This window comes from Streptomyces scabichelini (assembly GCF_011045015.1).
Classification (GTDB): Bacteria; Actinomycetota; Actinomycetes; order Streptomycetales; family Streptomycetaceae; genus Streptomyces; species Streptomyces scabichelini.
The window spans coordinates 1-45,647 of sequence record NZ_JAAKZY010000073.1; the positions used below are offsets into that span (position 1 = coordinate 1).

Genomic DNA, 45,647 nt, shown 5'->3' on the forward strand with positions numbered 1-45,647 from the left:
CTACGCTCCGAGGCATGGCAGACGACGGCACGACCGACATCACCCTCGACACGGCTGCGCTGCGGGTACTCGCGCATCCCACGCGGCTCGGGCACCGGTGTCGCGACGGCCTTGAGCGCCGCACGTGCCGGGCTCGACCGGCTGCGCGGCGCCGGGCGCACACCGACCGGGCGCACAGGCACCCCATCAGCGCCCGCACCGGCACCGGCACGGACACCGGGCGCTCGTACCTCGCCTGCCGCACCCCCCTCTGCCTCACTTGCTGGGGTTTCTCCCGCCACCTCCTCGGCAGGCGCCCCCGACGGCTTTCTCGGCCTCGTCAACCCCGCGCGTGCTGCCGTCGGTTCGCCGCCCGTGGCCCTCGACGCGCGGCTCACCGCCGCGGCCCACGGCCACGCCACCGGCATGGCCGCGCAAGGTCGCCTCGGCTCCGAGGGCGCGAACGGGCTCTCCTTGTATCAGCGCGTCATCGCGGGTGGATACGCGTATCTCACCATCGGTGAGCACCTCGTCTCCGGCCCGCGCACGCCGGCCGAGTTCGTGGAGTACTGCCTTTCGAACGAGCAGTCCCGAAGCACGCTCCACGACCCGGCGTTCACCGAGACCGGCCTGGCGTACGTCGCCGACAGCCGTTCCGGCACGCTCTACTGGACGGCGCTGTGGGCCCGCCCCCTCACCCCCGGCGGGCTCGCGCAGACGGCCGCCGAGGTCATCGCGCTCACCAACGCCGAACGCGCCTCGGCGGGCCTGCCGCCCCTGGCCCCCGACCCCCTGCTCACCACAGCGGCGCAGGCGCACAGCGCGGACATGGTGGCCCGCGCCTTCTACTCCCACACCTCCCCCGACGGCAGCGAGCCCTGGCATCGCGCCGCGGCGGCGGGCAGCACCCGTCGCACCATCGGCGAGAACATCGCCTGCGGCCAGCGCTCCGCCGCCGAGGTCGTACGCGGCTGGATGAACAGCCCCGGTCACCGCGCCAACATCCTCAAGCCGGCCTTCACCCACATAGGAGTCGGCTTCGCGGGCGGCGGTGCGGCGGGCACGTACTGGACCCAGCTCTTCGGCGCCTGACCGCCGACCCTCGACGCCAGCAGCTTGCCAGAGCATCTGCGCAGGTCACAGGCCTATTATCGATGACGACAACGGTCACCGGTGCAGCCTTTGCCGATCCCCGCGAGGTGCGCTTCACTGCGTGGGTCAGCACAGGATCAAGGGGAACACCATGACGAGTGCGCACCACGACCACGGGCCGGGCGAGCACGCCGGGCACGCGCGCGGTGTCGCTGCGGACGCGGACCGCCGCTGGCTCGCGATCGCCCTGACGCTGATCGCCTCGTTCATGGCGGCCGAGGTCGTCATCGGCGTCATCGCCCGGTCACTGGCCCTGATCTCGGACGCGGCACACATGCTCACCGACGCCGTGTCCATCGTGCTGGCGCTCATCGCGATGCGGCTGTCCGCGCGCCCGGCCCGGGGTGGTTTCACGTACGGCCTCAAGCGCGCCGAGATCCTCTCCGCGCAGGCGAACGGGCTCACGTTGCTGCTGCTCGGCGCCTGGCTGGCGTACGAGGCCGTGCGGCGGCTGATCGACCCGCCCGAGGTGGAGGGCGGGCTCGTGGTCGGCACGGCACTTGCCGGGATCGCGGTGAACGTCGCGGCGGCGTGGTGCATCTCGAAGGCCAATCGCACCTCGCTCAACGTCGAGGGTGCCTACCAGCACATCCTCAATGACCTGTTCGCGTTCATCGGCACCGCGGTCGCCGGTCTCGTCGTACTGCTCACCGGGTTCGCGCGGGCCGACGCCATCGCGACGCTGGTCGTGGTGGTCCTCATGGTCAGGGCGGGCTACGGCCTCGTACGCGAGTCCGGGCGGATCTTCCTGGAGGCGGCGCCCGCGCACCTCGATCCGGACACCATCGGGGACCGGCTGGTCGCGCACAGCGCGGTGACCGAGGTGCATGACCTGCACGTGTGGACGATAACGTCGGGACAACCGGCCCTGTCCGCGCACGTCCTGGTCACTCCGGTCACGGACTGCCACACGGTACGCCGCGACTTGGAGAGGACCCTCCAGAGCGACTACGGGATCAGCCACACCACCCTGCAGGTCGATCACGCCCCCAAGGATCTGCTCGATGTCCGCGCCGGTGCCGTCGACGACGCGCACTGCGAGACCCCGCACGGCCCGGTCCACCGCGACGAGCCGCACACCCATTGACCGGTGATTCGCCGAGGGCAGAACGCGATCCCCTTCCTGACGCGCGCCACGCTTCTAGGCTGGAGCGGTGAGCAGCCACGCGCCCAACCAAGCCCGCGTCATTCCCCTGCGACCCGTACCGGCGGAGCCGGACGAGCCTGCGCCCAAGGAGCCGTTGTGGCGGGACGTCGTGGGTGACGTTCTGCGGCGCGAGCGGCTCGCTCAGGAACGTACGCTCAAGGATGTCGCCGACGCCGCCCGGATCTCGATGCCGTACCTCTCCGAGCTGGAACGCGGCCGCAAGGAGGCCTCGTCCGAGGTCCTCGCGGCGGCCGCGCACGCCCTCGGGCTCGGCCTCGCCGATCTGCTGGTCCAGGTCCACAGCCGACTCGTCCAGCCGGCCCGCCCGCTCAGGACCGGCACGGCACCCCGGCCCACACAGGCGCAGTCGCACCGGAGCGAGGGGCGCCTGCGCCTCGTCGCCTGACCGGACGCCGTCACCCGCCCGGCAGCGCCTACGGGACGGGCACGAGCCGTCGGCTCAGCACCTCGTCGGCGAGCCCGTACGCCACGGCCTCCTGCGCGGTGAACACCTTGTCGCGGTCCATGTCGGCGCGCAGGGTCTCCACGGAGTGATGGGTGTGCAGGGACAGCACCTCCTCGACCTGGGAGCGGATGCGGAGCATCTCCTTCGCCTGGATGCTGAGGTCGGCGGCCGTGCCCCGCGCGCCGCCGCTCGCGGGCTGGCCGAGCAGCACCCGGGCGTGCTCCAGCACGAACCGCCGTCCGGAGTCTCCCCCGGCCAGGAGCACCGCCGCCGTCGAGGCGGCCTGTCCGACGCAGCACGTCGAGATGGGCGCGTTGACGTAGCTCATCGTGTCGTAGATCGCCATCAGTGAAGTGAACGATCCGCCGGGCGAGTTGATGTAGATCGCGATCTCCCGCTCAGGAGCGGACGACTCCAGGTGGAGCAGTTGGGCGATGACGACGTTGGCCACGCCGTCGTCGATCTCGGTGCCGAGGAAGATGATCCGCTCGGACAGCAGCCGGCTGTAGATGTCGTACGAGCGCTCCCCCTGCGGGGTGCGTTCGACGACGTTCGGGATCGTGTACTGGCCCATGTCAGAGTCCCATCCGTCGCTTCGTGGTGGCCGGGCGGATGTCGTCGAGCGCCTCGACGACGCGGTCGACCATGCCGTACTCCCGTGCCTGGTCGGCCGTGAACCAGCGGTCGCGGTCGCCGTCGCGGGCGATCGTCTCCTCGGTCTGGCCGGTGTGTTCGGCGGTGATCCTCTCGACGGTCTTCTTGATGAACTCCAGGTTCTCCGCCTGGATCGCGATGTCGGCCGTGCTGCCGCCGATGCCGCCCGACGGCTGGTGCATCATGATCCGCGCGTTCGGCAGCGCGAAGCGCTTGCCGGGCGTCCCGACGGTGAGCAGGAACTGGCCCATGCTCGCGGCGAAACCCATGACGAGGGTGGCGACGTCGTTCGGGATCAGCCGCATCGTGTCGTAGATCGCCAGGCCCGCCGTCACGGATCCGCCCGGGCTGTTGATGTAGAGGCCGATGTCGGTGCGCGGGTCCTCCGCGGACAGTACGAGCAGTTGTGCGCAGACGCGATTGGCCGAGACCTCGTCGACCTGGGTGCCGAGGAACACGATGCGCTGGGCGAGGAGTTGGGCGGCCAGGTGGTCGTCGAACCGTGACGGAGGTGTGTCGCCCTCCTCGGCCCGCGGTGTCAGGGCCGGGGACCAACTGGTGACCGGAGACCGGCCGTTGGCCAGGGACCGGCCGGTGTCGAGTGGTGCCATCGATCCTCCTTGGGTGGCACGGCACGGATCGCCGCGGTGTCTCCACCCTCGGTCCGGCGTCGGCGGCGCGGAAGGAATCTTGGCCCGCAGCAGATTCGCCGACGGCAGAGCGGTCGGCTATTTGGTCACCACGAGCGAGAACTCGTACAGATCGCCACGGCACAGCGATTCGCCGTACTCCACGACGTGCCCTGTCTCGTCGAACGCCGTGCGCCGCACCAGCAGGGCGGCAGACCCCTCCCGGACGCCGAGCAGCCCCGCTTGGCGGCCGGTCACGTTCACCGCACGGATCTGCTGGGTCGCCCGCACCACGCGTACGCCATGGGTGCTCTGGAGGGCTTCCGACAGTGAACCTTTGAGCAGTGACTCGTCCAGGTCCGGAAAACGCTCGGCGGAGAGGTAGACCGTCTCCAGGCAGATGGGGAAGTCGTCGCCGAGACGCAGCCGTTCGATGCGGTGGAGGCTGGTGCCGGGATCGACGCCCAGGGCCGTGGCGTGGTGCAGGCCGGCCTCCACCAGCTCCGCGGCGAGGAGTTCGGCGCTGGGACGGTAGCCACGCGACCGGAGATCCTCCGAGAACGAGGTGAGCGTCGACGTCTTGGTGATCTGGGGGTGCGAGACGAAGGTCCCCACACCGCGCACGCTGCGGATGAGGCCGTCCTCGCGCAGCGCCTGGAGCGCACGCCGGGTGGTGGCCCTGCTGACGTTGTACCTCTCCGCGAGCTGGCGTTCGGTGGGCAGTGCCTCGTCGGGCCGCATCCGGGCGATGTCGGCCTGGAGCCGCCGCCGGAGTGCCTCGTGCTTGTAGGACTCCGTCGCCGGGCCGTTGTCTGCGCGCCTGTCCTCGACCGTCACATTCACTCCGCGGTTCGCACGTGTCCGCTATCCCCGGGGGGCGCGGTAACGGGGCATCAGCGTACGCACCACGTCCAGGGTCGCTCCGGCGGTGTCCGGCCCGGGCGTCGTCGTCTCGCTCCGGGTCTCAGTCCGGTCGGCGGTCCACCGCTCCTCCCAGTCGATCAGGGACGCCTCGAACTCCTCGTCTTTGTAAGGAGATCCGGTCCGGAGAGCCCGGACGATGTGGTCGTACCAGCGCCGCCAGCGGGGGAGGTGGAAGGAACCGACGAGGCCGGCCCAGTGCCGGCCCGAGTAGTCGTGCAGCTCGCTGCGGGCGTGCCCCCAGACGGTGAGGATGCGCCGCGCGTTGCTCTCGTAGAGGTCGGCCTCGGCGGGGGTGGTCGCCCAGCTCCTGGCGTCGGCGAGCCAGGACTCCAGCCGGTACTCGGGCCGCGTGGCCAGCAGCCTGTCCAGGTCCTCGATGGTGGAGAGCAGTGCGGTGGCGGCGGCTTCGAACCGGTCGGCGTCCCGGGCCAGGGCCGCGTCCGCCGCCCTCTGCTGCTGATCGCACGCCACGTGGGTGAGCACCTGCGCGGTGACGTCGCACAGGTCCCGGCCGAGCGGACCCGCGCTGTCCTCGTCCGTCGCCTCTTCGGCCAGGAGCGTCCACGCTTCGGCCAGGTCCGGTGGCACGGCGGGTGAGGGCGGTGCCGCCAGATGCACCGGGAGTTCGGGGCGCAGATCGCCCTTCAGCGTGGGCCGGCAGACGATCAGCGAGCCGGGCGGGCCGGGGCCGTCAGCAGCGTAGACGGCGGCGTGCAGCAGTTCCCAGGCGCGCAGCAGACCGGGGGTGCGGCGGCCGTAGCGGGCCTCGGTCCAGCTCTCCAGCCACGCGTGTACGTCCTCGACGCGGCCCTGCCACGCGACGTCCGCCAGCAGTTCGTACAGGACCGGGTCGCCGCCGAACGCCTCCATGCTCGCGCCGACTCCGGCGAGCGAGTTGCCGCGTTCGTCGGTGCGCGCTGCCGCGGCTCCGGTGGCGATCTCGTCGAGTCTGCCGTAGAGACCGGGCCGCCCGCCCAGGCTGTGCAGCATGCACCACCCCCACGGTTTGCCCCGGTAGCCCGCGGTGTCCTGCCAGACCGGCCGGTGCTCGGCCCACAGGTCCAGGATCAGCATCCGGTCGTCCGGGATCGCGTCGAGGAAGGCCTGCGTCCGCTCCGGCGTCCAGTAGTCGGAGCGGTAGGCGAAGGGCCATGCCTGGAGTACCCAGGTGGCCCGGTCGTCCACCGCGGTCATGACGCCGTGCACGGCTCGCGCGACCCGGGCGAGGTCGGCGGGAGCGCTCACCGGAGGTGTCGTCTCGATGAACGGGTCGGCGGCGTAGTGGTGGTCGGTGCCGAAGAGCCGGGTCTGCTCGGTCAGCAGGGCGCTGCCGAACTCCTCGAACAGCGGGTCGCGCGGGTCCAGGACGCCGACCTCGAAGTCCCACCAGGGAAGGGTCGTGGACCGGGCGTTCCGGTCCGCCGTCAGCTCCCGGGGCACATGTCCGGAGAAGCCCTGGAGGACCGGCCGCATGCCCAGGGAACGCTCCCGGTCGAGGATGCGGCGGCCCAGGTCCGCGTGGTCGTCGATCCAGCTCTGCGGCAGTGGTCCGCACCAGCTGTCGAGCGAGGCGAGCCAGTTCCACGGCAGGTAGGCCGGGCCGCCGAGGAAGCGCCGGGCGGTCTCGTCGTCGAGCCCTGCGCGCAGAAGCGCCTGTTGCCAGGCCGCCTCCAGGCCGGTCATCGCCAGCGGTGTGGTCACACCGTGCAGGGCCATCCAGTCGATGTGGCGCTCCCAGCGCGCCCAGTCCCAGAAGGCCGTGGTGTAGCCGAAGGTGCAGACGTTGAAGTGGTAGCGGTGGCGGTAGGGCGACGTCGTCCGGGCGGTCGTGCCGATGCGGGGCAGGCGATCCGGCAGCCGGGGCACGGGGGCGTCCCAGGTGATCTGCGTCCGGCAGGCGGTCCTCAGATACCAGCGCAGCGCCGAGGCGACCGCGACGCCACTGGAGCCGCGCAGCGCCACGCCTCCCGGCCCGGCGTCCACCTCGAACCAGTCGTGCCCGCCCGCCCCGGGCACCACATCGGCGGTGAACTCCGCGGCCCGGTCTCCGACGACTCGCTGAATCAGCTGCTGGGCTGCCTGATTCTCCGGCGTCTGTGGTACGTACCACATGAGGCACAGGCTAGGTCTGTTGTTCGTGGTGGTCAACGAAGTGAACTGTGGTGACGGCAATCCCGTCCGAAGGTCTATGCAGCAGACCTGTGCAGCCGCAAGCCGCTCTGGTACGGTCCACAGCCACGTCAGCGACTTCCCCAGCCCCCGCCTCCGAAGAGAGGACGGCCAGGACAGCGTGATGCAGCCGACCCAGCACAGCGCGGACTCACCCTTGACCGCCGATCTCGCCTACTTCGCCGCGCTCCAGGAGAACCTCACCGCGTTGGCCGCCGCCGAGCAGCCCGCCATCGAGCGCGCCGCCCGCGCCGTCGCGGACAGCGTCGCTGCCGGGGGCGTCGTCCACTACTTCGGCAGCGGCCATTCGCAGCTCGTGGCCCTCGAACCCCTGATGCGCGCGGGCGGCCTCGCACCGGTCGACGTCATCGCCGACCCGGCGCTCTCCCCCGTCGCCCCTCGGCACGCCGGCGCGGCCGAACGCGTCAGCGGCTACGCGGCGGCGATCCTTCGTACGGCGGATATCAGGGCGGGCGAGGTGGTGGTCGTCATCTCCAACTCCGGCATCAACGCCGTGCCGGTCGAATTCGCCCTCGGCGCCCGCGAGTCGGGCGCCACCGTCGTCGCCGTCACCAGCCGGGCCCACTCCCTGGCCGCCGAGTCCCGGCACGAGGGCGGGCAGCGGCTGCTTGACGTCGCCGACATCGTCATCGACACGCACGGCCACTCCGGTGACGCGGTCATACCTTTGGGCGACCTCGCCGTGGGCGCCATGTCGACCGTGGTGGGGGCGGCGATCGTCAACGCCCTGACCTGCCGGGCCGCCGAGCTGCTCGCCGAAGAGCACGGGCAGGCCCCGCCGTTGATCGTCAGTCAGAACACCGCTGAGGACGCCGAGCGCCACAACAGCGCGCTGCTGGAGCAGTTCAAGGACCGCTGTCCGCGAGGCTGACGCACCGGTCCGCCGTCCGCGTCCGCCGTCCGCCGTCCGCCGTCCGCCGTCCGCCCGACGAGACCACGCAAGGAGGCCGATGATGAAGAGCACGCGCCGGGTGCGCCGCCGCATCGCCGCCGCGGCCTGCGCCGTCGCCCTCGTGCTGCCGCTGACCGCCTGCGAGGCGCTCACCCCCGGCAGCAAGGCCGCGGTTCCGGGGCCGCGAAGCGTGCCGTCCTCGACCGCCGTGCCGGACGACGACGTCACCCTGCGCCTCCAGTTCGCCGACGCCCCGCCGATGGTCGACGCGCTGATCGCCGCGTTCGAGAAGGGCCATCCCGGGATCAGCGTCGAACCGCAGTACAAGACGTTCTCCGACTACGTCCAGAACCTCAAGCTCACCATGACCTCCGACTCCGCCCCCGACATCGCGCAGTACGCGGTCGGGATGACGGACCTCGCGGAGGACGGCCACATCCTCGATCTGGCGCCGTACCGGGAGGCGTACGGCTGGGACGAGTCGATCCCTCCGGTCAGCCTCGACCAGCTCACCGCGGGGCGGACCAGCGAGGCCACCGGCGGGCGGGCCCTGTTCGGGGTGCCGGCCGGCCTGTCGATGACCGGCATCTACTACAACAAGGAGCTCGCCGAGCAGGCCGGGATCGATGGTCCGCCCAGGACACTTGCGGAGTTCGAGGACCAGCTCGCCGCCGCGAAGGACGCGGGTCTGACGCCGCTCGGCGTCGGCGCCCTCGACTCCGGCGGTCTGCATCTGTGGGCCGGGCTCCTCAACCAGCTGATGCCCACGGACGACTACTGGGACTGGGTCAACGGCACCGAGGGCGCCACCATCGAGACCCGGGCCGCGAGCATCGCCGGCGAGCGCGTCATCGAATGGGGCCGCAAGGGGTACTACAACGAGTCCGCGAACGGCACCGGACAGATCGACTCCACCGCCCAGTTCGCCGAGGGCGACAGCGTCTTCCTGGTCAACGGCAACTGGGCCGCCGGGCAGCTGGCGACCGTCATGGGGGACAACGTCGGCTTCTTCCCGATACCGGGCGAGCGCGCCGGCGCCCGCACGGTGGCCTCCGGGTTCAGCGTCGCGTACGCCGTCTCCTCCAGGACCGAACACCCCGAAGCGGCAGGCGCGTTCCTGGACTTCCTGACCTCGCCCGAAGCCGGCCAGATCATCAGCGACAACGGCTTCCTGCCACCCAACCCCGAGGCCGTGGCGAAACCGGAGGGCGTGCTCGCCGACATCGCGGAGGGCCACCGGCGGGCCATCGCCGACGACGGGATCACGACGTTCCCCGACTTCGCCGCGCCCGCGATGCTCGACCGGCTGCGCTCCGGCGTGCAGAAACTCATCGCGCATCGCGTCGAGCCCGCGGACTACCTCGACTCACTTCAGGACGAGTGGGAGGAACACCATGCGGAGTAGGCCGCCGGTTCGGTCTCCGGGCGTCCGCAGGCGCGGCCGGTGGCGCGGCTATGTGTACGTGCTGCCCGCGTTCCTCGTCTACCTGGCCTTCGCGGTGCTGCCCGCCCTGCACACGGCGTACCTGTCGCTGTTCGAGTGGGACGGCGTCACGCTGGGCGACTGGGTCGGCCTCGGCAACTACCAGGAGATCCTCCAGGACGCCGTCCTGCGCCGGTCCGTGGTCAACGCCCTGGTGCTGGTGGTGTTCTTCTCCTTCGTCCCCATCGTGCTCGGCCTGGCGATGACCGGCCTCCTGGCCCGCTACCGAAGGCCCGGCATGGGGGCGTACCGCTTCCTGTTCATGCTGCCGCAGGTCGTCCCCCTCGTCGCGGTGGGTGTGACGTGGCGCTGGCTGTACGGGGACGACGGGCTGGTGAACCAGGCGTTCCGCGCGGTCGGCCTGGACGGCGTGACCCGGGCGTGGCTGGGCGACTTCGGCGCCGCGCTGATCGCGGTGGGCGTCGTGGGCACCTGGGTGCTGAGCGGCCTGTGCATGATGCTCTTCCTCAGCGGTGTGCAGAAGGTGGACCCCAACCTGTACGAGGCGGCCCGGCTCGACGGGGCGGGCCCGGTCCGGGAGTTCGTCTCCGTCACCCTGCCGCATCTGCGCGGCGAGCTCGCCATCGCCATGACCGTGACAATGGTGGCCGCACTGGCCAGCTTCGACATCGTGTACGTGACGACGAACGGCGGCCCGGGCGAGCAGACGACCGTCCCCGGCCTCCTCGTGTACCGGCTGGCGTTCTCCGAGGGCAAGGTCGGGCTCGCCGCGGCTCTGGCCGTCGTCCTCGGCTGCCTGATACTCGCGATCGTCTACCTCATCAACCGTCTGTCGAGGCCGGAGAAATGAACACCGCCACGCGATCGGAACGCTGGTCCGGCTACGTCCTCCTGACCGTCATGGCGCTCGCCGTCGTGATTCCGTTCCTCAGTGTCTTCCTGGCCTCCGTGCAGCCCGCGGGCACGCCGGTGGTGGGTCTGACCTGGCCGGAGCGGTGGAGTTGGGACAACTACGAGCAGGCATGGTCGGTGGCCGGGTTCTCCGACCTGATCAGGCACAGCCTCATCATCGCGGTCGGTGTCGTGCCCGCCTGCCTGGTTCTCGCCTCGCTGGCGGGCTACGCGCTCGGCACCATGAGGCTGCCGGGCGGCAACGCGGTCGCGGCCTTCTTCATCGCCGGCCTCACCATCCCGGTCGAGGCGATCGTGGTCCCGCTCTACTTCGACCTGCGGAGCCTCGGCCTGACCAACTCGTTTCTGGGCGTGATCCTGGTGGAGATCGCGCTGTTCCTGCCGTTCAGCGTGTTCTGGATGCGCACCCACTTCCAGTCCACGCCCGCGTCACTGGTGGAGGCGGCCCGCATCGACGGCGCCTCGTCGGGCACGATCCTGCTCCGGGTGCTGCTCCCGCTGGCCCGCCCGTCCCTGATGACGCTCGGTCTTCTCGTCTTCATGTGGTCGTGGAAGCAGTTCCTGCTGGTGCTGGTCCTCATCCAGGACACGACCAAGCACACCGCGCCCGCCGGTCTTGGTTTCTTCGTGGGTCAGAACACCACGGACATCCCGACGCTGGCCGCGGGCACGATCATCGTGATGGTGCCGATCCTGATCCTCTTCGTGATCTTCCAGCGCAGCTTCATCGCGGGGCTGCTCCAGGGCGCGACGAAGGGATGAGGGGATGGACGAGGGGATGAAGGATCAACGACGCGGGCAGGGGACGGGCGGCTGCCCGGTCACGCCGCCTTCGACGGGTTCGCGGGAGAGTGGGAGTGCGGGGATGCCGCCGCCCACTCCATCACGAGCCGCTGGTACTCCAGTCGCTGCTCGCCGCTGAGTGTGCCACCGGTCCGCAGCCACAGGGCCCGGATCTCCTCGTTGACCTCGGCGGCCGATCGCCCGGTGGCGAGCGGTGCACGATGTGGAGTGGTGGACATGCCGTGAATCATACGGGGCTCGATGTGAAGGCCATGTGAGTAGCCGCCGTCATCGCGGCTACTCGAAAGTAGCAGCTCAGGGGCGGCGACCTCACGCTTCCGCGGCCCCCAGGACCAGCACCTGGATCGCCAGTACGGCCGCTCCGCGCGCCCAGTCGTGGAAGTCGGACACCTTGGTCTCCAGGTTGACCGGTTCCGCCCGCGGGTGGCGTCCCGCGAGGATGGCCTCCTGGACCACCGGTTCCGCCACGTCGACCAGGCCCACGCCCTCGCCGGCGAGGAGGATCTTCTGGGGTATGGCGAAATTCGCGATCTGCGCGACCAGCGTGCCCAGGGCGCGGGCCGCCTCGTCGATGACGCGGGCGGCCATCGGTTCGCCTTCGGCGGCGAGGGCGAGGATCTCGTCGTACGACACATCACGGCCGGTCGCGGCCCGGATCTGGTAGCGGATGCTGGGGATGGTCAGCAGGGAGACGGCGCTGCCGCGCTCGCCGTCGGGGGTGAGCGGGCCGTTGGGGTTCACGATCCAGAAGCGGCCGTAGCCCACTCCGTCCTCCGCGGTCGCGACCCGTTTGCCGCAGTTCACCAGCGCGTAACCGATGCCCGCGCCGATGGTGAGGACCGCGAACCGGTCGAGGCCGCGGCCCGCGCCGAACCAGCTCTCGGCCTCGACGAGCGCCGCCACGTCGTTCTCGACGACGACGGGCAGCCCGGTGCGCTCCTCGACGAGTCGGCCCAGGGGTACGTCGTGCCAGTCGAGGAAGGCCGACTCGTCGACGACGGACCGGTCCTCGGCACGGCCGCCGATGCCGATGCCGATCCCGGCCAGACCGGGGAAATCGCGCGCGAACCCGTCCGTCAACTCCCGTAGTACATCCACGACTTCGTCCGGGTCATGGCCGGCGAGCGGACGGTCGCGGCGGGCCACGATGTCGCTTCTGAGTGTGGTGACGACGCCGTACACCATGTCCTGTGTGATCTTGAAGCCCGCGAACATGCGGGATTCGGCGACGATGTCCAGGGGTTGGGAAGGGCGGCCCTGACGCACCTCGGCGAGCGTGGCGCCCTCGGCGACCTCGACCAGCAGGCCCGACTCGATGAGCGGCTTCGTCAGCCGGGTGACGCTGCCCGCGGAGAGGTCGAGTCGCCGGGCGAGTTCACTGCGCGACAGCGGGCCGTGGGTGAGCACCTCGATCGCCACGGCACGCTCGCCGGGACTGAGCGGCAGCCAACTGGCGGCAAGTGTGGTCATGACCGCATCCTCGCATGTTTCGCCGTATGTTTTCTTTTGCAGTGGAAGCAATGTAGAAACGATACGGCCACACCGAGGCCGGAAGCACTGCTTCAAGAAGATGCGTGCACGACTCTTGACGTACAGATTATTCCGCATCAAAAGTAAGTGAGGCCCAAGGACGAGCCGCAGAGCAGGGAGTCCCCCGATGACCGTCGCCTCCAGCAGCCCACCATCCCGCGTACCACTCAGTGGTGCCGAAGCCGTGGCCCCCGTGAAGAAGGCCAAGGCCCGGCCTCGCGGTGACGGCGCCCTCGCGGCCGTCTTCATCGCACCGGCCATGCTGGGCTTCCTGGTCTTCCTGCTCTGGCCCACGCTGCGCGGCATCTGGCTCAGCTTCACCCGGTACAACCTGCTGACGCCGGCGGAGTGGGTGGGCCTGGACAACTACGTCCGTATGGTCAACGACCCGATCTTCTGGGACTCGTTGTGGGTCACCGTCGAGTATGTGGTGATCAACATCGGCGTCCAGACGGTCGCGGCGCTCGCCATCGCGGTCCTGCTCCAGCGGCTCACGCAGTCGGCCGTACTGCGGGGCATCGTGCTCACGCCGTATCTGATGTCGAACGTCGTCGCCGGTCTCGTCTGGCTCTGGATGCTCGACACCCAGCTCGGCATCGGCAACGAGATCATCAGCGGTCTCGGCTTCGACCGCATCCCCTTCCTCGCCGACGAGACCTGGGCCATCCCCACCATCGCCCTGATCAACGTCTGGCGGCACGTCGGCTACACCGCCCTTCTCCTGTTCGCCGGGCTTCAGGCGATCCCGAACACCATGTACGAGGCGGCCAGGGTCGACGGCGCGAGTGAGTGGCGGATGTTCTGGCGGATCACGATGCCGCTGCTGCGGCCGGTGCTGGCGGTGGTGCTGATCATGACGGTGATCGGTTCGTTCCAGGTCTTCGACACCGTCGCGGTGACCACCGCGGGCGGCCCGGCGAACGCGACCAACGTCCTGCAGTTCTACATCTACGGCTCCGCCTTCGGCCGCTTCCAGTTCGGCTACGCCTCGGCGATGTCCGTCGCCCTGCTGATCGTGCTGAGCGCGATCACCGTCCTGCAGTACCGGCTCACCCGGGCCGGCCAGAGCGACCTCGCCTGACGGAAGGGAGACACCGACATGGCTGCTGTGACCACCACACCGACCGGGGCGCCCGAGGCGCCCGGGATACGACCGGAGCGGCGCAGGTTCTCCTTCGGGCGGGCCGCGGCCTGGACCGGGATGGGCCTGATCGTCCTCATCACCCTGCTGCCCTTCTACTGGATCCTGCGCACCGCGCTCTCCACCAACGCGGGCCTGGGCGCCGACCCCACCAACCCCCTGCCGGTCGACCTCACCACCAGCGGCTTCGAGCGGGCCCTCGGTCTGCAGTCCGCCGAGGAGGCGGTCGCGCAGGGCGGCGCGGGCGGCGGGCTCGACTTCTGGCGCTATCTGCTCAACTCGGTGCTCGTCTCGACCCTGGTCACCGGTTGTCAGATCTTCTTCTCCGCGATGGCCGCGTACGCCTTCGCACGGCTGCACTGGCGTGGCCGGGACAAGGTGTTCGGCCTGTTCCTGGCCGGGCTGATGGTGCCGACCATCTTCACGCTGCTGCCGAACTTCGTGCTCATCAAGGAACTCCAGCTGGTGGACACGCTGCTCGGCATCGCGCTGCCGACGATGTTCATGACGCCGTTCGCGGTGTTCTTCCTGCGGCAGTTCTTCATGAACATCCCCCTGGAGGTCGAGGAGGCGGCGCTGCTCGACGGCGCCGGCAAGGTCAAGATCTTCTTCCGGGTGATTCTCCCGATGGCGGCCACGCCGATCATCACGCTGTCCGTGCTGACGTACATCACCTCCTGGAACGACTACTTCTGGCCGCTGATGGTCTCCTACAGCGACAGCTCGCGCGTCCTTACCGTGGCGCTGGCGGTCTTCCGGGCGCAGACCCCGGCGACCGGCGTCGACTGGTCCGGGCTCATGGCGGCGACGCTGATCGCCGCGCTGCCGATGCTGGTGCTGTTCGCCTGCTTCGCCCGCCGCATCGTCAGCTCCATCGGCTTCACCGGGATCAAGTGAGGGAATGACCATGCGACTTCGTACGCTGACCGCGCTGGCCGGAGCGCTGGCGCTGTCCGTGGTGACCGGCTGCGCCAAGGGCGACTCCACCGGGGCCTCCGCGAACACGGTGACGTACTGGCTGTGGGACGCCAACCAGCTGCCCGCCTACCAGGCCTGTGCCAAGGGGTTCGAGAAGGAGCATCCCGGCCTCAAGGTCAAGATCACGCAGTTGGGCTGGAGCGACTACTGGACCAAGCTCACCGCCGGCTTCATCGCCGGTACTCAGCCGGACGTGTTCACCGACCACATCCAGAAGTTCGGCCAGTTCGCCGATCTTCAGGTGCTGGAGCCGCTCGACGACCTGGGCATCAAGAACGACGACTACCAGCCGGGGCTCGCCGCCAGCTGGATCGGCCAGGACGGCCACCGCTACGGCGCCCCCAAGGACTGGGACACCGTCGCGCTCTTCTACAACCAGAAGATGGCGAAGGACGCCGGCGTCACCGCCGAGCAGCTCAACGACCTCTCCTGGAACCCCAAGGACGGCGGCACCTTCGAGAAGGCGATCGCCCACCTGACCGTCGACAAGAACGGCAAGCGGGGCGACGAGCCGGGCTTCGACAAGAACAACGTCAAGGTGTACGGGCTCGGCACCCAGGGCGGCGGCTTCGGCGACGGCCAGACCCAGTGGAGCCCCTTCACCGGCTCCGCCGGGTGGAGCTACACCGAAAAGGCCCGGTGGGGCACGGAGTACCAGTACGACAGCAAGACCTTCCAGTCCACCGTCGACTGGTACTTCGGCCTGGCGAAGAAGGGCTACATGGCCCCCTTCTCCGACTACAACATCCAGTCCAACCAGGGCATCACGCAGTTCGCCGCGGGCAAGGCCGCCGCCGTCTTCGACGGTGCCTGGATGATCTCCACGTACTACGGCACCAAGGGCATCGACGCCGGCACCGCCCTCACTCCGGCCGGTCCGACGGGCAAGCGCGCCACGATGATGAACGGCCTCGCCGACTCCATCAGCAAGGCCTCCGACAACAAGGCGAACGCCCGCAAGTGGGTGGCGTATCTGGCCTCCGACGCGTGCCAGACCGTGGTCGGCAAGGCAGGGGTCGTCTTCCCCGCCACACCGGCCGGCACCGAGGCCGCCACTGCCGCCTACAAGAAGAAGGGCATCGACGTCACGGCCTTCACCGAGCCGGTGGCCGACAAGAAGAACTTCCGGACGTTCTCCTACCCGATCACCAACTACGCGGCCGACGTCACCGCGCTCATGCAGCCCGCCATGGAGGACATCTACGGCAACGGCAAGCCGGTGAGCAGCCTCGACGAGACCAACGACCAGATCAACCTCATCCTCGACCAGTGACTCGACCAGTGAAGGGCACCCCCTACATGACGTTCTCCCTCGGCATCGTCGGTGCCGGACAGTTCTCGGGACAGTTCGCCAAGTTGTTCCTGGCCCACCCCGGCGTCAGCGACGTCTACGTCACCGACCTGCTCCCCGAACGGGCCGAGCAGCTCGCCGCAGCCGAAGGCCTGACCGGCACCTTCCCCTCGTACCAGGCGATGCTGGAGTCACCGGCGGTGGACGCCGTCGCGATCTTCACCCAGCGGTGGACGCACGGCCCGCTCGTGGTGCAGGGGCTGAACGCCGGCAAGCACGTGTACTCGGCGGTGCCCATGGCGATCACTGCGGAGGAGATCGCGGCGATCATCGACACCGTACGCGCCACCGGTCTGACGTACATGATGGGCGAGACCAGCCAGTACAACCCGGCGACCGTGCACGCCCGCAACCAGATCGCCGAGGGCGCGTTCGGGCGGCTCTTCTACGCCGAGGGCGACTATGTGCACGACATGGACCTCGGGTTCTACGAGGCCTATCAGTACAGCGGCGGCGAGGACTGGAAGTCCACCGCCAGCTATCCGCCGCTGCTCTACCCGACGCACTCGGTGGGCGGGGTGCTCGGCGCCTGGCAGACGCACGCGGTGAGCGTGTCCGCGATCGGCGTCAAGGACGACCGCGGCGACGGGGTCTTCGACCAGGAGGTCAGCCAGTTCGGCAACGACTTCTCCAACGCGACCGCGCTGTTCGAGGTCGCGGGCGGCGGCTCTTTCCGTACGAACGAGTTCCGGCGGGTCGGCTACCCCTCGCACATCAGGGAGTCGCGTTTCCGGTTCTTCGGTACGGACGCGAGCATGGAGCAGCTCGCCACGGTGGCCCTGTGGCAGGACAAGAAGGGCGTCAAGGACATCAGCGAGCTGCTGGAGCCCAAGCCGACCCTGTCCCCCGACGACCCGTCGCTCCAGCACATCGCGCCGGACCTGCGGGCCGCCTTCACCTCCGGTTCGGCGCCGGTGCACGACCGCTCCCGGCTGCCGCGGGAGTTCGACAACCTGCACAACGGGCACGAGGGCAGCCACCACTTCCTGGTGGACGACTTCGTCACCGCGGTCAACACGCGCACCCTGCCGTCGGTGAACGCGTGGGTGGCCGCCCGCTACACCCTGCCGGGCATCGTCGCGCACGACTCGGCGCGGCAGGGCGGGGCCAGGCTGGAGATACCGGACTTCGGGGACGCGCCCGAGGAGTGACCGGCCCGGTATCGGCCCGGCTGTCCTTCGGGGCAGCCGGGCCGACCGCTCGGGTGGCTCAGGTGCCCGGCTTGCGGCCGTACACGAAGACGTCGTCGTTCTTCTTGAGGAGCGACCAGTACTTCTTGGCGGCGGTCTTCGTCATGTTGACGCAGCCGTGCGAGCCGGGCGGGTTCCACATGCTCACGCCGACGGAGTGGAAGGCCTGGCCGCCGTCGAAGAACTGGCTGTAGGGCATCGGCACGTGGTAGATCGACGAGACGTGGTCGATGTTCCGCCAGTAGATCTTCTTCAGGCCGGTGCGGGTCTCGTATCCGTTGCGCCCCGTGCGGACCGCGACCGGGCCGTAGACGAGCCTGCTGCCGTCCTGGATCCAGCTGAGCTGCAGCGTCAGGTTCACGCAGGCGATGCGGCCCTTGTTGACCGGGCACTTGCCGTCCTTGTTGGGATTGTTCCCGACGGCCTTCTGCTTCGTCATCAGGTCCATCACGCCCCAGGTGACAGAACCCGCGTACCCGATGTTCGGGGTGATGCCGTGCTTGGTCTGGAAGGCCTTGATCGCCGTGCAGTCGGCGGCGGACTGCCTGCCGTCGACAGTCCGGCCGAGGAACCTCTCCACCTGCTTCTGATACGGACCGGCCTGCGTGGTACAGCTCGCCGCCTGCGCGGGCGATGCGCCCAGCGCGACGGTCAGCGGCGCCACCAGCCCCGTGATGCCCAGTACGACGGCTCCCCGTCTGCGTATGTCCCCCATGGCCAGCTTCCCCTTTGTTCTACCCGCGTGGTGCACTCTGTGACGGCTAGACCGGCGCTGGAGCAGTTGGGTTGTAGGTCGGCCCGTCCTGAGACCGGCCTGGGACGAAACGGTTACGCAGCCCGCCGTCCGGCGGGAGACTCCCGCCGGACGGCGGGCCCCCGCGCGTTTCGGAAACAGCGATGATCGGCGGCAGGCAACGACGCCGTACCGAGGAGCACCCGATGACCACCACTCCCCCGCCCTTCGACCCCGAGCTGGCCGCCGCACTCGCCGTCATGGGCGAGATGGCGCCGACCACGCTGACGCCGGAGATGCTCGCCTTCGCGCGGGAGGCCGAAGGGGCCGCGGAAGGCCCGTTCTCGCTGCTGACCAATGAGGAGATGCGTCGCGACGGGGCCTTCGAGGTCGAGGAGCGGACGGTGCCCGGTCCCGAGGGCGCACCGGACATCTCACTGCTCATCTGCAAGCCCACCCGGGTGCAGGGTCCGCGGCCCGTCGTCTACTACACGCACGGCGGCGGGATGGTACTGGGCAACAACCGGCTCGGCATGGAGCTGGCGCTCGACTGGGCGACGGAGCTGGGCCTGGTCGTGGTGTCGGTCGAGTACCGGCTCGCCCCGGAGCACCCGCATCCCGCCCCTGTCGAGGACTCCTACGCGGGCCTGCTGTGGACGGCGGAGAACGCCAAGGAGATCGGCGGCGACCCGGACCGGATCATCCTGGCGGGTGGCAGCGCGGGCGGCGGACTCGCGGCGGCGCTGGCTCTCCTGGCCCGCGACCGGAAGGGTCCCCGTCCGGTCGGCCAGCTGCTGCTCTGCCCGATGCTCGACGACCGCAACGACACCCCGTCCGCCCACCAGATGGCCGGTCTCGGTATCTGGGACCGCACGGCGAACGAGACGGGCTGGAACGCGCTGCTCGGTGAGGCACGCGGCACTGCGGACGTCTCCCCGTACGCCGCCCCGGCCCGCGCCGACGACCTTTCCGGTCTCCCTCCGGCCTTCATCGACGTCGGCTCGGCCGAGACCTTCCGCGACGAGGACGTCGCCTACGCGTCCCGGATCTGGCAGGCGGGCGGCCAGGCCGAGCTGCACGTATGGCCGGGCGGCTTCCACGCCTTCGACGGCCTCGCCCCGCAGGCCGCGCTGTCCCAGGATGCCCGGGCGGCCCGGCTGCGGTGGCTGCACCGACTGCTCGGTGAGTGACACGTCAGTCACCGGCGCACCGCGCATGATGACTTCTGACGCATGGCACCAAATGGTGATTCCTGACCGAGAATGAGCAGATGGAAGAGCTGGCTGGCCGCCTGGCCGCGCTCGACCCGGACGCCGGAGCCGCTGTCCAGGTCATCGCCTACTTCGACCGGCTGGTCGAGGGCCGCGCCGGGCTCGAGGCCCTGGTGCGGGGTGCGGCGGTACTCTCCGGCTGCCCCGCGCGGCTCGTCGACGAGGCCCGGCAGGTACGGGTCCGGGTCGAGCCCGACGGGCGGCGGCGCGACGAGAACGGGCCCGTGCGCCCCGAGTGGCCTTCGATGCCGCTGACTCCCGGCGGGTCGCCCGCGGTGTGGCTGGAGCGCACGGGACCGCGGACGGTGGTCGACGCCATGGTCCTGGAGCGGACCGCGAGCGCCGCCCGGCATGTCCTGGACCGCACCCGGGGGCGGGCGCCGGTGCATGGCCCTGCGGATGATCCGGCCCTGCTGGAGACGGTGCTCGACCCGACGGCCGCGGAGGCCGCGCGGCTGCACGCGGCGCGCGGGCTCGGTCTCGACCCGGACGGCCGGGCTCTCGCGATCGCCCTGCGCGGCGGCCCGGTGAAGCAGCCTTCCCTGAGCCTTGCCTCCGGCGAGCGGGCCCTCGTCCAGCCGGTCCCCGCCCCGGAACTGCCGGACGAGAGCCGGGTGGGTGTGGGCCCGGCGGTCCCCGTCCTGGAACTGCCGCGCTCCTGGTCCGCCGCTCGCACAGCCCTGCGCTTCACCGCCGAGGGCACCGACCAGGACCCGGGCCCTCGCATCGTCCACTCCGATGACCTCGGCACGCTTGCCCTCCTGGCGACCGTGGTCGCCCCGGGCACGGAGCCGCCGCCCGACGTACGCGCCCTCGACCAGGCCGCCGCGGCGAGCCCGTGGCTCCTGCCCACGCTGTATGCCGTCGTCACCTCCCCGAGCCGGCGCACAGCGGCCACCGAACTGAACGTGCACCACTCCACGCTCCAGGACCGCCTGGCCCACGCGGAGTCCCTGCTCGGCTGGCCGGTACGCACGCCGCAGGGCCATCTGCGGCTCCAACTCGCCCTGGCGGCACGGCTGCTGACGCGAAACCAGCTCTGAAGTCACCGACCGCGTTGTCTCCGGCCGCGTTGGCTGCCCGAATACTTCCCCCGCGCGCTCCACTGTGCTTGTCTGGGGGCCGTTTTCGGTGGCTGGGGCGGGAGTTGCCGTATGCGCAAGTCGTGGGTCGTCGGGGTGCTGGTGGGCTTTTTGCTGCTCGGTGCGTGCGGGGATCCCTCGTCCGAGCCCGAGTCCGTGCCGCCCGAGCGGTCTGCTTCCGGCACGTCGGCTGCGAAGGCTCCCGCCGTCTCGCCGTCCTCGACCACGCAGCAGCAGCGACCGCCCGCCTCCGCCGTGCCCGCGGCGCCCGAGGCGCCCGCAAAGCCGCCCACCGTGCTCTACCTCGGTGACTCGCTCGCGATGGAGAACCAGAAGGTGCTCGGCGGGCTCCTCCGGGACGAGTTGAAGGCGCGTTACACCAGCGCCCCGTACTCGGGGACAACGCTCTGCGACTACCTGGAGGGCACCGGCGAGGACTCGCTCGTGCCGGCCGAGGACAAGGCGGCGGCCCTGGTGCGTTCGCTGCGGCCCGACTTCGTGGTGCTGCAGTTCTGGGGCAACGCGTGGGGCTACACGCCGTGCATGGACGGGATCACGCACGACAAGGCTGAGGCCGAGTACTTCGCGCGCTATGCCGCGGACGCACGGCGGCTGACCGAGCAGATCGCGGACGCGGGAGATGGGGACGGGCCGAAGGTCGTTTGGGTGCTTCAAGGGCCCGACCCGATCACACCCGACCGGGTACGCCGCGTCAACGCGATCTACGAGCAGCAGGCCGACGCGTCCGGCGACCTGCTCGCGGACGCCGGCAAGGCGGTCAGTTCGGCCACGGCCCGCTACACCTGGACCCAGTACCTGCCGTGCACCGCGTACGAGCGCGACCACCCCGCGTACTGCACCGAGCCGGGCAGCGGCCGGACCGCCCTGCACCGCGACGACGACTACCTGCATTTCTGTCTGGCGCCCACCACCGAGAAGTCCAGGCCCTGCCCGGTCCGCTCGCCCGGCATCCTGCGCATCGGGCAGGCGATCACCACGGCACTGACCGCCGCGACGAACTGAGAGAGCCGTGAAGGGCAGGTGCCCGGATCCGCTGACCTCTCGACGGACCCGGGCACCTGCGTGGGGTACCGGCGGCGCGGCGCCCTCATCGCCGGCCGCCGGTGGTCATCGCCTCATCGCACCTCCCGCGCGTACGGCGCGACGGTGATCCGGTCGATCAGCGGCGCGTAGCGGGAGCGGAGCAGTACGCCGGGGAAGGTGTCCGAGGCGTACGAGGTGCCGTCGAAGTTCGGCAGCTCCTCGGAGCGGAACGCGATCGTGTTCTGCCCCTTCTTCAGCTGCACGGGGATGGTCAGCTCCCAGAAGTTGTTCTGGTGGAAGCTGTGCGGGAAGCTCACTCGCTTCACCTCGCCGCCGTTGACGCTGATGTCGGCGTGGCGGGCGAGCGGGTCCGGGTTGTAGTGGGTGGCCTCGGACTGCTCCGGGTTGGAGTAGCGGACGCGCAGCGCGTGCAGGCCGGTCCGGTCGGCCTTGACGGTGAACGTCGCGGTGTTGCCGTTGCCGGGCTCACCGCCGATGTCGGTGATCGCCGAGCCGTCGGTGGCCAGGGACAGCGGTGCGAGCTTGGCCGAGCCCGCGAGCTTGGCCTCGCCCGCCTCGTACGTACGCGCCGGCAGCGCGCCCTCGGTCGGCGTGACCCTGAGGCGGTCGACGAGGGTGGTGGACGAACCTCCGGTCAGCGTCACCTTGTTGACGCCGCCCGAGAGGGACACCGCCGCGCTGCTCGTGCCCTTGGCCAGGCGCAGGACGTCGTGGCCGTTGACGGACAGCCGGGCGCCCGAGCCGTCGAGGGTGTCGACCTTGAGGGTGGCCTCGCGGTCGGCGGGCGAGTAGACCCAGAACGTGGCGGTCTGGCCCTTGGCGAGCCGGGCCGCGCCCGAGCCGGTGGCCGCCTGCTTCGGCAGTTCGTAGACGGGCCGCGCCCCGCCGCCCAGCCAGGCCAGTTCGCCCTCGTACACCTGGGTGTCGGCCGAGGTCTCGGGGAGGGAGAGGGTGAGGCGGTCGACGATGGCGTCGCCCTTGGTGGCGCGCTTGCCGTCGGCGCTCTTCGCGGCGAGCGTCAGGGTGTGCTTGCCCTTGGTGAGCTTCACCTTGGTGTCGGTGTGGTCCCACACCACCCACTTGTAGCCCAGCGGCAGGTGCATCTCCTGCTCGCTGTCCGCCTTGCCGTCCACGCGCAGGAAGACGTTGGTGGGGCCCTGCTCCTTCACCTTGTCGAAGGTGTTGAGGGAGTTGGCGAAGACGCTCAGGTCGTAGGTGCCGTCCTCGGGCACGTCCACGGTGAAGTCGAGCGTGACGTCCGAGCCGGTGCGCAGGCCGCCCACGTCGTAGCCGCCGGAGGTGTAGAACTTCGACACGTCGCGCGGCGAGCCCTCCGGGCCGTTCTTGGAGTAGCCGGACCCGGTGTGGGCGGCGTCCTCCGCCTCGTACGAGTCCTTCCAGCGCACGGACGGCGACTGTGTGCCCTTCGCCTTCCCGGCCGGGCTGAGGACGATCTCGTAGGACGAGGACTCCTTCAGCTTCGGCAGGTCGCCCTCGCCGAAGTCGACGACGACCTTGCCGTCGTCACCGACTTTCAGGTTCTGCTCCGAGAGCAGCTTCGGGCCGGAGGAGTCGCCCACCTGCCCGCTCCAGTCGATCTCTCTCACCCAGGCGTGCACGCGTTCCCCGAAGAGCTTCTTCGGGACGTTGTCGAAGGTGATGTGCCCCTTGCCGGTGGAACCGCCGAAGATCAGCCGGGACTGCTTCTTCTTCTCGTCGAGCGTGGCGACGCCCTGCATGGTGTAGTTCTCGCCGGGGAACGGCGGGGTCACCTTGACGGTGTGCCCGCTCATCGAGGCGTACGAGTTCAGCAGCCACCACTGGCCGTTGCCGCGGTTGGACTGCACCGCGGAGTCGGAGAGGTTGCCGTCGATGTTCCAGTACGCGATGTCGGCGTCCACCTTGGACTCCTCGATCGCGGACACCCACTGGATCATCTGGCCGGGGACCGAGGTGTGGTAGTTGAACGCGTACTCGTTGATGTTGATGGGGAGTTGGGTGCCTTCGCGGTCGGTGCCCTTGAAGAGGTCCTTCTCCCATTCCCGGTACTTGGCGGTGCTGTCGCGCACCGCCTCCGGGTGGCTCAGCTCGTGCCAGGTGATGACGTCCGGGAGGGTGCCCGCGGCCAGGGTGTGGGTGAGGAAGCCCTTCACCTGGTCGTAGAGGACGCTGGTGTTGGGACCGGCGATGCGGGCGTCGGGCATCTTGCCCTTGATGAGCTTGTAGAAGTCGTCCCAGGCGGCGAAGTAGTCGTCCGGGTCGTTGAGCCAGCTGACCTTGTTGTAGCTCCACTCGCCGGTACCGAACATGTTGCCCTCGGGCTCGTTGAACGGCACGAAGACGACGTTGTCCTGATACTCCTTCGGCAGCTTCAGAACCTGGTCGACCTGCTTGGCGACCTTCTCCCGGTAGAGCTTGACCTTCTCCTCGGGGGTGTCGCCCGGCCACTGGTACGGGAAGCCGCGGTGGATGTCGGTCATGTAGATGTACACGTCACCGTCGGTGGAGTCGGCCAGCGGCTTGACCACGTCCAGCGCGTCGGCCCCGGGGTGCTGCGGGCCGTCCTGCGCCTTCGTGGAGACGGTGCGCAGGCCCATGCCCTCGATGAGGTTGTTGGTGGGGACGTCCGGTCCGTACACGCCGTAGAGGGTGCCGGAGGCGCCGCCGTGGAACTTACCGGTGTCCGAGCCGAGGTCGACGTCGAGCTGGCCCTCGCGGACCACGGTGACGGTTGCCTTGACGGCGCGCCCTGCCGCGGTTCCGGCGACCGTGAACGTCCCGGGCTGGGCGTACTTGTCGGCCGGTATCTCGTCCCAGGTGATCGGGGTGTCGCGGTCGTAGCCGTCGGAGTAGGTGGAGCGGACGGCGGCGGGGAGGGTCGGGGCGGTCCCGTTCGTCGTACGGGCCTCGAAGGACGTCTTCGAGAGCTCCTGGAGAGTGGGCACGGCCGGGACCGTGCCGGCCACCTGCTCGGCGCTGAGCGCCGAGTGCCAGACGGTGAAGTCGTCGATCGCGCCCTTGAGCAGCGGATCCGGGTAGAGGGACTTGCCGATGTAACCGGCGGCCGTGGCCGAATCGTCCAGCACGTCCTTGGCCTTGATGCTGGTCTCGGTGGACGAGACCGCCACGCCGTCGAGGTAGGTGGTGAGCCGGCCGGCGGAGGTGTCGAGGGTGACGGTGAGGGTCCGCCACTGGTCGGCGGGGAGCGGCGCGTAGCCCTTGACCTGGTTCTCCCCGCCCCCTCCGCCGGTGGTCACGGAGGTCTGCAGCAGCCCGTTTCCGTTGTACGGGCTGGCGAAGAGGTACTTGGTGGTGTTGGTGCCCAGATCGAAGATCCGCTGCCAGGGCGACTTGTCGCCGCTCCACTTCACGCGGGCGGAGACCGTCAAGTCGGTTGCGTCGCCGATGATTTCGCGGGGCAGGCGGACGTACGCCCCGTCGGAGGTGTCCGGCCCGCCGGGCAGGGCGAGCGCCTTGCCGCCGTCCGTGCCCGAGACGGACTGGGCGGTGGAGGGGTTGACCAGGCTCGCCGTCAGGCCGTTGCCGGAACTGTCGGTGATCTTCCCGGACGTGAGGTCGTCCTGGTCGAAGGTGTAGCGGGCGGTGGGCTGGGGCGCGTCGGCCGCTTGCGCGGGGCCGGCCGGCGCGGCCAGCAGACCCGCGCCGAGGGCCAGCGCCACGGCGGCCGGTGCTCTGCGCCGCGCGGCTCTGTCAGCGGATGGCATGGATGGCGTCCTTTCAGGAGGGCCGTCGAACCGGTTCGACAGCGTGACCGCGCTCGTACCGGTTGGCACGGATCTACCGGTGGTCAGCTGTTGGGGAACGCCGTGCGGCCGACGAGCACAGGCGGGGGAAACCGTCGGCGTCGGCGACCTCGTGGGTGGCGCGGTTCGGGCATGGGCGGCTCGGACTTTCGGCTCCGGGAGTCGGGTTCTCTCAACTCGCCTTGACTGTGCGGCATTTCGAACACGGTTCGTAGCGTCGGCGGCACCGTAGGCGGGAGGCCGAGTAGAGGTCAATACTTTGCGCAGCCCGGGTGTCCACCGCTGAGCGTAGAGAGGCCCTCAGCGGGTCCGGCGCGATACCGCGCCCCGTAAGGGGCGCGGGGAACTGCGCGATCAGCCCCCACCGGCCCGCGCGGTCATCACCGTTCTTCCAGCGGAGCGCTTAGCGGCCCGCCTCCAACTCCGTCTCCACCAGCCGGTACAGATGACGGCGGGCGTCCTCCGTACTCAGTGGAGGCGCCTGGCGCAGCCACTGGAGGGCCAGGCCGTCGGAGAGTGCCGCGAAGCGGACGGTGAAGCCGGCCGGGTCGGCGCAGACGAACTCGCCCTCGGCGACGCCCCGTTCGACCAGCGCACGGATCTGGCTGTGCCAGTCCTCGTACCGCCTGGCCTGGCCTCGGGCGAAGGCCCGCTCGGGGTCCTGGTCGCGCTCGCCCGCGCTCCAGTAGTCGAACCACATCCGCCAGTGCCGGTCGGTGTCCTCCGTGAACAGCGCGTCGATCAGCAGCCGCAGCGCCTCGGAACCGCTGGACGCCTTCTCGGCGGCCTCTTGCAGCGCCGCGTAGTAGCGCTCGATGTGCAGCACCATCGCCTCGGAGAGGATCTCCTGCACACTGCCGAAGTGGTACGTCACCGTGCCGACGGACACCCCGGCCGCCGCCGCGACATCGCGGACACCCACCGACTGGTATCCGCGCTCCGCGATCAGCGGCACGGCCGCCTCCACGATGAGCCGGCGGCGGACCTCGGTGGGCTGTCGGGTGCGGTCCGCGGCGGCGACGGCGCGGCGAGGGGTCCTGGCGGCGTTCATGCCGACGTCCTCGGGATGGCGCGATGCCATGCGCGCTTGGCCACTGTCTCTCCGTCCGCCCGTGCTTCGATGCGACTGTCCATGATGAACTCCGTGGCCGTGGCCCGCAGTTCCGTGCGGGCCATGATCTCAGCGTCCCAGTCGTCGCCGCGCCGCAGCCGGATGTTCCACTCGGACACGGCGTGTGCCGAGAGGGGGTCGCCGGTGCGGATCCGGTACGTCTCGCACGCGCTCTCCTCGTACCGCAGCCCGTCGGGGTAGGTCCGGGATCCCCCGTAGTTGGGGTCGACTTCCAGGGTCCACTCCCCCTTCGCGACGTCATGCGTGACCAGCCGCTCCGGCCGCGGTTCGGCGTCCCTCTCGTACTCCACGGGGAGCGGCGATGCCTGCTCGGGCTCCTCGAAGCGGATCGCCTCTGCGCCCCGGTCGTACGCGGGATCCCGGACGGGCAGGAGCAGGGCGCTCTCGGCGGGCACCACGGCCAGCTCGCCGCGCTCGCCGTGCGGCCACACCCAGGGCCAGTACGTGTCGGAGACGGCGACCCGGATGCGATGGCCGGGCGGAACGGCGTACCCGATGCCGGCCAGCTCCCATTCCACGGTCTCGTACGTGCCCGGCCTCCACTCCACCGCCCGGTCGCGCCCGTGCCTGCTGAGCAGGTTGAGCACGCCGCGCGTGACGAGCGTGGACGAGCCGTCGGGCGCTACGTCGCACACGCGGACGATCACATGGGCGCGCGGTGTCGCGCTGTCGAGGCGGAGCCGGACGCGCGGGCGGCCCAGGATCTCCACGCGCTCCTCCAGCGGCCGCGAGTCGAAGCAGACCGAGCGGCCGTCCTCCTCCCGCTGGTCCGGCGGCAGATCGCTCGCGTTGCCGAAGGGGAAGAAACGGCCGGCGTCGAGGCCGGTGTGCTGCGGCGTGCGGACGAGGACGGGGGCGTACGTCTCCCCCAGCGGCCGTTCGTCCCAGGTGACCGACGGAGACGGCCAGTTCGGGTCCCCGACCCAGCGGCCCGGCATGACGTCGTACGACGTGGCGGGCGGGACCGGGTCGTTGATCCAGGCACGGAGCTTCGGCTCACGCAGAATGCCTGTGTCGACGTCCCTGAGGTGCTGGTCCCACCAGCGGAGGGTCTCCTGGAGGAAGCCGATCGCGGGTCCGGGCGGCAGGCCGCGGTCGGGGTACTGGTGCGACCACGGCCCGATGATCCCTCGTACGCGATCGTCCGGCAGATGTTCCACGAGCCGCAGCACGGTGTCGCGATACGGGTCGTTCCAGCCGCCCACCGCGAGCACGGCCGCGTCGATGGCGCCGTAGTCCTCGCAGACGCTGCCGTGCCGCCAGTAGTCGTCGCGTTCCTGGTGGGCGAGCCAGGTGTGCAGGAAGGGTTCGAGGGCGTCGAGGCGTTCGCGCCACATGGGGAGCCAGCGGTCCTGGCCTACGCTCTGCGGATCCGGCGGGCGGGCGGCGAACGCGAGCATCGTGCCCGCCCAGGCGAGCATGTCGATGCCGAGGACGGCGCCGCCGGTGTAGTGCACGTCGTTGTCGTAGCGGTCGTCCGCCGAGCAGACCGTGACGATCGCCTTCAGCGGTTCGGGGGCGAGGGCGGCGATCTGCAGGGAGTTGAAGCCGCCCCACGAGATCCCGAACATGCCGACCTTGCCGGTGCACCAGGATTGCGCGGCAAGCCAGTTGACGACGTCCACGCCGTCCGCGAGCTCCTGAGCGTCGTACTCGTCGCCGGGGGTGCCCTCGCTGTCTCCGTGCCCCCGTATGTCGACGCGGACGGAGGCGTAGCCGTGGCCCGCGTACCAGGGGTGCCGTTGGGCGTCCCGGGGGGCGGTCCAGTCGGTCTTGCGGTACGGGAGGTATTCGAGCAGGGCGGGGACGGGGTCGTCCTCGGCGTCGGCCGGTCGCCAGATCCGGGCGTGCAGACGCGTCCGCCCGTCCCGGGTGGGGATCCAGACGTCCTCGCGCACGACCTGGCGTTCGAAGTGCTCGCGATACCTCAATTGTCTCCTTCGTCAGGGCCGGTCGCTGCGACAGCGTCGGCCGCGCGCCAGCGGCGGACCCGGTGGCCGTCGCCGTGTTCGGTCCAGAGATCGTCCGGTTCGGCGGCGTCGGCCCACTCGGGGGCGTCCTCGACGAGAGGCTGCGCGTCGGGGTCGGGTTCGAGTACGGCCGCCATCAGCTGCCGGGTGTAGGGATGCCCGGGTGCGGCGAAGACCGCGTCCGTCGGGCCCTCCTCCACCACCACGCCGTGCCGCAGGACGACCACTCGGTCCGCGATGCCCCGTACGACGGCCAGGTCGTGGCTGATGAACAGGCAGGCCAAGCGGCGTTCGCGGCGCAGGTCGTCGAGGATCCGGAGCACCTCGGCCTGGACCGAGACGTCGAGGGCCGTGGTGATCTCGTCGGCGATCAGTACGTCCGGTTCGCCCGCCAACGCCCGTGCGATACCGATGCGTTGACGCTGGCCTCCGGAGAGCTGGGCGGGCAGCCGGTCGGCGAGGGCAGGGTCCAGGCGTACGTCGGAGATCAGCTTCCGGGCGCGTACGGCCGCATCCGAACGACTCCCCGCCGTACCGAAGAACCGCAGGGGGCGGCGGACCGCGTCGCCGACCGAGCGGCGTGGATTCAGGGATGTGTCGGCGTTCTGGAAGACGAGCTGGACGCGGCGCCGCAACGACATCGGCCGCTTCCGCACGGGCCCCGCGAGGTCGCCCGACTCGTGGGTCATCGTGCCGCCCGAGGGAGCGCGCAGTCCGGCGAGCGTCCAGGCGAGCGTGGACTTGCCGCTGCCCGACTCCCCTACGAGAGCGAGGACTTCGCCCCGCCGGACGTCGAAGGAGACACCGTCCACGGCACGCGACGACCCGTAGTCGACGGTGACGTCCCGCGCCGATACCGCGACGGGAGAATCACCGGGCACGAGCGCCTTGGGCCGTACTTCCCGCTCCCCCTCCTCACCCACAAGCGCAAGACCGGCGTCATCGAGCCGCGGCACGCTCGCCAACAGCCGTCTGGTGTACGGGTCCTGGGGCGCCGCGAACAGCCTCCCGGTGGGCGCGGCCTCCACGACCCGCCCGGACCGCAGCACGGTCACCTCGTCGGCCATGTGCGCCACCACCCCGAGGTCATGGCTCACCAGCACGGCGGCGAGGCCGAGTTCCTCGCGCAGGGCGCCCACCAGATCGAGCACGCCGCGCTGTGTCACCACGTCGAGGCCGGTCGTCGGTTCGTCGAGGACGAGGACCTTCGGCCGGGCCGCGATGGCCATGGCTATGGCGACGCGCTGTTGCTGGCCGCCGGAGAGTTCGTGCGGGTAGCGGCGGGCGAGTTCGGTGGGGCGAGGCAGCCGGACCTGCTCCAGCAGATCGACGACAGGTACGTCTCCGCCGACCTCGGCGATCTGTCGTCCGATGCGCATGGACGGGGTCAGCGCGTGCCCCGCGTTCTGCCCGACCATGGCGACGGTCCCGCCCCGCAGCCGCCTCAACTCCCGTGCGGGCAGGGCGAATACGTCGGCTCCGTCGACCCGGACCGACCCGCCCGTCACCCGCGAGCCGTGCCGCAGATGCCCGAGCAGCGTCGCCGCGACGGTCGACTTCCCGCTGCCCGACTCACCGACCAGCGCCAGGGTCTGCCCGGGCAGCACCTCCAGCGACACCTCATGGACGACGGTCACGTCACGGCCGCCCGAACGGTAGGCCACGGAAAGGGAGTCGACGGACACGAGGGCGGTCGTGGCGGCAGTGGCCGCTGCTGTGGAGGTCATCAGAGCCCCTCCCTGATCCGGTCGACGCCCCACGCCTTGGACAGTCCGTCGGCCGCGAGGTTGAGCCCGACCACAAGCGTCGCCAGGGCGATGATGGGCGCGAGGCTCGCCATCGGCACAACGGTGATGGCGGTCCGGTTCTCGGCCACCATCAGTCCCCAGTCGGGAGTCGGCGGGTCGGCTCCGAAGCCGAGGAACGACAGCGAGCTGATCAGCAGCACCACCCACGAGGCCCGCATCGCGAACTCGACGCACACCACATCGATGATGTTCGGCAGGATCTCGCGCCGCAGGATCGCCCAGGTGCCCTCGCCCCGAGCCCGGGCCGCGGTCACATAGTCGGCGGGCACGACCGCCAGCGCGGCGCCGCGCACGACACGTACGACCTGAGGGACGTACACGACGGCGATCGCGAGGACGATGACCGACGGGCCCGTGCCCAGCGCCGTGACGACGACCAGCAGCACCAGCACCGGCGGCACGGAGAGGACCGCGTCGAGGACCCGCCCCAGCACGTCGTCGAACCAGCCGCCGCGCAGGGCCGCCGCACACCCGGCCACCGTGCCGAGGACGACGGTCAGCAGCGTCGCGGTGACGGAGACACCGAGCGCGTACTTGCCGCCGTGCAGAACCCGGGCGAGTACGTCACGGCCGTACTGGTCTGTTCCCGCCAGATGGTCCCAACTCGGCCCCAGCAACGCCTGGTCGGCGTGGTTCGCGATGGGGTCGTACGAGGTGAGGACCGGGGCGAGCAGGGCGATCAGGACGTGGACGGCGACGATCGCGAGGCCGATGGTGGCCGCCCGTGAGGACCGGAGCGTGCCCCAGGCGCGGGCCGCGGCGGAGGGCGGGGCGAGGGGAGCGGCGGGAGCGGGCGCCGGGGTGTCCAGGGTGGTCATCGGGTCCTCCCGCGCGTACGGAGCTTGGGGTTGAGGGCCATGGCGCCGAGGTCGGCGGCCAGGTTGCAGGCGACGTACACGACCGCGCTGATCAGGGCGATGGCCTGGATGACGGGCAGGTCCCGGTTCTGCACGGAGGACAGCATCAGCTTGCCGATGCCGGGGTAGTTGAAGACGTTCTCGACGACCGCGACCCCGCCCGCGAGCCAGGCGACGTTCAGGGCGATGACGTGCAGGGTGGGCAGCAGGGCACCGGGGAGCGCGTGCCGGGTGACGACCCGCCACGTCGACAGGCCCTTGAGCCGGGCCGTGGTGACGTACTCGCTCGCCATCACGTCGACGACGGACGTCCGGGCCATCCGGACGATGTACGCGGCCATGACGACGGCGAGGGCGAGAGCGGGAAGCCATACGGCGGGCAGGAGTTGGCCGATGCTCGCCTCTGGCCCGTACAGCACGACGGCCGGGAACACCGGCAGCGCGACGGAGAAGCACAGCACCAGCACGGTCGCGACCACGAACTCGGGGACGCTCATCCCGACCAGGCTGACCGTGGAGATCAGATGGTCCGGCCAGCGGTCGCGGTACAGGCCGGCGAGGATTCCGAGGACGATCGAGCCGGTGACGGCGAAGAGAACCGTGATCAGAGCGATCAGCGCGGAATTCCCGAGGTACATCGCGACTTCGCCGCCGACCGCCTTGCCGGAGACGAGCGAGAGGCCGAAGTCGCCGTGCAGGGCGCCGCTCATCCAGTCGGCGTACCGCTCCCAGGCGGGCTGGTCGAGCTTCAGCTTCTCGCGCAGGGCGGCGACCGCGTCGGGTGTGGCGTCTCTGCCGAGGACCTGGGTGGCGACGTCGCCGGGCAGGGCCTGGACGGCGAGGAAGACGAGGACCGAGGAGAGGAAGAGGGTGCCGACTGCGGCGAGTACGCGGCGGGCGATGAACGAGAGCATGGTCAGGCTCCCTTCAGGCCGATGCCGAGGTAGTCGAACTCGAAGCCGTACTCGGCGTATCCGCGCACCTTCCGCGAGAGGCCGACGAGCCGGTCGGCGAACATCGGGGTCATCGCCCCGCCCTTCTCCATCACGAAGGTCTGCGCCTCGCCGTACAGTTCGCGCCGCCGCGTGTCGTCGGTCTCCTGCCGGGCCCGGTCGAGCAGCGTGTCGAAGTCCTTGTCGGACCAGGCGGTCTCGTTGTACGAGGAGCCGCTGCGGAAGACCTGGGTGAGGAGCTGGTCGACGGGTCTGCCGGTGAACCAGTACGTCGCCATCAGCGGCTTCTTCATCCAGATCTGCGTGTAGTACGAGTCCGCCGCGGCCGTCTTGACCCGGATGCGGATACCGGCCCGCCTGGCCGAGTCCTGGTAGGCGAGGGCCATGGGCGTGAAGACCGGGTCGTACGAGGACGTGTAGAGGTCGGTCGTCAGGCCCTCGTGTCCGGCCTTCTTCAGCAGGTACCGCGCCTGCTCCGGGTCGTGCTCGGGATGCGTGGTGATGTGGGCGGGGTCGCTCGGCGGCACGGGGTTGTCCCAGCCTGCCGTGCCCGCGCCCTGCAGGGCGACCTTCACCACGTGCTCGGGGTCGTAGGCGAGCTTCATCGCCTGCCGGACGCGTACGTCGGTGAAGGGTTTCTCCGTGGTGAGCATCGGCAGCACGTACCACTGGGCGTTCTCGACCCGGGCGATCGTCGCGCGGTCGGAGGCGGCGACGACCCGGGCGGTGGCGAAGTCCAGGTTGGTCTGGGACAGAAGGTCGACCTGGCCTGCCAGCAGGGCGTTCGAGCGGGCCGACATGTCGGCGACGGAGTAGAAGCTGATGGCGTCCAGGACCGGACGGCCGGCCCAGTGGTCCTCGTAGGCGGTGATGCGGCCGGGGCCCGCGGGCGTGAACGACTCCAGTTTGAAGGGGCCGGTGCCGATGCCGGTGCGGCCGATCCCGCGGGCGCTGCCGTCGGGGATGACGTAGCAGTTGTAGTGCGTGAGGAGGCTCGGGAACTCCGCGTTCGGGGTCTTGAGCGGCACAACCAGCGTGTGGGCGTCGGGAGTTCGCAGTTTGTCCGGGTCGACGAGCGGGGCGAGGACGGCTGCCTGCGGGGACGCCGTCTTCTTGTCGAGGATGTGGCGCAGGGTGTACGCGGCGTCGGCGGACGTGAGCTTCCGCCCGTCGTGGAAGGTGACGCCCCTGCGAAGGCGGAAGGTCCACGTGCGGGCCTTGGCGTCCGGTTCCCAGGACTCGGCGAGGTCGGGGGCGACCGTGCCGTTCTCGGCGATGCGGACCAGGCGGTTGTAGAGGGCGCCGAGGTATTCGTACGCGGACAGGGCGCTCGCCGGGTCGAGGGTCTCGGCGTCGGAGGCGGGCGGCCGGGCGATACGGAGGGTGCCGCCGCGGTCGGGGGTGCCCGGCTTCGCCTCCGTGGGCAGGGCGGGCGCGGCCGAGGCGCCGGTGCAGCCGGTGAGCAGCCAGGACGCGCCGAGGGACGCGCCACCCGCAGCGGCCGCTGCGAGGACCGACCGCCGTCGTGGGTGATGGGTGTCGGACATGTACCGACCGCCCTTCTCGCTATTCGTTCGGCGGAACGATTGAGTGAACGGCGTGAACGATAACGTGGTGACGGGTCCCCGCCAACCCTGGGAGCGCGGAACTTAACCTCGGGAAACCCAGGTGTTACAGGAGCCGGGAACGGGCGGCGACGGCACGAAGCTGAGGCGACAGCGGTCAGATCACGCCAACGCAGGACCGTAATTTGCGTCAGACCGTGCCGACACGAGCCAATACCAGCGGTAAGGGCTTGCTTTGCCTGCCCTTTACACGTAAGTCTTCTTCCCCTTTCAACGAGCCATGTTCCGGGGGGAATCGGCCTATGCAAGGCACGGTCGACGGTTTCAGCTACGGCGCGGTCACTCCGGTGGCCGCCTACCTCATGGCATGCCTGGGCGGCGCTCTGGGGTTACGCTGCATCGTCCGGACGCTGTTCAACAACAAGCAGTCGTGGAAGCCCGGTTGGCTGGCGCTCGGAGCGGCGTCGATCGGATGCGGCATCTGGACGATGCACTTCATCGCGATGATCGGTTTCCAGGTCGAGGAGACCCATATCCGCTATGACGTCGGCCTGACGGTACTGAGTCTCGCCGTGGCGGTTGCCGTGGTCGGCGTCGGCGTCTTCATCGTGGGATACGGCGGCGCCTCCGCCGGCACGCTGGCCACGGCTGGCATCGTCACCGGTCTCGGCGTCGCCGCCATGCACTACTTGGGCATGGCGGCGATGCAGATGGACGGGAGCATCAAGTACGCCCTGGGCACCGTCGCGCTCTCCGTGGTGATCGCCGTCGTCGCCGCGACCGCCGCACTGTGGGCGGCCGTCTCGATCCGGGGGTTTCTGACAAGCCTGGGGGCCAGCCTGGTCATGGGTGTGGCGGTGAGCGGAATGCACTACACCGGCATGGCCGCCGTCAGCGTGCGCCTCCACGAGGCGACCGACGGAACCCAGACCGGCGACTCGCCCATGTCGCTTCTGCTGCCCATGCTCATCGGCCCGGTCATCTTCCTTGTCCTGGCCGGGGCGATCGTGATGTTCGACCCTCTCCTCGTCTCAGGTGACAGCGATGAGGGCCGATCCGCCGCCGGGCGGCGCGCCGCGGCCGACAGCACTGAGCAGGCCGTGCCCCAGCCCGGCACGCTCTTCGAGGGCCGGCCCGGCACCGGTTCCGAGGGTTCGCCCGACCCTGGTTTCGAAGGTCCGCCCGATCCCGCGCGACGCTCCCAAGGAGAGTACGAGGCATCAAAATCCGCCTACGAGTGGTGAGTTGACCCTCGCATACGTACATGGCTTCGCCGGAACGGCTCTGCACGGCGGCCGGCTCACCTGACGGTGGTGTGAGGGCGGCGGCCGCCGTGCCTGGCCCGCCTCACTCCCCCGCGGCGGCCTTCTCCAGGGGTGCGATGTCCAGCTTCGACATCTTGAGCATCGCCTCCATCGCCCTGGCCGCCTTCTCCTCGTCGGGGTCGCTGACCAGCTCGATCAGCCGGGTCGGGACGACCTGCCAGGAGAGGCCGAACTTGTCCTTCAGCCAGCCGCAGGGGCCCTCCTCACCGCCGCCCTCGGTGAGCTTGTTCCAGTAGTAGTCCACCTCGTCCTGGTCGTCGCAGCGGATCTCGAAGGAGACGGCCTCGTTGAACTTGAACTGCGGGCCGCCGTTCAGGGCGACGAACTTCTGGCCGTTCGCCACGAACTCGACGGTCACGACGGAGCCGGCGGGGCCGGGCCCGGCCTTCGTGGAGCGCAGGACCCGGCCGAGCCGGGAGTTCTTGAAGACCGAGACGTAGAAGTCCGCGGCTTCTTCCGCCTGGCCGTCGAACCAGAGACATGTGGTGAATCCGTCGGTGGTCATGAGCACCTCCTGGTAGCTGAACGCTGTCACCTGTACAGACCGGCCCTCGTGCGGAAACTCATCGGTGGCGCAGGCACCCACATCGCGCCCTCCGGGACTGGGAAGGGCTGGGAAGGGCTGGGACGACCGCCGGCAGCGACGTCCTGGCCGTTGACGCCTGGTGGCACCGGCGGGAAGTCCTGGCGGTTTTTGTCGAACTCTGAGCCGGATGTCTCGGACGTTGAGGAGGCGGTCATGCCTGCTGTGCCGTTACCAGGCGAGTCGCATGGAAGACGGAGATTCCTCGGCGGGACCGCCGCCCTGGCCGGTGCGGCCGCCCTGAGCGGATGGCCGACCCCGGCCGCCGCGCGGACCGCCGCCTGGGAGGACGTGATCAACGGGTCCTTCGGGAGCTATGGCGCCTTCGAGGCCGAGTGGAACTATCTGTATCCCTGGGGTTCGGACCACAACGGCAGCGCCCGGATGTACGGCAGCTCCAGCGACCACAACCTGACGTGTCGACGACGATCGTCGGCGTCTCCTCGCCGGGCAACTGGCACTCGTACCGCGCCTGGATCACCAAGGTGAACGGCACGGACGTGGACATCCACTACTACCTCGACAACACCTGGGCTCCTCGGGTCCTGGCGGGGACACGTTCTATCGAGCGCGGAACGTGTACGTGGGGCGCACCAGGGTGTAGCGAACAATGGCGCAAGGACGCCGAGCGGGAGCCGCGACGCCAGCTGACGCGGTCGGCCCTCTCGGCAGGCGCGGCGGCGGAGGCCTGCCTAGCGTGGCAGCGTGAGTTCCCAGACACCCGCCGACCAGGCAGTGGCCCGTCACGGCTGGGCCGAGGCCGTCGTGACGGTCCTGGCCGGAGTGGTCGTCATGGCCTTGGTCGCCGCGCTCGGACTGTGGGCGGCCGGGGCGGCGGACCTGCCGGATGGAGCGTTCCCGCGGGTGGTCGCGGCCACCATGGTGGTGGCCGTCGGCGGTTCGATCGAGATCGCGGGCAACGCCGGAGCCCTCGCCGAGACCCAGGCGGGCCTGACGGTCATCCCCCTGTCGGTGGCGCTGGCGGGAGTCCTGGTCATCGCCGCCGGATTCCTCCGGCCCTTACGCCACCGCGCCGTCACCGGGGCCCCGGAACTGGCGGGCTGGGCCGCGCGCATCGCGGTCGTCTGGCTTCTCGCCCTGACCGCGTTCTCGCTGCCCGCTCGCGAGACCTTCGACATCTCCGTCGGCGACGGGAGCATCGGCGACATCGGCGAGCTGTTCGGCGAGGCGCCCCGGGTGGGCTTCGAGGCCGACGTGCCGGTGACGCTGGTCTTCGGGCTGCTGTGGCTCGCGGGCGTACTGGTCCTCGCGCTGCTGGTGTCACGGAGAGCGCCGCTGTCGGCCCGGCTGCTGCGCTTCCAGGAGTCGGTCCGGCCGGCCGCGTTCGCCATGGTCGCGCTGCTGCTGACGTACGTCGTCCTGGGCCTGGTCATCGCTCTGGTCGTGGCGGCGACGCGCGGGCACGCCGTCGAGACGTTCGCCGTGATCCTCCTCGGGCTGCCCAATGTCGTCTGGCTCGTCTTCACCATCGGCCTGGGCGCCTCGTGGGAGGGCCGCGTCGACGGGCCGTTCGGACTGCCCATGCCACGGCTGCTGGACATCGTGCTGCGTACGCCGGACATCTCCACCCTGAATCTGCGGACGCTCGCGGAACACGACGGCAAGGTGTGGTGGCTGGTCGTCGTCAACGCCGTACTGCTCCTGGCCGCCGCGTTCCTGATGGCCGCCCGCTCCCCGGCCCGGACGCGCGCCTGGCAGCACGCCCTGCACATGGCGGTCGCGCTGGCGCTCACGGTGCTCGCCGTCTGTCTCCTCGCCCGGATCTCCGCGCACTACGGCCTGTCGATCCTCGGCATCGGCGACCTCGGCGGCGGACTGTCCGGCGACCTCCTGCTGCGGCCACGGCTGTGGATCGCTCTGGGTTTCGCCGTGCTCTGGGGGCTGGTGAGCGGTTTCCTGGGCAGTCTGCTCGCCTCCCGCGTGCACCGGCAGGGCCAAGGGGGCTTCTGATGGATCTCCGTGGTGGCCAGTTCACGACAGTGAGGCCGATGACTCGTACTACGGTACGTGGCCATGATCGAGCCGGACTTCCTGCACACCACCCGAACGGGGTACAACTCCGTCGCCGTCCAGTACGCCGAACTCTTCGCGAACAAACTCGAGGACCGTCCGCTGGACCGGGCGATGCTCGCCGCGTTCGCCGACATCGTGCGGGCCGACGGCGCCGGACCGGTCGCCGACATCGGCTGCGGACCCGGCCATGTGACCGCGCTGCTGCACTCGCTCGGGCTGAGCGCATTCGGCGTCGACTTGTCGACGGAGATGCTCGCCATCGCCCGCAAGGCGCATCCGGACCTGCGGTTCGACGAAGGCTCGATGACCGCACTGCCCCTCGGCGACGGTGAGCTCGGCGGGATCCTCGCCCGGTACTCGATCATCCACACCCCGCCGGAGCGGCTGCCGGAGGTCTTCGCCGAGTTCCACCGCGTGCTGGCGTCGGGCGGCCATCTGCTGCTCGCGTTCCCCGCCCACGACGATCCCTCGGAACCCGCGAAGGCATTCGACCACAAGGTGGCGCTCGCCCACTGCTGGTCGCCCGACGGGGTCGCCGGCCTGCTGCGCGACACCGGGCTCGTCGAGGTGGCCCGTCTGGTGCAGGAGCCCGAGGAGAACGACGAACGGGGCTTCCAAGGGGCCCATTTGCTGGCTCGCAAGGGCCGGCCCGCCGCTTTCCGTCCGCCGTTGGTCAAGAGGCGGAAGCATTCCGTCTGATTCCCCGGCACGAGCCCTCATTACGGGGATAGAGTCACCCCATGCCCCACAGCGATTCCATAACCCGTGTGTCCCTCAAGAGAATTACCCCGGACGTTTCCGGAGCGATGGGCGCCCTGCACGGTGCCGCCGTTTCCGCTGCGCGGGACGCCAAGATCGAGCCGGAGCTGCTCGAGCTGCTCAGAATTCGCGCGTCGCAGATCAACGGCTGTGCTTTCTGTCTCGACATGCACACGAAGGACGCCCGCGCCCAGGGCGAGACCGAGCAGCGCATCTACGCGCTGAGCGCCTGGCGGGAGACTCCGTTCTTCACCGATCAGGAGCGTGCCGCACTGGCGTTGACCGAGGCAGTGACCCTGGTGCATGACGGGCAAGTCCCGGACGCGGTGTACGCGGAGGCCGCCGAGGTCTTCGACGAAGCGCAGATCGCGGCACTGATCTGGGCGGCCACCGTCATCAACGCGTACAACCGTATCGCCATCGCGACGCGTATGGCTCCGGGCGCTTATGAGCCCGCACAGAAGACGACCTGAGCCGCGTGAAAAGCTGAATCCGGAAATGAGTCGAGGGCGCCGGGCGGAGAATTCGGCCCGGCGCCTTCAATTCCGGAGACGCCCTCGAGGCGCCGCACTGTGACCTGTGATCTTGTGTGAGCCGCAGAGGCGTCTCTCCGCAGCTCTACGGACATTCCCAGCTCCACGGACAATCAGAGCCCCACAGAAGTCGAATTCAGTCGGTCGGCAGCGGCTCCATGATGTCCTCCAGCCATTTTCTCCATTCCGGTGCCCGCACGGCCGGGCCCGCCTCCATCGGCCGTCCCTCCCAGGCGACCACCGGGCGGATCCCGTGCAGGGCGTTCACCAGCCACACCTCGCGGCCCTCCAACTCCTCCAGGGTCCGCTCACACTGAGCGAGCCGGATGCCGGTGCGTGCGGCCCGTTCCTCGATGAGCCCGAGGGTGACGCCCGGGAGCAGGGGCAGTCGCCGTGGGGCCGAGCAGAGGGTGTCGTCCTCCCACCACACGAGACTTGAACTCGATCCCTCCAGGACGAGGCCCGAGGCTGCGATCAGCACCGCCTCCTCGGCGCCCTGCCCGGCCGCCCGCTGCCGGACCCGGGCCAGGGCGTCCAGGTCGGGGCCCTTGCGGCGGGGCACGGTCCGCGGGTCGGGCTGGCCCGCCGCCCACACCCGCACTTCGGGGGCGAGTTCCGGCGCGTGCCGCAGCAGGAGCCTCAACTGGAGGGATCCTCGGACGAGTTCGACACGCGGGAACCACGTGCCCGTACGGGGCAGAGCCGCGGTCATGTGCCGCCAGAAATCGACGAGTTGTGTGTGCGGTGGGGCGCCGCAGTCGGCGCAGGCGCGCTCGAAGCGCTCGCGGTGCCGGTCGAAGCCGCGCACCAGTCCGTCGCGCAGCAGCCACGAGTCCGCGGCCAGCAGTCGGGTGTCGGCCGCCAGACCACGGGTGAGACCACTGCCCGGGTTCCAGGCCAACAGGCCCTCCGCGATTGCCGGTTGTGTCATAGAGACTCCTCTCATTACCTGCCCTGGTACTTGATGCATGCCCTAATACTTGCGGCCGGCGCTCGCCGGTGAGCCGTGCCGTGGCCCGTAGGGCGCGTGCTCCAGCCAGGCCCCGCACCACGGCACGACGGGTGCCAGTGCCGCCGCCGCTCGCTGCTTGACCCGTACGATCCGCCGCCGGGGCCGCAGATGGTCCAGTGCGCTGCCGGCGGCGGCGCTGTTGAACAGGGCCGCCGCGCGCCGGGCCGCGGCGAAGTGGGCGACCGCTTCCGCCATTCCGGTGGCAACCGCTTCCGCGGCCGCCGCCGCGTCGGCGATTCCGCTGTTCATGCCGCGCGCCCCGAACGGCGGGAAGAGATGCGCCCCCTCGCCGACGAGGAGCACCCGGTGGTGCGGATCGGTGAAGGAGACGGCGACCTTGCGCAGGAAGCGGTACGTCGACACCCACAGGATCCGCTCGGCATACCCCTCCCCCACCACGGCCGGCAGCCAGTCGCGTACGGACTCCTGCGTGCCGTACGCCTCCCGGGGATCGTCGTCGCGGCACTGGAGGTCGAGCTGGAAGCCGCCGGTGAACGGCACGCGCATGACGCTGCGGCCGCCGACGCCGGGGTGCTCGTAGTGGAAGACCCGCTCCAGCGGGAGTTCCGCTCCGGGGATGTCGGCGACGTCGGCCACGACGTGGAAGCCGGCCGCGTGGCTGCCCTCCAGCGCGATGCCCAGTTCGCGCCGTACGGCCGAGCGGGCGCCGTCGGCGGCGATGACGTGGCTGCCGGTCCAGGTGCGGCCGTCGTCGTCGGTCAGGGTGACGCCGGTCGGGCCGGCCCGTACGCCCACCACCTCGGCGCCCCACACGAACTCCACGCCGGCGTCCTTGCAGGCGGCGCGCAGGAAGCGCTCGGTGTCCACCTGGCGCAGGCTGGTGAAGGGCGGTGGTCCCGACGGGGGCGGGAAGGTGCGGGAGTACACCTCGCGGCCCCGGTACAGGGTGCGCTTGGTCTGCCAGGTCCGTCCGTACGCGGTGATCTCGGCGGCCAGGCCCGGGCGCATCCCGTCGAGCAGGTGCAGGGTTTCCCGGTGCACGAACAGGGCGCGGCTGCCCGGCCGTTCGCGGCCCTCGGGGTCGGCTTCCAGGAGGGTGACCGGCAGTCCGTGGGCGCGCAGAGCGAGGGCGGCCGAGAGTCCCACGGGTCCCGCGCCCACCACGACGACGGGGCTCATGTGCGGGTGCTCTCGGTCCGTGCGGCCTCCATCATGCGGGTGATCTCCAGCCGCTTCACCTTCCAGGTGGCGGTCATCGGCAGCTCCTCGAACCGCCACTGCCGCGGCTCGGCCATCGCGGGCAGATCGGCCGTGGCCTCCCGCCAGCGCTCCATGTCCAGGGGCCGTTCACCGCGGACGCACACCACTGGCACGGGCTCGCCGTCGGGGCCCGGCACGATGACGACCTCGCGCAATTCCTCCAGGCGGTCCATCAGGGTGTCCTCGACCTCCAGGTTGCTGTGCACCGAGTCGATCTGGTCGACCTCACGGTCGATCAGGTGGAGGGCGCCCAGGCGGCTCTGGTAGCCCATGTCGCCCATCTGCCACCAGTCGCCGTCGAGTTGGCGCTGGTACTGCTCCCGGGCGCCGAGGTAGGTGAGGATGCGTCCCCTGGTACGGGCCTCGATCGGGCCCGGTGTTCCCGGCTTGGCCCGCCCGCCGGAGCCGTCGGCGACGCGTACGCGGGTGAAGCCGGGTATCCCGGTCCCGACCCTGCGGCCGTCGGCGCGGGCGGCGCTGCGTCGTGTGAACCACTGGAAGGCGACCGGGCCCGTCTCACTCTGCCCGTAGAGCTGGATCAGCCACGGCGAACGGCGCTTCGACGCGTCGAGCAGCCGCCGCACGGTGCGCGGATGGATCGCGTCGAAGGTGGAGCCGTACGAGCGGACCTGGGACAGCGGCGCTCCGGGTGCGTCGGCCAGCTCCTCCCACAGTACGAAGGTGTTGGGGTGGGTCTCGACGATGCCGGGGCGGTGGCGGGCGAGCAGGGGGCCGACCGAGGCGGGTTCCGGGTGGGTGATCAGCACCAGCGGGCTGCCGAAGTGCAGCAGCACACCGAGCAGATGGTAGAAGCGCGAGTGCACGAACGACATGTGCAGCGCCGCGGTCTCGCCGCGCGTGGGCCAGCCCATCGCCTTCTGCGGTACGAGCCGGTTCCACATGGTGTTCGGACAGTGCACGGCGAGCTTGGGAACGCCGGTGGTGCCCGAGCTGTGCGTGATCAGGGAGGGTTCGCGGGGGTGGAGGCGTACGGGCTCGGGCGGCCCGCTGCCGGCGTACTTCTCCAGGGGGACGGCCCCGCGCGCTTCGCCCACGGAGAGCGTCCGCCGTACGAGCGCGGGGAGTTCCACGTGCTTCAGCGGTCCTTCCAGCTTGGCCCTGTCGGTGATCAGCCAGGGCTTGTGGAGGCGTTCGAGGAGCTGTCCGACGACCGGTCCTGCCAGGGCGGGCGAGAGCAGCGCGGGTACCGCGCCGATCCGGGAGGCGGCGCAGGCCAGCAGCACGATGTCGACGTTGTCCGTCTTGTGGATGACCACCTCCTCCGAGGGCCTGACCCCGGCCTCCCACAGCCGGCCGGAGAGTTCGTCGACGAGGTCTGCCAGCACCGGGTAGCTGAGGTGGACCCCGAGGTCGGGGTTGACGTCCAGCGGCCGGTCCAGCGTGACGAAGACCGATCCGTGGTGGTCGGCCGCCTGCCGGAACACCGGGCCCAGATAGAAGCCGCGGTCAGGGAGCAGGGACAGCTGCTGTCGCATGTGCCCAATCCTTTCTGCAGTGGTGGCGGACGCGGCCTGTGCGGAAGCGGTGGCGCTCATGGTCACCACGCGCCCTGGCGGACGAGATGGCGGCGGAGCTTCCCGGTGGAGGTGCGGGGCAGCGTCGGCACGAAGCTGACGCTGCGGGGGACCTTGAAGGCGGCGAGGTGGCCGCGTGCGAGGGCGATGAGTTCGGCTTCGAGGCCCGCCGGTATCGGGGTGACGGGAACGACGAAGGCCCGTAACCGGTTCGCGCCGCGCCGGTCGGTGACGGCGGCCACGACGACCTCCTTCACCGCGTGGTGGGTCCGCAGTACGGCCTCCACCTCCAGCGGGGAGACGGTGATGCCGCCGACCATCTCCATGTCGTCCGCGCGGCCCAGGTGCCGGAAGGTTCCGTCGGGTTCGCGGCGCGCCCGGTCCCGGGTGGCCAGCCAGCCGCCGACCAGGGTGCGCTCGGTCTCCTCGGGCCGGTTCAGGTAACCGGACGTCAACGTCGGTCCGCGTACCCAGAGTTCGCCCGCCGCGCCGTCGGGCACCGGGCGTCCCGAGCTGTCGCGCAGCTCCACCTCGAAGCCGGGTACGGGGCGGCCGACGGTGCCCGGGTGATTGTGCTGGAAGCTGTTGGCGCAGAAGGCGTGCCCGGCCTCGGTGGACCCGATCTGTTCCAGCACGGGTGCGCCGAGCAGTGCGGTGATCTGTTCCCCGAGCCCGGCGGGCATCCCCTCGCCGGCCGACACCGCGGCGCGTACCGAGGCGAAACAGGCGGCGTGCCCGTCCGCCCGGTCGGCCACCAGGGCGGCGTACGCCGACGGCACGGAGTAGAGCAGGGTCACCCGGTGCCGTACGACGAGTTCGTCGATGACGGCGGGGGTCGGGCGCCGGTCCATCAGGACGGCGGAGGAGCCGGAGAAGAGCGGGAAGGCGAAGGTGTTGCCGAAGCCGTAGGCGAAGAACATCTTCGACACCGACAGGGTGACGTCCTCCGGGGTGATCTTCAGCAGCCTTCTACCGATGAGGTCGTGGTATGTCTTCGGGTCGCCGTGGCAGTGCACAACTCCCTTGGGACGGCCGGTGGTTCCGGAGGTGTACTGGATGTACAGCGGGCTGTGCGCGTCGACCGGGTGGGCCTCGGCGGCCGGCTCGGCGGTCCGGGTGAGTGCGACCAGCTGGTCGGCGCCGAGGCGTTCGCGTTCCGCGAACCGGTCGTCGAGGCCCGGTCCGGTCACGCACAGTGCGGCCCCGGTGTCCTCGGCCATGAAGGCGTGCTCGGCGGCGGTGAGTTCGGGATTGACCAGCACCGCGACCGCTCCGAGGCGGGCGGTGGCGAGGAAGGCCGTCACCCAGGCGACGGAGTCGGGCAGCGCGAGCAGCACCCGGTCGCCGGGACGGACGCCGTGATTGGCGAGCACGGTGGCCGCTCGGGCCGCGAGGTCGTGCACCTCTCCGTGGGTCCAGGACCGGTGGCCCTGGTGGAAGGCGGTGCGTGCGGTCCAGTCGCGCCGTTCGGCGAGCGCGGCTAGGTGGGCGGCCAGGTTTCCGGGTGCGCCGGCGTCGGCGAAGGTCCGGGTGGCCTGCAGCGTCGTCAGAGTCGTCGTGGACTGCGGAGTCGTCATCGGGTCGGCTCCTGGGCGGTCGCGGAGACGGCGGTCTTCTCCTGGTGGGCCTGCATCTGTGCCGCGGTCTTCAGCAGCATCTCGTCGTACTCCGCGGCCGGATCGGAGTCGAGGACGATCGCGCCCCCGGCCCCCAGGTACATCAGGCCGTCGGCGAACACGGCGGTGCGGATGACGATGTTCAGGTCCGCGCCGCCGCTGCATCCCAGGTAGCCGAGGGCGCCGGAGTACACGCCGCGGGCCTCGGTCTCCAGGGAGTCGATGATCTCCATGGTGCGCAGCTTCGGCGCGCCGGTCATCGAGCCGCCGGGGAAGCAGGCACGTACGCAGTCCACGGCGTCCGTGCCCTCGCGCAGCCGTCCCTCGACGGTGGAGACGAGCTGGTGCACGGTGGCGTACGTCTCGGTGGCCATGAGGCGCGACACCCGTACCGTGCCGGTCTCGCAGACCCGGCCCAGGTCGTTGCGGAGCAGGTCGACGATCATCAGGTTCTCGGCGCGGGTCTTGTCGTCGGCGGCCAGCGCGTCCCGTAACCGCTCGTCCTCGTCGGGGGTGGCGCCGCGGGGTGCGGTGCCCTTGATGGGCTTGGCCTCGGCGACGCCGTCCCGGGTGATGCGCAGGAAGCGCTCGGGGGACGAGCCGGCCACGTCGAGGTCCCCGAACTTCAGGAAGGCCGCGTAGGGCGCCGGGTTGACGCGCCTGAGCTCCCGGTAGAAGTCGTACGGGTCGTGCGGCGCGGGTAACCGGGCGGCGTTGGTCAGACAGATCTCGTAGCTGGTGCCCGCCCTGAGCTCCCGTTTGCAGGCCTCGATGTCCGCGAGGTAGGTCGCCCGGTCGCGGACGAGCCACGGTTCGGCGGCGCGGGGGTCCGGTTCGGACAGTACGGGCAGGGCCGGCTTGTCGGTGGACACGAAGGTGAGCTGGGCCATCGCGCTGTCGAGCCAGTCGGCGGCCTCGCGGGTGGCCTGCGGGGTGTCCTCGGCCACGCAGACGGCGTAGGTGAAGCCTTCCTCGTGGTCGACCGCGATCAGCCGGTCGGCGAACAGCCAGCAGGCGTCCGGGGTTTCGGCCCGGTGACGGCCCACTGAGCCACAGTCGGCCTTCGACTCGTAGCCGAAGTAGCCGACATAGCCGCCGGTGAAGTCGAAGGGCAGTCCGGTGGCGTCCACATGACGGGTCGCCAGTTGCCGCTTCAGGTAGTCGAAGGCGGTGGAGCGGACCTTGCGCAGGGGCCGCCCGGGCCGCTCGATCTCGCAGAGGCCGGTGTCGACGTCGTAGCGGACGAACTCGGCGAGCGGTCCTGTGCCGTCCCCGAAGAACGAGAAGCGGGCTTGCCCCTGCTCGACGCGGGAGCTGTCCAGCCAGAACGCCCGCGGTGCGTCGGCGCACATGCGGGTGAACGCGGCCTGGGTGTCGACGGCGGTGGCGATGCGGCGGGTGTGCAGCCGGTGGGCGGGACGCGGGGCCCGCCCACCGGCTGCACAC

Annotated in this window: 38 protein-coding genes; 18 read left to right on the plus strand and 20 right to left on the minus strand. The window is 70.3% G+C overall.

Annotated elements, in window-relative coordinates:
- From G5C60_RS22970 to G5C60_RS22980, 3 genes are all read left to right on the plus strand, one after another.
- Window positions 1-1,071 (plus strand): CAP domain-containing protein (locus G5C60_RS22970; RefSeq protein WP_165262286.1); only part of this gene is annotated, 1,071 nt, incomplete at its 5' end.
- A 151-nt stretch (window positions 1,072-1,222) separates the two neighbouring features.
- Window positions 1,223-2,218, plus strand: a complete 996-nt coding sequence (locus tag G5C60_RS22975) for a cation diffusion facilitator family transporter (protein WP_165262288.1) — start codon at window positions 1,223-1,225, stop codon at window positions 2,216-2,218.
- 67 nt (window positions 2,219-2,285) lie between these two features.
- Complete coding sequence (locus G5C60_RS22980; protein WP_165262290.1) at window positions 2,286-2,684, plus strand: helix-turn-helix domain-containing protein; 399 nt, start codon at window positions 2,286-2,288, stop codon at window positions 2,682-2,684.
- Between the two features lie 28 nt (window positions 2,685-2,712).
- Here the strand turns inward: G5C60_RS22980 and G5C60_RS22985 are convergent, their stop codons facing one another.
- The 4 genes from G5C60_RS22985 to G5C60_RS23000 form a co-directional block, all read right to left on the minus strand.
- Window positions 2,713-3,318 carry a ClpP family protease gene (locus G5C60_RS22985; protein ID WP_165262292.1) on the minus strand — a complete coding sequence of 202 codons (606 nt, stop codon included), beginning with the start codon at window positions 3,316-3,318 and terminating at the stop codon, window positions 2,713-2,715.
- Between the two features lies 1 nt (window position 3,319).
- On the minus strand, window positions 3,320-4,009 hold the full coding sequence (locus G5C60_RS22990; protein ID WP_165262294.1) for an ATP-dependent Clp protease proteolytic subunit: 690 nt from the start codon (window positions 4,007-4,009) through the stop codon (window positions 3,320-3,322).
- Window positions 4,010-4,126: 117 nt separating this feature from the next.
- Window positions 4,127-4,864: a UTRA domain-containing protein gene (locus G5C60_RS22995; RefSeq protein WP_165262296.1), complete on the minus strand. Its 738-nt coding sequence runs from the start codon at window positions 4,862-4,864 to the stop codon at window positions 4,127-4,129.
- A gap of 27 nt (window positions 4,865-4,891) precedes the next feature.
- Window positions 4,892-7,063 carry an alpha-N-acetylglucosaminidase gene (locus tag G5C60_RS23000; protein ID WP_165262298.1) on the minus strand — a complete coding sequence of 724 codons (2,172 nt, stop codon included), beginning with the start codon at window positions 7,061-7,063 and terminating at the stop codon, window positions 4,892-4,894.
- A 181-nt stretch (window positions 7,064-7,244) separates the two neighbouring features.
- Between G5C60_RS23000 and G5C60_RS23005 the strand changes: the two genes are divergently transcribed.
- From G5C60_RS23005 to G5C60_RS23020, 4 genes are all read left to right on the plus strand, one after another.
- Complete coding sequence (locus tag G5C60_RS23005; protein ID WP_165262300.1) at window positions 7,245-8,012, plus strand: sugar isomerase domain-containing protein; 768 nt, start codon at window positions 7,245-7,247, stop codon at window positions 8,010-8,012.
- Window positions 8,013-8,091: 79 nt separating this feature from the next.
- Window positions 8,092-9,438, plus strand: a complete 1,347-nt coding sequence (locus G5C60_RS23010; RefSeq protein WP_165262302.1) for an extracellular solute-binding protein — start codon at window positions 8,092-8,094, stop codon at window positions 9,436-9,438.
- Window positions 9,428-10,327, plus strand: a complete 900-nt coding sequence (locus tag G5C60_RS23015) for a carbohydrate ABC transporter permease (protein WP_165262304.1) — start codon at window positions 9,428-9,430, stop codon at window positions 10,325-10,327. The genes G5C60_RS23010 and G5C60_RS23015 overlap by 11 nt, the downstream gene beginning before the upstream one ends.
- A complete protein-coding gene (locus tag G5C60_RS23020) occupies window positions 10,324-11,151 on the plus strand; it encodes a carbohydrate ABC transporter permease (protein ID WP_165262306.1) in 828 nt (275 codons plus the stop codon). The genes G5C60_RS23015 and G5C60_RS23020 overlap by 4 nt, the downstream gene beginning before the upstream one ends.
- A gap of 59 nt (window positions 11,152-11,210) precedes the next feature.
- On the opposite strand, the gene G5C60_RS23025 is transcribed toward G5C60_RS23020, so the two are convergent.
- Window positions 11,211-11,423 carry a hypothetical protein gene (locus G5C60_RS23025; protein ID WP_165262308.1) on the minus strand — a complete coding sequence of 71 codons (213 nt, stop codon included), beginning with the start codon at window positions 11,421-11,423 and terminating at the stop codon, window positions 11,211-11,213.
- 79 nt (window positions 11,424-11,502) lie between these two features.
- On the minus strand, window positions 11,503-12,663 hold the full coding sequence (locus G5C60_RS23030; protein ID WP_165262310.1) for an ROK family transcriptional regulator: 1,161 nt from the start codon (window positions 12,661-12,663) through the stop codon (window positions 11,503-11,505).
- Between the two features lie 187 nt (window positions 12,664-12,850).
- On the opposite strand from G5C60_RS23030, the gene G5C60_RS23035 reads away from it, so the two are divergent.
- From G5C60_RS23035 to G5C60_RS23050, 4 genes are read left to right on the plus strand one after another with little or no spacing between them, the layout of a single operon-like run.
- Window positions 12,851-13,804, plus strand: coding sequence for a carbohydrate ABC transporter permease (locus tag G5C60_RS23035; RefSeq protein ID WP_165262312.1), 954 nt, complete (start codon window positions 12,851-12,853; stop codon window positions 13,802-13,804).
- An 18-nt stretch (window positions 13,805-13,822) separates the two neighbouring features.
- Window positions 13,823-14,761 (plus strand): carbohydrate ABC transporter permease, encoded by a 939-nt coding sequence (locus G5C60_RS23040; protein ID WP_165262314.1) that lies wholly within the window; start codon window positions 13,823-13,825, stop codon window positions 14,759-14,761.
- 10 nt (window positions 14,762-14,771) lie between these two features.
- Window positions 14,772-16,115, plus strand: coding sequence for an ABC transporter substrate-binding protein (locus G5C60_RS23045; protein WP_165262316.1), 1,344 nt, complete (start codon window positions 14,772-14,774; stop codon window positions 16,113-16,115).
- Window positions 16,116-16,141: 26 nt separating this feature from the next.
- Window positions 16,142-17,344: a Gfo/Idh/MocA family protein gene (locus G5C60_RS23050; protein WP_165262358.1), complete on the plus strand. Its 1,203-nt coding sequence runs from the start codon at window positions 16,142-16,144 to the stop codon at window positions 17,342-17,344.
- A gap of 58 nt (window positions 17,345-17,402) precedes the next feature.
- Here G5C60_RS23050 and G5C60_RS23055 read toward each other — a convergent pair whose 3' ends face one another.
- Window positions 17,403-18,098 carry a L,D-transpeptidase family protein gene (locus G5C60_RS23055; RefSeq protein WP_165262318.1) on the minus strand — a complete coding sequence of 232 codons (696 nt, stop codon included), beginning with the start codon at window positions 18,096-18,098 and terminating at the stop codon, window positions 17,403-17,405.
- Between the two features lie 224 nt (window positions 18,099-18,322).
- Here G5C60_RS23055 and G5C60_RS23060 point away from each other — a divergent pair, with 224 nt between their 5' ends.
- From G5C60_RS23060 to G5C60_RS23070, 3 genes are all read left to right on the plus strand, one after another.
- Window positions 18,323-19,306 carry an alpha/beta hydrolase gene (locus G5C60_RS23060; RefSeq protein ID WP_165262320.1) on the plus strand — a complete coding sequence of 328 codons (984 nt, stop codon included), beginning with the start codon at window positions 18,323-18,325 and terminating at the stop codon, window positions 19,304-19,306.
- An 80-nt stretch (window positions 19,307-19,386) separates the two neighbouring features.
- Window positions 19,387-20,430 (plus strand): helix-turn-helix domain-containing protein, encoded by a 1,044-nt coding sequence (locus G5C60_RS23065; protein ID WP_165262322.1) that lies wholly within the window; start codon window positions 19,387-19,389, stop codon window positions 20,428-20,430.
- A gap of 111 nt (window positions 20,431-20,541) precedes the next feature.
- Complete coding sequence (locus tag G5C60_RS23070; protein WP_165262324.1) at window positions 20,542-21,492, plus strand: SGNH/GDSL hydrolase family protein; 951 nt, start codon at window positions 20,542-20,544, stop codon at window positions 21,490-21,492.
- Between the two features lie 113 nt (window positions 21,493-21,605).
- Here the strand turns inward: G5C60_RS23070 and G5C60_RS23075 are convergent, their stop codons facing one another.
- From G5C60_RS23075 to G5C60_RS23105, 7 genes are all read right to left on the minus strand, one after another.
- Window positions 21,606-25,259 carry a LamG-like jellyroll fold domain-containing protein gene (locus tag G5C60_RS23075; protein ID WP_165262326.1) on the minus strand — a complete coding sequence of 1,218 codons (3,654 nt, stop codon included), beginning with the start codon at window positions 25,257-25,259 and terminating at the stop codon, window positions 21,606-21,608.
- Between the two features lie 442 nt (window positions 25,260-25,701).
- Window positions 25,702-26,349: a TetR/AcrR family transcriptional regulator gene (locus G5C60_RS23080; RefSeq protein ID WP_241266998.1), complete on the minus strand. Its 648-nt coding sequence runs from the start codon at window positions 26,347-26,349 to the stop codon at window positions 25,702-25,704.
- Window positions 26,346-28,361, minus strand: a complete 2,016-nt coding sequence (locus tag G5C60_RS23085) for a CocE/NonD family hydrolase (protein WP_165262330.1) — start codon at window positions 28,359-28,361, stop codon at window positions 26,346-26,348. The genes G5C60_RS23080 and G5C60_RS23085 overlap by 4 nt, the downstream gene beginning before the upstream one ends.
- Entirely contained in the window at window positions 28,358-30,127 is a 1,770-nt protein-coding gene (locus G5C60_RS23090) for a dipeptide ABC transporter ATP-binding protein (protein WP_165262332.1), read from the minus strand. The genes G5C60_RS23085 and G5C60_RS23090 overlap by 4 nt, the downstream gene beginning before the upstream one ends.
- Window positions 30,127-31,026 (minus strand): ABC transporter permease, encoded by a 900-nt coding sequence (locus tag G5C60_RS23095; protein ID WP_165262334.1) that lies wholly within the window; start codon window positions 31,024-31,026, stop codon window positions 30,127-30,129. Before G5C60_RS23095 ends, G5C60_RS23090 begins: the two co-directional genes overlap by 1 nt.
- Window positions 31,023-31,979 (minus strand): ABC transporter permease, encoded by a 957-nt coding sequence (locus G5C60_RS23100; RefSeq protein ID WP_165262336.1) that lies wholly within the window; start codon window positions 31,977-31,979, stop codon window positions 31,023-31,025. Before G5C60_RS23100 ends, G5C60_RS23095 begins: the two co-directional genes overlap by 4 nt.
- Before the next feature lie 2 nt (window positions 31,980-31,981).
- Window positions 31,982-33,565, minus strand: coding sequence for an ABC transporter substrate-binding protein (locus tag G5C60_RS23105; RefSeq protein ID WP_165262338.1), 1,584 nt, complete (start codon window positions 33,563-33,565; stop codon window positions 31,982-31,984).
- Window positions 33,566-33,885: 320 nt separating this feature from the next.
- On the opposite strand from G5C60_RS23105, the gene G5C60_RS23110 reads away from it, so the two are divergent.
- Complete coding sequence (locus G5C60_RS23110; protein ID WP_165262340.1) at window positions 33,886-34,827, plus strand: MHYT domain-containing protein; 942 nt, start codon at window positions 33,886-33,888, stop codon at window positions 34,825-34,827.
- A gap of 103 nt (window positions 34,828-34,930) precedes the next feature.
- Here G5C60_RS23110 and G5C60_RS23115 read toward each other — a convergent pair whose 3' ends face one another.
- Window positions 34,931-35,413: a VOC family protein gene (locus G5C60_RS23115; protein WP_165262342.1), complete on the minus strand. Its 483-nt coding sequence runs from the start codon at window positions 35,411-35,413 to the stop codon at window positions 34,931-34,933.
- Window positions 35,414-36,196: 783 nt separating this feature from the next.
- Between G5C60_RS23115 and G5C60_RS23125 the strand changes: the two genes are divergently transcribed.
- From G5C60_RS23125 to G5C60_RS23135, 3 genes are all read left to right on the plus strand, one after another.
- Entirely contained in the window at window positions 36,197-37,462 is a 1,266-nt protein-coding gene (locus G5C60_RS23125) for a streptophobe family protein (RefSeq protein WP_165262344.1), read from the plus strand.
- Window positions 37,463-37,525: 63 nt separating this feature from the next.
- Complete coding sequence (locus G5C60_RS23130) at window positions 37,526-38,224, plus strand: class I SAM-dependent methyltransferase (protein ID WP_165262346.1); 699 nt, start codon at window positions 37,526-37,528, stop codon at window positions 38,222-38,224.
- A gap of 41 nt (window positions 38,225-38,265) precedes the next feature.
- A complete protein-coding gene (locus G5C60_RS23135) occupies window positions 38,266-38,757 on the plus strand; it encodes a carboxymuconolactone decarboxylase family protein (protein WP_165262348.1) in 492 nt (163 codons plus the stop codon).
- A 196-nt stretch (window positions 38,758-38,953) separates the two neighbouring features.
- Here the strand turns inward: G5C60_RS23135 and G5C60_RS23140 are convergent, their stop codons facing one another.
- The 5 genes from G5C60_RS23140 to pabB form a co-directional block, all read right to left on the minus strand.
- Window positions 38,954-39,748 (minus strand): aminotransferase class IV, encoded by a 795-nt coding sequence (locus tag G5C60_RS23140; protein ID WP_165262350.1) that lies wholly within the window; start codon window positions 39,746-39,748, stop codon window positions 38,954-38,956.
- Between the two features lie 42 nt (window positions 39,749-39,790).
- Window positions 39,791-40,969 carry an FAD-dependent oxidoreductase gene (locus G5C60_RS23145; RefSeq protein ID WP_165262352.1) on the minus strand — a complete coding sequence of 393 codons (1,179 nt, stop codon included), beginning with the start codon at window positions 40,967-40,969 and terminating at the stop codon, window positions 39,791-39,793.
- Window positions 40,966-42,546, minus strand: coding sequence for a class I adenylate-forming enzyme family protein (locus G5C60_RS23150; protein ID WP_165262354.1), 1,581 nt, complete (start codon window positions 42,544-42,546; stop codon window positions 40,966-40,968). Before G5C60_RS23150 ends, G5C60_RS23145 begins: the two co-directional genes overlap by 4 nt.
- 62 nt (window positions 42,547-42,608) lie before the next feature.
- Window positions 42,609-44,162 carry an AMP-binding protein gene (locus G5C60_RS23155; RefSeq protein WP_165262356.1) on the minus strand — a complete coding sequence of 518 codons (1,554 nt, stop codon included), beginning with the start codon at window positions 44,160-44,162 and terminating at the stop codon, window positions 42,609-42,611.
- A partial coding sequence (gene pabB, locus G5C60_RS23160; RefSeq protein WP_241266999.1) for an aminodeoxychorismate synthase component I occupies window positions 44,159-45,647 on the minus strand: 1,489 nt, incomplete at its 5' end. The genes G5C60_RS23155 and pabB, both read right to left, overlap by 4 nt.

Coding starts and splice junctions, on each gene's coding strand:
- G5C60_RS22975 (WP_165262288.1), top strand. CDS start 1,223: ATGACGAGTGCGCACCACGACCACGGGCCGGGCGAGCACGCCGGGCAC.
- G5C60_RS22985 (WP_165262292.1), bottom strand. CDS start 3,318: ATGGGCCAGTACACGATCCCGAACGTCGTCGAACGCACCCCGCAGGGG.
- G5C60_RS22990 (WP_165262294.1), bottom strand. CDS start 4,009: ATGGCACCACTCGACACCGGCCGGTCCCTGGCCAACGGCCGGTCTCCG.
- G5C60_RS23000 (WP_165262298.1), bottom strand. CDS start 7,063: ATGTGGTACGTACCACAGACGCCGGAGAATCAGGCAGCCCAGCAGCTG.
- G5C60_RS23005 (WP_165262300.1), top strand. CDS start 7,245: ATGCAGCCGACCCAGCACAGCGCGGACTCACCCTTGACCGCCGATCTC.
- G5C60_RS23010 (WP_165262302.1), top strand. CDS start 8,092: ATGATGAAGAGCACGCGCCGGGTGCGCCGCCGCATCGCCGCCGCGGCC.
- G5C60_RS23015 (WP_165262304.1), top strand. CDS start 9,428: ATGCGGAGTAGGCCGCCGGTTCGGTCTCCGGGCGTCCGCAGGCGCGGC.
- G5C60_RS23020 (WP_165262306.1), top strand. CDS start 10,324: ATGAACACCGCCACGCGATCGGAACGCTGGTCCGGCTACGTCCTCCTG.
- G5C60_RS23025 (WP_165262308.1), bottom strand. CDS start 11,423: ATGATTCACGGCATGTCCACCACTCCACATCGTGCACCGCTCGCCACC.
- G5C60_RS23030 (WP_165262310.1), bottom strand. CDS start 12,663: ATGACCACACTTGCCGCCAGTTGGCTGCCGCTCAGTCCCGGCGAGCGT.
- G5C60_RS23035 (WP_165262312.1), top strand. CDS start 12,851: ATGACCGTCGCCTCCAGCAGCCCACCATCCCGCGTACCACTCAGTGGT.
- G5C60_RS23040 (WP_165262314.1), top strand. CDS start 13,823: ATGGCTGCTGTGACCACCACACCGACCGGGGCGCCCGAGGCGCCCGGG.
- G5C60_RS23045 (WP_165262316.1), top strand. CDS start 14,772: ATGCGACTTCGTACGCTGACCGCGCTGGCCGGAGCGCTGGCGCTGTCC.
- G5C60_RS23050 (WP_165262358.1), top strand. CDS start 16,142: ATGACGTTCTCCCTCGGCATCGTCGGTGCCGGACAGTTCTCGGGACAG.
- G5C60_RS23055 (WP_165262318.1), bottom strand. CDS start 18,098: ATGGGGGACATACGCAGACGGGGAGCCGTCGTACTGGGCATCACGGGG.
- G5C60_RS23060 (WP_165262320.1), top strand. CDS start 18,323: ATGACCACCACTCCCCCGCCCTTCGACCCCGAGCTGGCCGCCGCACTC.
- G5C60_RS23065 (WP_165262322.1), top strand. CDS start 19,387: ATGGAAGAGCTGGCTGGCCGCCTGGCCGCGCTCGACCCGGACGCCGGA.
- G5C60_RS23070 (WP_165262324.1), top strand. CDS start 20,542: ATGCGCAAGTCGTGGGTCGTCGGGGTGCTGGTGGGCTTTTTGCTGCTC.
- G5C60_RS23075 (WP_165262326.1), bottom strand. CDS start 25,259: ATGCCATCCGCTGACAGAGCCGCGCGGCGCAGAGCACCGGCCGCCGTG.
- G5C60_RS23080 (WP_241266998.1), bottom strand. CDS start 26,349: ATGAACGCCGCCAGGACCCCTCGCCGCGCCGTCGCCGCCGCGGACCGC.
- G5C60_RS23090 (WP_165262332.1), bottom strand. CDS start 30,127: ATGACCTCCACAGCAGCGGCCACTGCCGCCACGACCGCCCTCGTGTCC.
- G5C60_RS23095 (WP_165262334.1), bottom strand. CDS start 31,026: ATGACCACCCTGGACACCCCGGCGCCCGCTCCCGCCGCTCCCCTCGCC.
- G5C60_RS23100 (WP_165262336.1), bottom strand. CDS start 31,979: ATGCTCTCGTTCATCGCCCGCCGCGTACTCGCCGCAGTCGGCACCCTC.
- G5C60_RS23105 (WP_165262338.1), bottom strand. CDS start 33,565: ATGTCCGACACCCATCACCCACGACGGCGGTCGGTCCTCGCAGCGGCC.
- G5C60_RS23110 (WP_165262340.1), top strand. CDS start 33,886: ATGCAAGGCACGGTCGACGGTTTCAGCTACGGCGCGGTCACTCCGGTG.
- G5C60_RS23115 (WP_165262342.1), bottom strand. CDS start 35,413: ATGACCACCGACGGATTCACCACATGTCTCTGGTTCGACGGCCAGGCG.
- G5C60_RS23130 (WP_165262346.1), top strand. CDS start 37,526: ATGATCGAGCCGGACTTCCTGCACACCACCCGAACGGGGTACAACTCC.
- G5C60_RS23135 (WP_165262348.1), top strand. CDS start 38,266: ATGCCCCACAGCGATTCCATAACCCGTGTGTCCCTCAAGAGAATTACC.
- G5C60_RS23140 (WP_165262350.1), bottom strand. CDS start 39,748: ATGACACAACCGGCAATCGCGGAGGGCCTGTTGGCCTGGAACCCGGGC.
- G5C60_RS23145 (WP_165262352.1), bottom strand. CDS start 40,969: ATGAGCCCCGTCGTCGTGGTGGGCGCGGGACCCGTGGGACTCTCGGCC.
- G5C60_RS23150 (WP_165262354.1), bottom strand. CDS start 42,546: ATGCGACAGCAGCTGTCCCTGCTCCCTGACCGCGGCTTCTATCTGGGC.
- G5C60_RS23155 (WP_165262356.1), bottom strand. CDS start 44,162: ATGACGACTCCGCAGTCCACGACGACTCTGACGACGCTGCAGGCCACC.